We start from the raw sequence: 45,846 nt of genomic DNA, 5'->3' as shown, positions 1-45,846 counted from the left end.
TGGTCGCAGTGGAAATAGCGGGTTTGTTGTCGGCTTTCGCCGTCTTCAGTTGTCCAATCGCGGACTTGGGCTAAAGGCTCGTAGGAATCTTGATCGGTATAGATATAGGTATATCTGCCGTCCGAGTGGATTTCTTGCAAGAGGTGGCTGCCGTCCCAAACGAAGCGGGTTTGGTTTTCAAGGTCGTTCCCGCTTAAATCATGCGGGAATGACGTTTCCGAAACTTCTTCGTTTTTCAGACGACCTTTGCCTATCCTTCTGCCCAAGGCATCGTAGGTGTAGGACCAAGTTTCTTTCGTACCGTCTTTTTTGAAGATTTCGGCTTTAACCAGTTGGTCGTACAGGTCGTAGAAATAGTTCTGCACTTCGCCGTCGGCGAGTTCGCGGTGGATGAGGTTGCCGAGCTCGTCGTAGTAATAGGTCGTGCCGTTGTAGGTTTTCAGGCGGTTGTCGGTGATGACGGAGCGGTTGTCTGAAAGCGGCGCGGTCGTTTTGCCCTCTCCCCGACCCTCTCCCACGGGAGAGGGGGTAGGGTATGGTTTGACCTTTTCCGTCGAGATGTCGAGGATATTGTGCGCGGGGTCGAAGGCGAACAGTTCATTGCCCGCTTGGGTAATCCGGCCCAGTTTGTCGTACTCGAACCGGGTCGTGCCCGTCCGTTGGTCGGTACTGTGGGTCAGGTTGCCGGTGCGGTCGTAGCCGTAGCTGCGTTTGACGGCGGTTTGGCCATAGCCCGCCGCTGCTTTGGTTTTGCCTTTGCTGCCTTCGGTCAAATCATTGAGGGTGGCGATTTGTTTTTTCAGACGACCTAAGGGGTCAAGTTCGTAACGGCTGGCGAGCTTACCCTGTGTACGGTAGATTTCGCGGTGCAGTTTGTCGCGTTCGATGTCGGTAACGACTTCGTCGTCGAGGCTGATTTGGTGCAGGTGGCCGCTGCCGTAGTACAGGTAGTTGATCTGTCTGCCGTCGGGCAGGACGGTGGCGGTGCGGTTGCCGTTGAAGTCGTAGTGGTAGCGGACGGTTTCGGTAACGGGCAGGTACAGCATGTCGTACTGCGCATCGCGCCAGTCGGTTTCGGGCAGGCCGTTTCGGGCGTTCTCTTCCTTAGTCGGCACTTTCCATTGGTGCTGGGCGATGAGTTGGCCGTTTTCGTTGTAGTCGAAGCAGGTGATGCTGTGGCAGTTGGCGGCGCGGACGAGGTTGCCGTCCGGGTCGTAGCCGTAAACGGTTTCCTGAACCTTGTCGTTGTCGCGGGCGAGGGTGTGGATTAGGCGTCCCAATATATCGCGTTTGAACTCGGTCATCCGCAGCGGGGTTTGGCTGTCGAGGTCGTCTGAAAGCGGGGATAGGTCTTTTTTGGGGACGGGCTGTCCGCCCAGTTGCGCCATCAGTTTGGCGGCAAGGGAGGCGTCGTCGCCGAATTCGCGCTGCTCGACCAGCTCGTTACCGGCGTTGTAGCGGTAGCCGGTGAGCTTATGGTCGAAACCGCTTTCGGCAATCAGACGGTCGAGGACGTCGTAGGCAAAACGGTAGCGCGCGCCGTTTTCATTGGTGAGGCCGATTAAGCGGCGGGCTTTGTCGTAATGGTAGCCGAAGGTATGGCCCAGCGCATTGGTACGTCGGGTCGGCAGACCGTCCTGGCCGTATTCGTAGGAAGTGGTATGGCCTTCGCCGTCGGTATGGGTTTTCAGACGACCTGCGGCATCGTAGCCGAAGGTCTCTTTGCTGCCGTCGGGATAGAGGGCGAGGGTGAGGTTTTGGTTGGCGTCGTAATGGTATTCGGTGTGCTGTCCCAGCGCATCGGTAATGCGCGCCAGCTGTCCTTCGGGGGTGTAGGCCAGTTTGGTTTCGTAACCGGAGCAGTCGGTAATGAGGTCGGGCTGGCGGTTTTCATTATAGTGATAGGCGGTACTGCTGCCGTTCGGATCGGTCACCGACAGCAACAGGCCGTTGTCGGCGTATTCGAAACGGGTGGTATGTTTCAGCGGGTCGGTATGGGTCAGCAGGTTGCCCACTTCGTCGTAGGTATAGCCGTCATAACGGCCTTCCGCATCGCTTTTACGGATCAGGCGGTAGCAGTCGTCATAGTCGAAATGCAGGATGGCGCCGTCGGGGCGGACGATGGCCTCAACCTGCCCCTCGTTGCTGTACTGATAGCGGGTAACGCGCCCCATCGCATCGGTGTGGCTGAGCAGACGGCCCAAACCGTCGCGTTCCATCAACACGGCGCTGCCGTCGGCAAACACCCGTTTGGTCAGCTCGTTGTTGTAGTCGTAATGATATTGCTCGGTACGGCCCAACACGTCGGTTACCTCGGTATAACCGTCGTGATAGATAAAGCGCCATTCCTCGCCCAAAGAAGTCCAGTTGCGCAACACCTTGCCGGTCGGGGTGTAATGGTCGTATTCGTATTCCGATACCAATCCGGCCGCATCCGTGTGCGACACCATCAGGTTGTTTTTATAGCCGAAGCTGCGTTTGACGTTGCCGTCGCGGCCGATGACGCGCAGCAGGTCGCCGCTGCCGTTGTATTCGTAGCGGACCAGCGGGCTGCCGACCCGGACCGTTTCGCCGAAGACGGGCAAACCCTCCAGCAGCGACACCGACAGCAGCCGCATTTTGGGCGACTGTTCATCCGCCACATTGCCGAAGTTCAGCGAGAACACCCGGCCGTTGCCGTCGATGACGTATTGCGGCAGACCGGTCAGCGGATGATAGACGAAACGCTGATGGTTGCCGTTGGCGTCTTCTACCGCCACCAGCGGGAAGAGGGTGGAATCTTCGTCCGAACCGTCTTCCGCCACCACCAAAGGCGCAAAACGCAGCGCTATCGAACCGTCCAGCGAAGCGATGACATAATGCCCGTCCGGATTCTTGCTGAACCAAATCTGTTCGCTCTCGAACAAGACCGGTTCTTCATCATCTTCATCCACTTCCGGCAAAGGGAACAGACGGCCCTGATCGTCGATATAGGCCAATCCGGCCGCATCGCGGATGATGCGTTGGCAGCCCGGTACGCTCCAGCCCTCGCCGAGCCAGCCGATACCGTCTTGGTCGGAATAATAGCTGCGGCTCCAGACCAGCGGCAGGATGCCTTCAAAGGCAAAGTCGGTTTCATTCTCCAAAAACTTCAACCCGTGAATCGGATTGACCGGGCGGCCGGCACCAGCAGCATTTTTACAGGAAATACAGGGTTTGGGCGGCAGTTTCTTCTTGAACTTGTTGTTCATGTGGAACATATCGCCGGCGCGTATGATGTGGCGCTTGCGGATTTTAACCGAAGAGGAGTGCATCATCGGCCATGCGGGTTTGGTGGCGGTGCGTGAAAGCACACCCTTGCGGCCCGGAAGGGCGGGTTCGTCGCCGGTAGTGCGGTTGGTTTTACTGGCCTTAAAGACGAAGGCGGGCTTGCGGTTGAGTCGGACGTCTTTGGCAACGGTTTGGGCGTTGCCCAAGTCGGCGAAGAGCGGGAAGGGGATGGGCGGTGTGACAGGAGGTGCAGGAGGTGGCGCCCAGCAGAAATCGGGGAGGGTACAGATTACATAGAAGTCGCTGTCTTTACGGGCGATTTTATTGAATGCCATGGCGGCTTGCTCCTGTTGGGGATGGGGTCGTCTGAAAGGGGGATGAATGAGGACTTAGAGTTTCAGACGACCTATGTGTGGTTTATACGTGTGCTGCCAAAGATGGCGGGATTGGGATAAATTCATCCTGCGAATCCCGACAGGCTTGAGCGGCCGCGATTTGGTCTGCCCGTTCGTGTCGGGCGATAAATCTGAGCTGGCATGCCGCAATTTCCAGTTCCTCCGGAAAAGATGTGCGGTAGCTGCAATCAATGCGGCGTTGTTCTACATCGACGAGGATGGTGTCCAATACCATATCTTTGCACAATGACGAGTTGGTTGCCGTATGGGCGTGGACGAACACGGTTTCTACCGGCAAATCAACGGTAAATCGTTGGTTGGGTGCTTGGAAGGAATGCACCATGCCGGTAAAAGTCAGTTCGTAAATATGGTTGGGTTTCAGATGGGGAAGTTGCAGCGAGGGATGGGCGCCGTTCCAATAAGCCATAGAAAAATCTTCAGGCAGTAGTGGGGCACGATTGGCTATCCATTGCGCATCGGCAGTGCCGGTATGTTTGGCTCGCAGTGCGAAATAACGGGGCATAAAGCCGAAGCCTTCGGGCGCGGCCTTATCGGACGGATCTCGCACGGGGTGTGCGGGGTCGTAGATTTGATGCGCTTTCAGCGTCCGCTTGAACCCGTTTTTTTTGAGTTCGGCCTTCGGATAGTAGCCGATACCGATGGCGTTCTGTTGATAGCCTGTGTGGTCGTCTTCGACTGCACTGCCGCCAAAGGCAAACTCATAGCGGATAGGCAGGGAAAGGATGGGGTCGGGTTCGCTCAAAGACCATCCTGCCGCCTCCCGCACCCAGTAACGTTCCCCGGTAAGCGCCAGGCTTTTTTGGTAATCGCCGATATTTACAGATACGGTAAATTGCCGAGAGGGGACATCGTCGGGTGCATAGGCGGTGGCATTGACGACCAAGTCGGTTTTGGGTTTGTAGAGGCTGAAGTCGCTTTCAAACTGAGTCGAGGTTTGCGAAGGATCGCCGTAATAGGTATCGGCAAACGTGAGCGGCGTTTGCTTACGGGCAAACGCAAGCTCCGTTTTTCCTGTTTCCGGGTCAATTTCAAACTCGTAGCTGACTTTGGCGACGACTACATCATAAGCTCGATCTGTTTGGTCGATGTTTTTAAACTGCTGCGTATGAAAGCAGGTAAAGTTCTGCAACTCAAACATGGCGTATCTTCTCTAGTTGATATCGACTTTTTTGCCGTCGATGTCCACTACTTTGGTGCCGACGATCTTGATCGTTTTGCTGACGATGCTGATTTTGTTTTTATCAATCAAAATCATGGAACTACCGACTTGTATGGTAATTTTCTTGCCTGCGGACAGGGTGATGTTTCGACCTGCGTTGAGGCCGATGTTCATACCGGCGTTGAGACCCATCACCAAGCCGACGCTATGCATTTCTGCGCCGACGACATTGGTCATCCAGCCTGCCCCGACGTTCAGCATATAGCCAGCACCGATGTTGGTCATCTGTCCGATGCCGACATTGTTCATACCGTTCAGGCTGACGGTTTCCTGTTTGTTGCCGCCGATACTGCTGACTTCGTTGGCAACAACGGTCTTGTTGCGGTTGGCGCCGACGGTCAGCGCTTGGTTTTTGCCGACAGCAACGTTCTGGTCTTGTCCGACAGTCAGCGCTTGGCTCTGACCTATGCCTACTTTTTCGTTCAAGCCAACAGAACGGCTGCGGTTTTTACCCACATTGACGCTTTGGTCTTTACCTACGCTGGTACTTTGGTTGTCACCCACACTAATGCTTTGGTTTTGGGTAATGCTGGAGGTCTCGTTTTGACCCACCGATTTTGTGCGGTTTTGGGTAATCGAAGCCGTTTCGTTTTTTTGGACGGTTTTCGCCCGATCGCCTACTACCGTAACCGTTTCGTTGTTACCGATCGTGGTGGTGCGGTCGTTGTTGACGTTACGGGTTTCGTTATTTTTAACCAGGGAGGTCAGGTCTTTTTGCGCTTGGAAATTGACCATCTCGGAACCGGCAGTATCGTTGAACATCAATTCGTTGAAGTTGGACAATGGCGAATTGAAACTCTTGCTTTTGATACCGGACTGCTTGGCCGCGGCAGGAAAGCCCCATGGCGGCGACATTGCGCTGTTGTACAGACGACCCAATACAATCGGCCGGTCGGCATCGCCGTTGATGAAGTCAACCAGCACTTCTTCACCGATACGCGGTGTGTTGATAGAGCCGTATCCCGCTCCGGCAGAACCTTGCGTTACCCGAACCCAGTTGGAGCTGTTTTCATCCATTTTGCCGTAGCGATCCCAATGGAATTGGACTTTAATATCGCCATACTCGTTGGTATAAACCTCTTCTCCGGCAGGACCTGTTACCGTAGCAGCCTGTGTACCCAATACTTTGGGTTTCGGCGTTTTGAGGGGAGGGCGGTATGGGTAGGATTTGGGCAATACGCGGAACGAAATTCTGAATTTGCCGATACGGTCGCCGGTAGTATAGCCGGCTTCTTCAAAATCATAATCTGCTTTCAGAATGGTGTATTCGGTATTGGATGAGGAATGCGGGTGTTTGCTCAGGGTAAACGTATAACCCGGAGCTACCGTCAAGGCAGTACCCGAACCGGTAATGATCTTGGTTTGGCTTTTCAGATCTTCACTGCGCACCTGACTGTAATTTTGTGCTTCGGATACATCGCTAAAGCCGGTATAAAAATCATAATGTTCCATAGGAACAGAACTGAAATCGTGAACCGAATCAGAAGATTTCATTTGGACTTTGGCGTTTTTATAGTTGTATTCTTGAGTCACGAACTGACTGGATTTCAAGGCATCCCGTTCTTCCCATACATCGATATAGGCGATGTTGGGTGCGCCGGGCGCAGTATTTTTGGAATGGTAAGGAATGTTGGGAGAAGGAATGGCTTCTAGAGTACCGACATCATCAGAGATAACCAGCTCGTGCGAACCGTTGCTGTGGGTAAAATAATAGTAGATGCCTTCCTGTTCAAACAGGCGGTTTAGGAAATTAAAACTGTTTTCCTGATATTGGACACAAAATCCTCTGGTACGATAGCCTTTTTGGCATTTTACCTGGAAGGGGAAGCCGAACGGCGACAAGACTTCATTGGCAATATCCAGAACGGACTTGTCGACAAATACCCTGCTGTCCGTATTTTGGGTGAGATACCACATAAACGGACGGGCTGTACAGGTGTAGGCATGATAGTCTTCTTCGTCTTCATCTTCGCCAATGTAACCGAAGTCGGTAACCAAACCGTTCAGATAGCGCGGGCTGCCTGCTTCTGTGTCAATTTCCAATGTTATAGGCTGACCAATAATATCCTTGCCTTGCAAATTGGAATCTTTGGAAACCAAAGTAATATTAAATTCAAAAAGGTTGGAAACAAATTCTGTTCCAAGCATTTTTTTGAATAAAAGTTGTGATCCCAAAGGTGTATGAGCAACGACTGTTCTATTCATTTCGGGAAATTCCTTGTTGACATTAAAAACCAATTTCGCTTGAGTGTCGGTTTTTCTATTTTCAATCATGCATAGGGTTGCGGCAGAAGCATGTTGGAATGAGTGGTTTCAGACGACCTGCTTACATTCTCATTATGACCATTAAACGCACTGAAAATTCCTTAATTTGTTTAAATTAAAGGGATTGAAGGCTGTGGAAGTAGTAAATTCAAGTACAACGTTTTTGCCTTGGATGTTGTATTCGACAACGGTAGTGTTTCCTGTCTGGCGAATGATTTTCCCTTTTTCAATCAGGCGGAATATTGACCACGGCCCGGTTGAACTGATACCCGCACTATTGATTTGAGGAGAGGAAATATCTATTTTTGCCAAGGCGTTTTCTTCTTTTGAAGGCCAAGTAAAGGTTGCAGGATTGACTGGACCGTGACTGTATACATAGCTTTTCCCTGCATAAGAAACATTCACACTTTCCAAGCTGGAGTCAAGAATCAAGACTTTGACTGTAAAGTCAAAAGTGGGTGTTTCCGAGCCTTTGTCAAAATATCCTTGTCGGATTGCCGCTATGTCGTTCAGCCTGGAAAAACGGTCTTTAAATGCGCTGTTTTTAGCAGTCAAAGTTTCCAGTTTTTCTGAACGTGCCAATACGGCGGCTTCACCTGATAAATTGGTAAACTTGCTGTACATGCCGTTTGGACCAAATATGTTGGTGAAGCTTTCTAAGGCAACATTGTTTTCAGAACCTCTGTCAAAAGGGTAACCCTGTTCGTGTATTTCTTGGCAACTGTTTGTTACGGTTGCCAACTGTTTTTCCAAGGTGGACATGAGCTTTTCATCAACAATTTTGTCGGTGTTTTTCAAAATAATCTCAGAAAAGCTGTCTAACATTGGGCGGAAGGGCATAGGAAGACGGTTTACTTCAGCTTTGTATTTCACAAACGGATCATCAGGAGGCAAATCTACCCCTTTTTCGACTGCGACATTAACGGCAACCAAATAAACGTACAAATCATTAATGGCTTCAGTAACGCTGTTAATTGCCGGAGGTTGATCATTTGTGGTTTCAGTTAAACTATGGAAATCCGCAAAAGCATCATCAACGGGAGTGGCCAGTTTTAAAGCAGACAATTCATTTTTTACATTTGCCTCTCCTTCAGCATCTAGGAGCTTTGACAGTCCTGCTCTATTTAACCAGTCGGCAATTTTACTGTCTGCTTTATCCGTTATCTTTTTATCAATGGTAAGCGTCGTATTGTCGCTGATACCTTTGATAATATTAACTAAAGGAGAATTTTTCTCTGATAAAAGCTTGGCAATCTGAATACTTTCTCGAGATGACTTGGGCGTAACCAATGACAAATCAGACAAATAGTTATTCCATGCCTTGATGTAATTGCCGAAATAAAGCTTTTGAGCATCTGAAAGAACAGAAGCTTTGCTTTGGCTTTGTGATGCATAACTACCCAATACCCAGTTGTCTTCATTAAAAAACTGTTCTGCCGACTTGACCATAGTAGGCAAGACTTTGGTAATGTAAGCCTCTTTGGTATAAATGAAGTTAATCGGTTCTTTTAAAGCTCCGCCGGTTTTGCGACGAAACAATAAGTGACTTTGTACGCCGCCCATGCTTGAAAAAGAAACAGGTGTGATTCCTTCTTTGCCTGAGAGAGCAACTGTGTTGATGGTATCTTCCAGTACCATAGTGGCAATATCTCTTTGTGCAATTTCCTGCCTGCGGCGTTCTACCAATTCTTCATCATAGGGTACGCTGGGAGTAATGCTTTGTTTGGAAAGTATTTGGTTTAAAGCTTTCTCAAGAGATTTTTTCTGTTGCTCACTCATGCCTGAAGATTCTGCTTTAGACAAATTAGTCATCAGCCAGTTTTGCATAAAAGCGGCATCAAAATGCTCTTTGTCGTACATCATTAGATAAGCTTTTAAAGCATTGTAACCATTGATGCCGTCTGAGCCGCTGGTTGTACGCAGAAGCTCATCTAATTTGAAACTGATTAACGGCATCACATTGTCTTGAAGGATTCTTCGGTAGGCAGATTCCCCAACGTCTTCCATTTGCCCGCCTTGATAAAGGCCCATACGATAGCTGAGGGGAGGGGAGGACAGATCGGGAATTTCTCTACTGCTGGTTGTATCTTTGACATGTTCTGCAAATGTTACTGCTTTAAGTAGGTCGGGAGCTTCAGTGTATTTTTTCGCCTCTTGACCCAGTTTGGTTGCTTTATCGCCAACCTGCTCAAGATATGAGCGATTATTCGAATAACTGTTCAGCATCATGGCTAAGCAGGCAGCGACTATGGTGACAATAGCTCCAATGCCTAACCAATAGAGCATTTGTTTTTTGACAAACCAAGATTTATTTTCTCCCGCCAGGTTTGCTTCACTAAGGATGACGTCAGAGAACAGCCTGTGCAGGAAAAAGCTTCGCTCGTTGTTTTGAGTTTTGGTTCGATCCGAATCCAAGTATTTTTTCGATAATTGGAAATCGTTTTGCAAGCCATCCAATATGGGATTGAAATGTTGTCCCGTTTGGGTACCGCTTGAGAAATAAACACCTCTCCACGAGATAGGTTGCTCAAATTTTGAAGATTTAGATAATTCTTTAAATAGAGAAAGTACCGCCTGATTAAGACGTTCAAATTCTTCAGGGAAAGCAAAAGCCGCTGCTTTATCTTCAGAAGATTCCAATTGATGGATGGTGCCCAACATAGAAGAGCGCAATTTATCAACAACTTCCGATAAAGCATTGGAAGCAGTGGCAATTGGAGTTTCCATTCCTTCGGTATCAGAAAGAGAAATACCCAAATATTGGTTTCTTTGTTCTTCCGTCAGATGATCGAAGAATTTGTCAAAACCATGCAGCAAATCCAGTTTGGTTATCATAAGATAAACAGGGAAATGTATACCTAATTTGGTATGCATTTCGTGGATTCTTTTGCGAAGTTCTGCAGAAATTTCGGTAATATTGGTTTTACCGCCTAAAAGGTCATCCACTCCTACGGTAACTACTACACCGTTGATAGGTTGTTTGGGACGGTAGCGCTTCAGTAGGGATACAAATTCTTCCCAGTCGCTGGAGTCCTTATTGCTGTGGTTGTCATGTAAAGACAATCTGCCTGCAGTATCGAGAAGTACGATTTCATCGGATAAAAACCAATCGCAATCGCGCGTCCCTGCCAAGCCGCTTACAGATGTTCCTAAAGTGCTTTCTAGAGGGAAGTTGAGACCAGAGCGTTTTAATGCTGTTGTTTTACCAGAACCGGCAGCACCTAAAACAACGTACCACGGCATTTGATAAAGATATTGCCCCTCTTCCAATCTTGCCAATAAACTATTTTTAGATCTGGAAAATTTTGCGTTTTTCAGTACTTTATCCATTTCGGCAAAATGACGACTCATTGAGCTGACATCGCTTGCATTTTTTAAAATGGGTTCTTGTGCTGCACGAATTTCCTTCAGTAAGGCAGCGTTTCGACGTGATTCACGATATTGGCGAAATATGGCTTTAGCCAACCAAATGCCGATAATGGCTGCACACACGGCAAGGCGAATAGTCTTGTTTGCTAAAGGACGGATTTCACCTATGGAAATCAGTGGGCCGATAAACCATACCAATATAATCAGACCGGCGATACCCAGCATTACCCATAAAGAACGGGAGCCTAGAAAATAAAGAATTTTTTTCATATTTGTTTTTCCGTATCAATCCAATTTCAGATTATTGATGTGTACTTACATCACTGCTTGGCTGAGTAGTGGAAGTATTGGTTTTTACTTCTACTTCACTACCCAGTTTGGGGCCGGTTCCAGTTGTGAATAGGGTAATTTCAACCCTTCGGTTTTTGGCTCTATTTTCCAAAGTATCATTTGGAGCAACAGGATCGGTCGAACCACGTCCCTCTGAACGAATACGAGCTCCGCCATTTTTGATGTAATTCAATAAAATTTCTTTTACTGCATCTGCACGAGCTTGAGAGAGATGCCAGTTAGATGGGAAGTTCAAGCTCTGAATGGGCTGATTGTCAGTATATCCGGTCACTACGATTTGCCCTTCTACGCTATCCAAAGCTTGGCTGACTCTTGCCAATACAGGGTAATATTGGTCTTGAATTTGTGCAGAACCAGACTCAAAGAGACCGTCACCCAAAATAGTGACTGTACTTCTATCTTGAAAGTCTTCTACAGAGACTAGCTTTCTAGCAATTTCATTTTCCAATAAAGGACGTAGTCGGACAGTACTTTGTGTTTCTTGCTGTTTAGCCGTAACAGAAGGGAGTTTGAGATTGTTAACTTTTGTACTGGCAACATCAAAGTCATCACCTAAAGACCATTGCATTGCAAAATAGCCCACCCCCAAGACGACTGCCCCTAAAACACCTACAACCCATAAAGGAATAGAAAGCCTTTGTTTTCGTTGGATAGTATTTGTGATTATTGGATTGTGTTTGAAAAGATCGGCAGTTTGATCCGGTCGTTTACTATGAATTAAAGCGAGCAAATCTCTTTTGATTTTGTCGATTTCGAGTTCGCCGCTATTTAACACTTGATATTTGCCTTTGTAGCCAAACTGCAAACACAAGTACATAAACTCTAATAAATCAATATTCTTATCCGGATCCTGTTTCAAATTTTGAATAATCTCAAAAAAACGTTCCCCGCCCCATGTTTCGTCATAAAAAGATACCAACAGACTGTTTTTTGACCAGGTTTCATCTGCCCAGCCTGCACGAACAGCCAATTCATCTACGAATGTACATAGACAGTATTTTGCAGCTTGGATAGCGTCGTATCTTGCTCCATTTTTTTCAGCATTTTCTTCAAAATTATTGATTAAGAGAGAAAATTTGTTGATCAAACTGTCCGTAGACAATTGACTGGTAGTCTGCTGCATCGCATTGACTAAGATAAAAACCGGTTTGGCCGCCTCAATCAATGGGTTATAAATATTTGTGGTGCTGTGAGCAGCATTATTCTGGTTATCCATAATGAAATTCCAAATTGAACCAAATTAACTTAAAGACTTGATTGCCCAAAATTCAACATCTAAATTCGGAAAATTACCGGCTAAATGGAAGGCCATGCCTGATGAAGTGTCAAACATGTCCCACAGCTCGTGCTTTTTGTCCAATTCAAAATAGACATAACCGCTATGGTATGGCAATTCTCGGGGTGCTACAGACAAAGCATGAACCCTGATTCCAGGTAGGTGGTAAGCAACCAATTCTTTTACTTTCTCCACAGTACCTATTTTTACTACGCTCGGAATTTTTTGGCGCAATGCTTCGTTCGGCATATCGGCTTTGATAGCAAGGACAAATGAGGCTTTATCCAATAGGCTTTGATCTGGTGTTTGAGCAACGCGAGTGGCTTCATCACGCATATCCAGCGGAATCCTAATCGCGCGTTGTTCAAGAACGATGGATAACGATTTACGCAGATTGAAAAATAATTTGCCAAAGCATGAGGCTAGGTCATTATGCTCATAGACAGGGATATCGCCTACTTTGCGAGAAGGCAGGAAGGTCATTAAATCAGCACATAGTTTGGATAAATTAATGAATAATTGTTCAGGGTGCGTTTGTCGTGCCCCTTCATTTTCATGATGCAAATATGCCAAATAACGATTAATGGTTTGAAGCATCATGAAATCCATAACTTCAACAGAGCCGCCGGTATTAGGATCGTTCACTGCATTGGCCAGACTATTGCTTTTTTGCATCAATAAACCATAAATTTCTGAAATATAAGCTTTCAGGTGTGGTTGTTTTTGGCTTCCGAGGCAAGGCGGGATATATGATTCATCTAAAATAATTTCAAAGTCTGCAGAGCTGGATCGGATAAGCGCAATGGGCAGGGCAGTTTGTCCGCTGGTTAAGTCGTTTTCTAAAACCAACATCGGATTAAGATCTGCCAGTGTTACTTGGCGACCATCTAATTCAGTATTTGTAGTGTCTGCTAGAGTTTTATTAAAAGCTTTGTAGCGACATGAGTCTGAAGAGTCCTGATCTGGGAAATAAATCTCATTATTTACAGAAGAAGGCAGGGTAACGGCAAGGCAGATTTTGGTGTCTTTAATATTTGCAGGAACTTTTAAACTCAAATTCTCAAGCTGTTTTTGAGAGAATAAAAATACAGAACCATCAGGAAAAACACCTTCTGCTTCATTAATACCGATTACCCCCCGTTTGAGGCCGTCTGAATTTAATACCAGCGAAGAGAATCCCCAAAAATGACCCTCTTGAGAAACGGCTAATTGGCGTAGACCGGATTCAAGGTAACGTTCAAATTGTTGGAAATGTTGAGGGGTAATAAAGATACCCTCCGACCAAACTACTTTTGCTTCTATTGCCATGCCTTTTATCCTTAATCTTTTAGTTATTATTTTTCTTCACGGAAAACGCCTTTGCTAAGGTCATTGCCGTATTTACGAGTTTTTCCATTTTCTTTAATTTTTTTATCGTCAGGGTGCCGTTCTTTATATTCTTTCAACAAGTCCTTCATTTCTGACTTTGATAACTGGGTTAATTTATTTTTGCCGACATTTACATAGAAATAATGTTTGCCAAACTGATACCATTTTTTCTTCTGCTTCAATAATACCAATTGCCATTGACTGTTATCCAAATCTCGATAACTTGCGACTACACCCAGATATTTCAGGTGGGAATCCATTTTAATCGGCAATATGGTAACTGTATCAGGATGCAGCATGAATTGGTTTTGCTGGATTAACTTCTCACCTAAATTTTCTTTGGCGTTGTTGGTAAGTTCAAAATAGTTTGATTTTTTGAACTCCCCGTCAGAAGACAACTGATATAAATCCAATCTGATGGGAGAAGGTTGGCCAACTATATTAGGATTCGCATCAGGGGAAACTATGATTTGTACATCAATTTTTTCTCCGCTCTCATCAGATTCTTTAGGCGGTTTATGGTCGGAAGCACATGAGCTTACCATTAAGGATATCATTAAGAATGATATATATTTTATTAGTTGTTTATGCATCTTAAATTGCCTTCAAGTCCATCAGTATTGATTACGTCTGACAACAAATACTTCAATCAGTCATGCAATATATGACTACTGGAGAAATAAATAGGTTCGTTATAATTAATTAGAAAGACTAAATTTTTTTAATATTTTCTAAAATTATAAAGTATTTTTCTTGCGAGGTTTATATTTATATTGATAAGTAAAGTCATGGTTACTTGCATCAATATTTACACTTAAAACTTGTTTGCCTTGAGTTGCACAAGTAAGCAGTTCACGACTGATTTGCGGTAAAACTGTATTGGTCAGAATCGCATCAATCATGCGGCCACCTGACTCAACTTCTGTGCAGCGCGAAGTAATCAGCTTGAGTACTTCAGGCGTGTAGTGAAGGTCGATACCGTGGTTATCTTTAATTCGGTCTACGATACGGCCTAATTGCAATTCCACAATTTTTGAGAGCATATCGTCAGATAACGGATAGTAGGGAATCACTTGCATGCGGCCTAGTAGCGCGGCAGGGAAAGTTTTCAGCATAGGAGCACGCAAGGCTTTGTTTAAACCTTCCGGAGTAGGCAGCATTTCAGGGTCATCACACATATCCATAATCAAATCCGTACCTACATTAGTAGTCAGGATAATGATGGTATTTTTGAAATCGATATAACGGCCTTCACCATCTTCCATCCAGCCTTTGTCGAATACTTGGAAAAAGATTTCATGCACATCCGGATGTGCTTTTTCTACTTCATCAAGCAAGATGACGCTATAAGGTTTGCGTCGAACGGCTTCGGTCAGTACACCGCCTTCACCATAACCGACATAGCCCGGAGGCGCGCCTTTCAGGGTGGATACGGTATGAGCTTCCTGATATTCACTCATATTGATGGTAATTACGTTTTGTTCACCGCCGTACAATGTATCGGCTAGAGCCAATGCTGTTTCGGTTTTACCCACGCCTGAAGGGCCTGCCAACATGAAAACACCGATAGGTTTGTTGGGGTTATCCAGATTCGCACGTGATGTTTGGATACGACGGGCGATTGCATCCAAGCCGTGACGTTGGCCAATGATGCGTTTGTTTAAAGTATCGGCAAGTTGCAAGACCGCCTCAACTTCATCTTTCATCATTTTGCCGACGGGAATACCTGTCCAGTCAGCTACAACGTCGGCAACGGTGCGGCTGTCCACTAAGGGCATAACCAGCGGTTGGATGCCTTGCAGTTTTTTCAGTTTGTTAACCAACTCTTTTTGGCGGGTATGCAGCTGCTTGGTTTCTTTCTCAGCTGTTCCTTCTTCCGCTTGCATGATTTGTTCACGTACTTCTAACAGCTCAGTAACCAAGTCTGCTTCAGATTTCCATTTGTCTTCTAATTTTTTCAGACGACCTTCGACTTCAGCTAATTCTTTGCCGATATTGGTTATCCGTGTTTCAGAATCGAAACTGAGTTTTTTCTCACGTTCCAAATTTGCTTGTTCAAGTTTTAATGCCTCGGATTTCTTCCGCAAAAATTCAATACTGCCGGGGACAGCATGCTGGCTAACTGCAACTCGTGCGCAAGCGGTATCAATCAAGCCGACAGCTTTATCAGGAAGTTGGCGTGCAGGGATGTAGCGGTGGGAAAGTTTCACTGCTGCCTGAATTGCTTCATCGAGAATAATTACGTTATGGTGTTTTTCCAAAGAAGCATTCAGTGCCCTAAGCATGTTGATGGCTTTGTTTTCGTCGGGCTCATCCACTTGCACCACTTGGAAACGGCGGGTCAGGGCAGGGTCTTTCTCAAAGTATTTTTTGTACTCTGCCCATGTTGTCGCGCCGATGGTACGCAGTTTGCCTCGGGCGAGCGCAGGTTTGAGCAGGTTGGCTGCATCGCCCGTACCGGCTGCCCCACCTGCACCAATCAAGGTATGGATTTCGTCGATAAAGAGCACAATGGGGGTCGGGCTGGATTCCACTTCGTCCATAACCGCTCTGAGTCGTGATTCAAATTCTCCGCTGACGCTGGCACCGGCCTTGAGCAAACCGATATCCAACAGAATTAATTGAACGTCTTTCAATCCGGGCGGAACATCTCCGGCCGCCAGACGCAATGCCAATGCTTCGACGACGGCTGTCTTACCGACACCGGCCTCACCTGTGAGAATCGGATTGTTTTGACGGCGGCGCATCAGGATGTCAATCATTTGCCTGATTTCGGCATCGCGACCTGTCAAGGGATCTATTTCGCCATTTTTGGCTTTTTCAGTGAGATTGCTGCCGTATTTGGCCAAGGCACTTTCTTTGTGGGTAGCGTTAGGCTCAGAAGATAAGGCATTTTGGGTAACTTCAAGATTTTCTTCAGAGTTTGCAGTAATAGCGATGATATTGTTCGCCAATGTTTCAGGTTTGATTTTGAGGAACTCGGATGAAATATTGGCCAAAATGCTCTGCAAAGTCTTATTTTCAAGCATGGTGTAGAAAATATGAGCAGTACGGATTTTGTCGGTACCGAATTTGAGCGAGCTGTATGTCCAAGTTTGCTCGACAAGGGTTTGGATATGTTCGGAAAAATCGATAACGGCAGTAGAACCGGCAGGAAGTTTTTCAACCGCTGTCAATACATCTTTACGGACTCTGGCTTCGTCTAAATTAAAACTGTTGATCAGGCAGAAGATATCGGTTTTCTCGGTTTGCAGCAGTGAATGAAGCCAGTGAACCAACTCAACGTAGCTGTTTTCACGAAGACGGCAGAAGGTGTAGGCATTTTCCAGAGTTTTATACAAGGTGGTATTCAACTTGCCAAATAATACGCTGCGGCTGATGTTTGACATGATGTGTCCTTAATTAAGTTATTCCAAGTATGTCTAAAAATAGTTTGAAAGAAGCTTTTCTCAACAAAGGGGTCGTCTGAAAAAGCTGTTTAATGGTTGCTGACGATCAAATCTTCGGCATCACGGGAAACATTCCCCAGCCAAGTTGTTAAGCCGAGTTGTGTTTGTCCGCCTAAGTCCATGAGCGGTACTTCTTTTTGCATTAAAACAGGCTGTATATCCCATTCATATTCATCTGCGGCAAACAGCCTTACCCACTCCCGTAGGCGGGCGGTATTGATACCGTCTTTGAAGAATGATCGGTAAGCGGGTAGGGTAAGCGGACCGATGATAATGCGGAATTTGCTTTGAACATTGTAAAGCTTGTCGCCCAGCAGCAGGCCATCTCCCAGCGTATAGTTACCCATGATGCCGATTTGCGTTTTTTCTTCCGCAACCTCAACCCAATACCCAACATTGGTTTGAATGGTAACGGGGACTTTGAAATAACGGTTGAGTAATTGCTGAAGATTGGCTGCCGAACGACTTTGCTTCATCAGTAGGCCGGCAAAATAACGCTTGGCAAATTCGTGGATTAAGCCTTTGTTATGTATGGCCGGTGTATCCAGCCCATTAAAGCTGGCGATATATTTCCCAAAACGGTCTTCAGCATTTTTATCTAAAGAAATGATGCTCTGAGCGTTGGCCCATGCCCGATAGAACAAGACAGCCAGACGGTTTTGCAACATATTGGCAAAACCGGTCCATGTCCGGTCGCCGTGTTGGTGTTGACGCTCATAGGCATATTCGGTCAAATGCAGGGGCAGGGGGCCGGATGGGCCAAACAAACCGAATCCATTAATGGAAATTTCCACATAACGTGGCGATAAGGCAACCGATTGGATGTTGCGGGGAGCAAAAATAAGCGATGGCTCTTGGCGAATCCTTATTTTTTCCATTTTCGGGCTGACGGCCTTACCCAATAATTTCCCGCCGGTGACAAATTTGACAGACTCAAGCTGGCGCAAGAGTGAAAAATAATCGTATTTATAGGGCTGAGAGGCAACTTTGTTTAAAAAGCCCGTCAGTTTTTCATCCCATGTATCGTCCAATGCGTCGCCAAAATCTGTTTGAGCGTTAACCGGACTCATACGATTACCCTCTCTCCAACAGCATTCGGCCAAGTAGCCATATGTCCTTGTTGGAGCGTGTCAATTTGAAGCTGTATGAATGAGTTAATCGACACCAAACGTTGGAAGTAATGGTTCAAAACTGAGCCAAACAGGAAGGGATGGATACCGCCCAATTGCGCTTCATCCAGCGTAACCGTGATTTTGATGCCTCGAACAGGTGCTGCAACTCCGTAATGACGGACTACCTTGTTCACAATGGAGGTCTCAATGCGTGTGATCGACTCAATCTGTTTTTTCAGCAAATCATTTTCAGAAGAAACAAACACCATTAAAAGCTCTTTTAAGGTGACGGGTGCATCTTCTTGGTCGATGTTTAACAATGACAGATAGTTTAAACTTAATTGGTTTAAAAACGACCAAAGTGTCCGATCCTCACTCACAGCCGCTTGAGGACGTGTCAATTTAGAAATCAGCTTAATAGAGTTAACCGGCAGGAAACCCTCAATCAGGAAATCGGACTCTCCGTCACGCGGCATCATCAGCGGTAAATCCCTGCTGGTACACCAGGCATCTACGGAAAGATGCTGTATGCCGGAATTGAAAGCGTAATCCCGATTGTCGGCAAGAGACAAAAATACTTCACTGCCCAAGTAGGAAGAACGGAAGCCGTTTTTGACAGAATTTTCCGATGGGACTCTGTCTGCACGCCGTGCTGAAAAATAAGCATGCTGAGTTTGGGCTTCGGGGAAGAGCCCCATATCCGGCGCTTTGTACATCGGTGAAAATGCAACGGTTTGACGGTTGTTGGTGTCAAAACCTTTTACTTGTTCGATGGCGTAGATTTCATAATTTAAAGGTTGTGTACGGTCGATGATGACGTGGTGTTCCTGGTCTTGGATATTTACAGGGAAGCGGGAGCTTTTTTTTCTGAAAAGGTTTACCACAGGCACCGCATTGACGGAAAAATCCTCTACACCAATCAATTCTGTCAATTCAGGTATTTTGTTGCTGAATAAAAATGAAAGACTGAAATAACGTTTGCGATAGGTAATGATTTTTTTATTGACACCCTTATCGTTTACGATTTCTTCCAAATGTTCGGGTAATTTGGGCAAATGTCCGTCATTCTCAGCCTGACGGACAGCCTGTTTGATATCTTTTTGAGCGACAAACAGGAATTTTTCCGGCAGGCGCGCGTATTCCTGCATAATCCGGAATGCACTGACGGATTTATCCAAATTAAACGATAAGGCTTCATCTTCCCGAAATCCCCGATGTTCCGGTTTGGAGGACAACGGGTAATACCATTGTTTGGGGTTCTCATAACTGTGGCAAACGACGCCCACGCATTCGGAGGCCAGTAAAAACAGCAGTGCAGATGATTTAGAAAGTTCCGTACCTAAAAACACAGACAATTCATCCGGCAACATTTCCGAACATGCGCCAGGTACGCTGAGTGAGAAGTCCAAACGCAAGGCAGATTGCACTTTTTTCCCGGCAGATGCCTTGAGCGCGGGAAGCATACTTGGTAAATAGCCGAGCGAATCGGTATATTTGGCTTTTTCTATGCGTAAAGGTAGGATTTCAGTGGTTTTGGTTACGGAAAACGGGCAACTTACTTTGAATTCGTCGATGGGTAATGAGCGCAATACTCTGCCACGTTCCAGTAGATTGATTACGTCGGCGTTGTATTGACCGGTAGGTTCCAAATTGACAATAGCTGCTGCCGGTTTCTGATTGATGAAGTCAGGGTAAACGACTTCCAAGATTCTTTGTACGAAACGGGGATATTCCGCATCCAGCTTGAGTTGGGTGCGTGCAGTGAGAAAGCTTACACCTTCCAATAACCTTTCGACATAAGGGTCGGGGATGTCGGTTGTATCCAGTGCCAATCGGGAGGCGATTTTGGGATATTGCTGTGCAAATTCCCTGCCCATTTCCTTCAGGAAGGTCAGTTCTTTATTGTAGTAAGACAATAATTTGTTATTCAAGACCTATTTCCCCCATCTAACAAGTCAAACAACCCGGTCTCGACATCCATACTGGTTCTCAGCAGGAACTCTTTGGGATAAGGATTGAGTTTTAGGTAACCTTTGACTTCAATAATAAGTTTGTTGTGTAAAGCATCGTCATCATCGTCTACGGTATTTACGATAACTTGCAGGGTTTTGCTTTCAAGGCGTGGTTCGAAATCGATGATGGCCTGTTTGATGTTTTGTTCTACATCCTGCCATTCTATGTCGGAGAAATTCACTCCCGACAGGGGCGGAATGCCGTAATTGAGTGTGGACGAGCGCACGTTAACAGGCAGATTTTTCTCCATGGTCTCTGCTTGCATGTTGCAGGTATTCAGCAGGTAAAGAATATCGCGCAGCACTGCCTGCCGATATTGGTCAAGATTGATGACCTGATCGGGGCGTGCCTCTTTTTTTTTGCGCGGCTCTTCATCTGTCAGTCTGTCAAACAAAGAAGGCAGCAGTTGGTTTCTGAATTGCGACATGATTGATTGCGATAGTCGGAGGATGGATAAGGTTTAACGCTGTTGTCCGAATTTAATATTGCGAATATCCAAGAGACCAAAATCATGGCTGTCGGTATACAGGGTTTTTTGACCCATGCCTGTAAAGAGCTGTTCGGCTACTTCTATCCAGTCTGTTTGCGAGCAGTTCATCAACATATCCGACCATTCGGTTTCTGCATCCGGCAAAACGGCATAGCGAGCGGGACTGGTACATTGGATACATTCGCCGTCGGTAAATTTGATTTCAGACGACCTCCAGATGATGTCGAGCAACGAGCTTGGTGCTTTGAAAGCTATACTTTTAAGAGAGTCCCAAGTTTGCCAATAGTAGTGGCCTTGATAGAAGAATTCATAAACAAAAGCAGTACGTACGTCGCCATCCATAATCCAGTTGCTGTCGGTTTCGGCAACCGATTTATCTGCCAGAAGATAAGTGATGTGCGCCGGTGTACCGTCGATACAGTCGGATAAGGCTTCGTAGTCGGCAGTGAGGGCAGAGCTTTTTTTCTCTGCAACATGAGCAACTAAAGAGAGTTGTTTTTGAAGAATATCGAGTTTGCTTGCGTGCTGTTCCAGAGTTTTGGGTTTTTGCTGTGTTTCCAAGACTGCTTGACGACGCATTTCGGCAGAAATGTTTTCAATAAGGTAGAGCATCAGAGGCTTTTGAGTATCGGGAAACAGTTTTTGGTATTGCCCGATTTGCTTTAAAGCCTGTTCCCATTTGGCACTCAGACAGAGGTATTGAATCAATGCCAAACGATGTTCCTGATTGTCAGGATTTGAACGTACAAGCTCAATCATGTCCGTTAATTTAGTCTTCAAATCCATCCCAGCAACTCCTTATTTATTTGTATAAAGTGTGTAATAGTCGAAACCCGATTAACTTTTCAGGAAGACAGAGGTCGTCTGAAAAGTAAATTTATTGTAATAAAGCCTGACTTAAAACGCCTTTTAAGCCAGGCTTCTGCAGTTAAATGCGCATAGTGGTTATGCGGATTTGTTTTCTTTGATGTTGAAGGCCATTTGAACTTCAGCGCCTTTAGAACCTTTATCGGTTTGTTCCCAATATTGGTTTTTCACTTTGGCAGCTTGGAATGAATAACGCATTTTCAGCGCATCGTTGTCTTGTACACCGATGAATTTCACGCCGGTTACCAAGACATCTTCCAAAGTAGTGCGCGAATATTCGATCTGTTCGCCACCGGCTTTGCATACGGAAATTTCTACTTTGCTCAAGTGTTGGCCGGTAGCACAGTTTTTCAGAATGGTCGGAGCGGCTTTATCAATAGCGGCAACTACGGTCAAGTCATTGAAATTGACTTTACCGGCACCACCGCCACCACCGCTGGTCATCGAACCGGGTTGCTCGGCACCCCAGTCAAAACTTTCGATGTTGGTCCAGTCTTTGTGGTTGGAATCTTTTGATTCGCCGTTAACACCTTCAACTTTCATGAACATATCAATAGCCATGTTTTTACTCTCCTTGTTAAAAGGTTAAAAAAATTAAGGGATTTAACAACAGGGCATGAGCATGCCCACCTAAATAAACCAAACCCGACTATTCCTGTTTAGCCGAAGGCAGTTTGGAAACTAAGCGCAATGAAACGGTAAGGCCTTCGAGTTGGTAGTGCGGGCGCAGGAAGAATTTGGAAGTGTAATATCCGGGATTGTCTTCAACTTCTTCCACAACCACTTCAGCAGCGGCCAACGGTTTACGGGCTTTTGTTTCTTGAGTGGAGTTAATCGGGTCTCCATCTACATAATTCATAATCCATTCGTTTAGCCAACGTTCCATGTCTTCACGCTCGCGGAACGAACCGACTTTGTCGCGTACGATACATTTCAGATAGTGCGCGAAACGACAGCACGCAAACAGGTAAGGCAGACGCGCAGACAAACGGGCGTTGGCGGTAGCATCCGGATCATAATATTCAGACGGTTTATGCAGCGATTGAGCACCAATAAACGCGGCCAAGTCAGTATTTTTACGGTGAATCAACGGCATGAAGCCCAGCGCTGCCAATTCGGCCTCGCGACGGTCACTGATGGCGATTTCGGTTGGACATTTCATATCCACACCACCGTCATCCGTCGGGAATGTGTGGCAGGGAAGGTTTTCAACGATACCGCCGGACTCAACGCCACGGATAGAGGTACACCAACCATAATATTTAAATGAACGGTTAATATTTACCGCCATTGCATAAGCCGCATTGGCCCATGTGTATTTATTGTGATCCGCGCCTTCAGTTTCTTCTTCGAAATCAAACTCATCGACAGGGTTCGTTGTGGCACCGTAAGGCAGACGGGATAAGAAACGTGGCAGAGCCAAACCGATATAACGCGAATCTTCGGAATCACGCAGGCTGCGCCATGGGGCATATTCGGCATTTTGGAAAATTTTGCTCAAATCACGAGGATTGGCCAACTCTTGCCAAGATTCCATCTGCATCAGTTTGGGGGATGCGCCGGCGATGAACGGACAGTGTGCAGCGGCAGCAATTTTTTCAAGACTATTGAGCATTTCCACATCGGGTGCAGAGTGATCAAAATAGTAGTCGCCAATCAAACAGCCGAAAGGCTCGCCACCAAACTGGCCGTATTCTTCTTCATAAATGCGTTTGAATAGGGGGCTTTGATCCCAAGCGGTACCTTTGAAGCGTTTTAAGTTGCGGGCAACTTCTTTTTTGGAGATGGGCAATACTTTGATTTTCAACAAAGTATCGGTTTCGGTATTGGTAACCAAATGATGCAGGCCGCGCCATTCGCCTTCCAGCTTTTGGAAATCTTCATGATGCAAAATCAAATTGATCTGTTCGGAAAGTTTTCTGTCGATCTCTGCAATAATCGCTTCGATGGTTTGATAAGTGTCGTCTGAAATAGTAATGGCGTTTTGCAAAGCTTGCTGTGCCAGTGTCGCTACGGCATTATTGACAGCACTTTTGGCTTCTTCAGTTTTGGGTTTGAATTCTTTTTGCAGCAGCTGTTCAAATTCATTTGCGGCAAACACACTTTTCGCGCCGCTGTCCCCTTGGATGTCTAATTGCTTTTCAGTCATGATTCACGCTCACTTTATTGATTTCATCTGAAATTACTGCTCGTCTTTGGTTGTTGCTTTAGGTGCGGCTGCAAGGCTTTTCAGCAGCTCACTGTCTCCCAAGACTTTTCCGATTAATTCTTCAGCACCGCTCTTACCATCCATATATGAAAGCAGATTGGCAAGTTCTGTACGCGCTTGTAGGAGTTCGTTTAAAGGACCTACTTTTTTGGCTATTGCTGCCGGAGAGAAATCATCCATGCTTTCCAATTCAAGCTCTACATTCAAGTTGCCTTCCCCGGTAAGCGTGTTTTTGACATTAAATGCGACACGCGGTTTGAGGGCTTTCATGCGTTCATCGAAATTATCTACATCAATTTCCAAAAATTTACGTTCGGCCAATTCAGGTAGCGGCTCTACGGGTTTCCCGACCAAATCTGCCATCACACCCATAACGAATGGAAGCTCAATTTTTTTCTCAGAACCGTAAAGTTCTACATCGTACTCAATCTGTACGCGAGGCGCCCGGTTGCGGGCAATAAATTTTTGTCCGGATGATTTGTTTCGTGACATATTCAATGACCTTTAAATGATAAAAGTTGTTTATTTAAACGAACTTTAAATATTGCGGATAGACTAGCTTATTCGTTGGAAGTTCCCGTTTCTTCGTCCTGCTTCCCGATCAAAACTTCCAGATTGGCAATGCTTTCAGGACTGATATCTTTCATGATGTCGTAGAAGTTCATATTCATTTGCCGCTGTACCCTGCGGATAAATAACGGGGCAGGGTGGCTGGGTTCCAGCGTTTCAAAGTAAATGCAGATTTTTTCCAAAGCCAAATCGACATCAGCCCGATTTTTGATATTCAGACGACGCCATGCATCCGCTTCTTGAAGGGTCGATTGCTCTTGAGCAACAGTCGAAACGGGTGTTTCAGCGGGTTGTTCTGTTTGTTCAGCCTGTTGCAGCTGCGGGGTACTTCCATCGTTGTAATTGATGGCTTTGTGGATCAGGGTAAGCGGTTTTTGAATCACTTCAAAATTGAGTGAGTGTTCGTCGTGCAGCTGGGTCGAGAAAGTATTTTGAATATCTTTCAGATGGTCTAATGCCTGGATTAAGGCAATCAATTCCGGTTTGCCGGTATCGGCACTTACCCTGATATCGAGCATCAAACGTTCTTTGCCGCCCGGATAGCTTTGCGGGTCATTGCCTTGCAAGACAGAAACTGCTTCTTTAACGGTAATAGGCTGTTGGGTCAGCCCGTTTACTAATAATTTGGCTGAAAATACTTCTTTGGCGATGCCGTCATGCGTAGTGAATGCACTTAGTGCATTGATTCGATAAAACGGGTCGGGTTCGCCGTCTTCATCTTCGAGCTTCGGATATAGGGATTTCCAATACAAATCCACATTGGTTTTGATGGCTTCACAACCGGCGCAAAAGCCAACCAGGCCATGTTTTGCAGTGAGCGCCTGTGTGTAATAGGACAAAACATGAAGGTCTTTCGATTCAGCCAGCAATTGATTGCACAGCTTCTCTACTGTTGCCCAATCAGGCTCTTCAGCAGGGATGATGGTGTCGCCATATTGCCTTTCCGGTTTCCCTTCGGCAGCGCTTTGAAGCTCTAAAAAGCGGCTGTCGTATTCAATGTTTACCCCTTCAGGGGTATCGGCGGAAATAGGTTCTGCCCATAAGGGAAATGTATTCATCTATTTATAATCCAAATATTTTATTGAACAGGGAGCAGGTGGGCTCCCCGTCTCTTTCTATATGGTAACCGCTTTCGCAGTCCAGCCAAAAGCTGCCAATGTTATCTGATTTAGATAAAAAATTAAGGAAAGGCTCGGGTAACGGATGGTCAGACTTATAAAGTGTACCTAAACAATTTGTTATAATACATTTACCATTTATTAATGTTTGGTTAAAAAAATCTATGTTTTGAGAGAAAAAATTAATGGATTTTAACTGTTCTGGAAGGGAATAAGGTTTTTGGAACAGTAAAAAAGGATATTGCCGACCTGTTTGGTCTGAACTGAGTGCCGTTAGCCCAATATAGGTAATGCTATCAGGCGGTTTAATGCAAAACAGCCAAATCCGCGATACAGAAAGCGCCTTTCGGGTAAACGGAATGAGTTTGTCTTGGTTGTTGCAACGATCAAACCATCCATCCCAAAAGTTTTTATCATTAGATTGGAGATTTTCAGAAACAATAAAATCACGAGACTGATTTAGTTTTCCGAAAAAGTAGATTTCGCTTTGCTGCATAAATAACAATCACATAATGTAAAATTAACGGATGATAAAGTTACTTAAGGTATCGATTATGCTTTGGCTATGAGTTATATCTGCCATAGCCACTGTATATATACTTTACCATAATTTTGGTTTATGTATTAATATATTTTTTCCTTATTAAAAGAATAACTAAAGTAATATTTGTATGATAAAGAAGTATTTGTGGAACATTTTTTATTATTTTAGTGTCTTACTTTACAATTTATTTGCAGTTTGTTGTTTGTTATAATCTTCGCGTTGTGTCATGCTATTTTCAAAATATAGTGGATTAAATTTAAACCATTACGGCGTTGCCTCGCCTTAGCTCAAAGAGAACGATTCTCTAAGGTGCTGAAGCACCAAGTGAATCGGTTCCGTACTATCTGTACTGTCTGCGGCTTCGCCGCCTTGTCCTGATTTAAATTTAATCCACTATATATTCAAAAGCGATTTTGATCCAAACTTGTAAATCTGTAAGCAACTTAGGTTTTCCATTTCAATATCAATAGAATCTCGACGGAGGGAGTAAACCCATGGCCTCTTTCGGTAATACTTTCGGTATTCTCATCCCCAAACCTGAAGCACCAGCCATGGTGTCTCAAGGCTCTGCCAATCCACCTGAGCCGCTGACCAATGCAGCCGGACCAGTGGATGTGATAGAGATGGTTGCCGATGTTGCTTCCACTGCCCTTTCCATAGTTGCGCCTGATTCTGCTGCAGCCGATGCAGTTGATGCTATATCCGAACTGGTTTCCCTTGCGTCCATGATACCCGGTCAGCCGGGCCCCAAGCCGCCTTCCCGTAAAATGGTCAGTGGTTTTAGCGGCGGCATGGGCATGGGCTTCGATGGCGGGGTAGTTACCTCGGGTCATGGCCACTGTATTCCTTGTAAGGTAGCTGCTGCTATCGGTAACCCCGTAAACGCAGTGCTCGGTATCAAAGTCCTATTTGACGATACCGAGACCGACTTTGCCTTTGATTCCCCGCTTCCCCTTGTTTGGCAGCGCAGCTACTATTCCGACCAAATAGGCAACGGCTGGCTGGGACAGGGTTGGTCGCTGCCGTTCTCCATGCGTCTTGTCCGAACAGCCGACGGTTTCCTTTATATTGATGAGCAGGGCAGGGAAATTTCGTTGCCGGATATCAGCGACGAAGCGGACGAGCCTTATTCCGCAGCCGACGAAGATGAAGACGATCTATATGAGGAAGAGGCCGCACCAAGACCTGCTTCCGCCGAAGAAGATCCCTACGGTCTGGATGACGCCTATTTCGATCCTTACGAACAAATCTTCTTTTCACAGATTTCAGACGACCTCTACCAAATCGCCTCCCCCGACGGCGGCGCACGGCTGCTGTTTGCCGAAGTCGATTCCGGTTGCGGCATTTTCCAACTGGTCGCCCAACTCGACCGCAACGGCCGCCATATCCGCCTCTGCTACGACGACAACGGGCTGCCGCACAGCATTTACGACGGCAGCGGCCGACACTTCCAACCCGTATTCTCCTCCATCCGTCTGAATGACAACGATCCCGACTTCGATCCTGCCGGAGAACGGGACGTCTTCGTTTCCGAAGACGAACGTTTCTACGTCAACCGCCTCACTTCCGTCACCTTCAACGGCAAGGAACTGGTACGCTACGACTACGACGGCTACGGCGATTTGACCGCCGTTTACGGACGCGACGGCAAAAAACTGCGCGGTTTCGCCTACCGCAACCACATCATGGTTGAACACAGCCAGCCCGACGGACTGGTGTCCCGCTACGAATACGACCGTTACGACACCGACGGCAAAGTGCTCAAGAGCAGCAACAACCTCGGCGAAGAATGGACGTTCGACTACCGCAAAGACCATACCGTCGTTACCGACGCATTGGGACGGACGGAAGTGTACGGTTTCGACGAAAACCGCGAACTCGTCTACCGCATCGATGCCGACGGACAACGCAGCGACAGCGAACGCGACAGCTACGGCCGCATTACCGTAGAACGCGATCCCCTCGGACGCGAAACCCGCTATCTTTACGATACCGAAGGCAACGTCATTGCCATCACCGCGCCGGACGGCAGCAGCACCCAAATCGACTACCACGAAACCCTCAACCTGCCGGTTGCCGTCAACGATCCCGCAGGCAGGATTACCGCCTACGATTACGACGAACGCGGCAACCTCGTCAGCATCACCGACCCCGCCGGTTACACCACAAGTTACGGCTACAACGCCCGATGGCTGCCCGAAACCATCACCGATGCCTTAGGCAAAACCCGACACCTACACTACGACACCCTCGACCAGCTCGTCAGCTTTACCGACTGTACCGGCGAAACCACCCGTTTCGGTTACACCGAATACGGCGATCTCGAAACCGTTACCGATGCGCTGGGCCATACCACCCGCCACCATTACGACGCAGCGGGCAACCCCGTCCGTACCGACTATCCCGACGGCAGTCACGAAACCTTCGAATACGACCGCCTCAACCGTCTGACCGCCCATATCGACGGACTCGGTGCCAAAACCGCCTACGAACTCGCGGTGGACGGACTGCCGCTCAAACGCACCAACGCGCTGGGCCATACCTTCGCCTACGCCTACGACAAAGCCCGCCGTCTGACCGTCCTCACCAATGAAAACGGCGAAACCTACCGTTTCGATTACGACCCGACCGACAACCTGATCCAAGAAACCGGCTGGGACGGCAAAATCACCGCCTACGGCTACGATGCCGCCGGACAACTGGTCCAACAGACCGAATACGGCCAAAGCAATAATGAAGGTCGTCTGAAAGAGCGTCCCGAAACTTGGCACATCCACCATTTCAAACGCAACATCCTCGGCCAACTGATCGAAAAACAAAGCCGCAAAGTCTCCAGCCGCAACGGACAAAGCAAAGACGAAGGCATCAGCCGCACCCGTTTCGACTACGACCCGATTACCGGCAACCTGACCAAAGCCCGCAACCAACACAGCAGCGTCGAACTCGCCTACGACGAACTCGACCGCCTCATCGGCGAAACCACCGTCCATAACGGCCAAAGCGCCACCGTAGGCTATCAATACGACCCGTTAGGCAACCGCATCCGCACCATCCTGCCCGACGGCCGCCATATCGATTACCTGTACTACGGCAGCGGACACCTGCACCAAATCAGCCTCGACGGCGAAGTCGTCAGCGACATCGAACGCGACAAACTGCACCGAGAAATCCAAAGGACGCAGGGCAGCATCAGCAGCCTGTACGACTACGACCCCATGGGTCGTCTGAAAAGCCAGCGTACCGTCTGGAGCGGCACACAAACACCCCGCAGCAAACAAAACCCGCTGGCCGGCGGCGCCGTCAACCGCCGCTATGTCTACGACAAAGCCGGCAACCTGATCCAAAGTGCCGACCAAAGAAGCGGCGTCCTCAATTACATCTACGACAAAATCGGACGCATTCAGGAAGCCCGCAACAGCCAAACCGGCCGCAGCGAAACCTTCGCCTTCGACCCCGCCCACAACATCCTCGACATCCCGACATCTGCTCCCTCTCCCGTGGGAGAGGGCAAAACGACCGCTCCGATTTCAGACGACCCCAAAACTCAAGGTCGTCTGAAATCACCTGCCAACCCCAACCTTATCAGCGGCAACCGCCTCAAAGAATACAACGGCATCGAATACACCTACGACGCATTGGGCAACCTGATTTACCGCCAGCTGCCCAATGGCGAAAACCAATATTACCAATACGATTTAGAAAACCAGCTCGTCCGCGCCGAAATCAAAAAGCCCGCAGGCAATACCGAAATCTGGACCTACGCCTACGACCCGTTCGGACGACGCCTTTCCAAAGAACGCCAAGACAAACTCGCCTGGACGAGCACCGAACCGAAACGCACCCACTTCGTCTGGGACGGCAGCCGCCTATTGCAGGAGTACACCTACAAAGGCAGCTATACCTATATCTACACCGACCCAGACAGCTACGAACCGCTGGCGCAAGTCTTTGACAACGCCAAAGACGGCAAACAATACCTCGCCTATTTCCACACCGACCAAGTCGGCATCCCGCGCGAGATGACCGACATCCACGGCAATCTGTTGTGGTACGGCGAATACACCGCCTGGGGTCGTCTGAAAAAGGACGAGCGGGTTTACAAGAACGCGCACCAGCCGTTTAGATTGCAAAACCAATACTTCGATGAAGAGACCGGACTGCATTACAACCTGAAGCGGTATTATGAGCCTGAGGTCGGGCGGTTTGTGAATCAGGACCCGATTAAATTAATTGGTGGAGATAATTTATATCAGTTTGCGCTGAATGCACAGGAATGGTACGACCCATTAGGTTTATGGAGAAGGAATGCCTATGTTGGTAGGACACCATCCAAGGTATCTAAGACAGGACGGGCTGTAATGCAACGTATGTTAGCTAATGGAGAAATTGAAGGTATTACATCCGAGGAAATCAGTAAACTTAGACGTACCTCACAGATTCCTGAGGGTGCAGTCTTCAAAGATGTAGATGGTAAAAAATACTCTTTAAGAAATGCACATATGGGACATAATCCTGAAGATGCTGTTTCTTATTGGAATCGTTGTGGTCGTTATCATGGAGCCAAGTCTCAGGCAGTACGGAAATGGATGCTTGATCCCAATAATTATCGATTGGAATATGGGCCAGGCAACTGTTCCCGTGGAGCAAAGAGCAAAGAACGTTATAAGAAACCCCGCAAGCCTAAAAATGGAAAATTACCTAAAGGTTGTTAATGAAGAGTTATGAATGAAAGGAAAACTATGTATTTATCTGATATTAATCCTGAGTTAAATAGTAAAATTAATAATATTATGTGTGAGTCGAGACAGGCTAAAACTCTTCAGGAAAGGATTGATGGGTTAATGAAGGCTTGGGATTTAATTCCAAAACCTGCTACTCAATTCGTAACCCCAACTAGTGGGTTATGTTCTGAAATTTCTGGCAGATTTAAAGAGTTAAAGGATTATTCTAAGGCACTTGAATGGATAAATATTGCATTAGAGGCGCGAAAAACAGTTCCTGATGGCAGCACATTTCTATGGGCAGGTATTATCTATTACGAACTAGGTGATATGGAAAATGCTTATAAATATTTTGATCTTGCCTACAAAGAGTTACGTTACACACCTTTCTCTACGGAAGACAAAAAATATTGGCAATTTTATAAGCAACGTAAAGAAGAATTAAATCCTAAGAAAAAAGCCAAAAAGTAAGATTTGATATTTTCAGACGACCTCAAAACCTTCTTTGAGGTCGTCTGAAACATTTGTTCTTTAACAATCTCATTAGCAGTTAACATAGAAGTCGTCTGAAACCAACTTTCAGATGACTTTTATTGTACCGTACTTAACCGACGCTACGCCTATGACCCGTTCGGACGACGCCTTTCCAAAGAGCGTCAAGACAAACTCGCCTGGACGAGCACCGAGCCGAAACGCACCCACTTCGTCTGGGATGGTAGCCGCCTATTGCAGGAGTACACCTACAAAGGCAGCTACACCTATATTTACACCGACCAAGACAGCTACGAACCGCTGGCGCAAGTCTTTGACAACGCCAAAGACGGCAAACAATACCTCAGCTATTTCCACAACGACCAAGTCGGCATTCCGCGCGAGATGACCGATATCCACGGCAATCTCTTATGGTACGGCGAATACACCGCCTGGGGTCGTCTGAAAAAGGATGAGCGGGTTTACGAGAACGCGCATCAGCCGTTCCGACTCCAGAACCAGTATTATGATTCTGAAACAGGACTCCACTATAACTATTTCCGCTATTACGATTCAGACACAGGACGTTTTGTAAGCCAAGACGTGATAGGTTTGGTAGGAGGAGAAAATTTCTATCAATTTTCCCCCAATACACAAAGTTGGATTGATCCTTTAGGACTTAAAGAACTTTATTATCTTGTTGCAAGAAAAGATGGTTTTTACCCTGTAATGGAATGGGGTAAACGTAAGCCTGTGGGTAAGGTATGGTTGAAAAAAGGAGATATTTGGAAAATTGGGGAAACAAAAAATATTGTAAAAGGTGTTCAGCGTCGGTATTCTCAAAAATGGTTAGATAGAAATAATTTAAAATATATAAGAGTTATGAAGGGACCTAAGAAAGCTATGCAACGTTGGGAAAGGTTGAAAATTATTAAATATATTAAGAGAAGGGGTAAATTACCAGCGGGAAATAAATGTAAGCATTAGTTTTATTTTTTTAAGATAAGGAGATGGATATGGAAATACGAACTACGAGTGACTCTCCAAAATGGAGTAAAGTTAGTATATTGGATAGTGAAATAGAGAATGGCTTACAGCCTATTCTGAAAAAATATACTGAATTTCCTTTTGATTTAGTATTATGTTTCAGGTGTTTAGAAAAAGATAGTGGCTGGAAATCTAAGTCTCGATATTCAAAAGAAGAAAATTATAATGCCCTTGGATTTGACATTGTTGTTTATGAAGAAGATTTTATACCCATTAAAAAAGATATAGATGCACAAAGAAAGATACTAGGTAAGGAGTTTTATCGATATTTTTTTGAAACCATGAAGAAAAAAGAAAGACAATTTCCTATACTTAAAAAAATTAACCCTAATTTCTTATATGATATTGAAAAATGGTTATTGGAAAATAAATGGATAGATACTATTAGTGAATCATAGCAAGCCGTAGTCCGGACAAAACCTTCAGTCCTGACGTAGGGTGTGTGCGGTAAGCACGCACGCGGTTTCTGTTTTTCAGACGACCTCACCATCTTCTTTGAGGTCGTCTGAACCATTTGTTCTTTAACAATCTATTAGCAGTTAACATAGAGGTCGTCTGAAATCAACTTTCAGACGACCTTTGTTGCACCGTACTTAACCGCCGCTACGCCTACGACAAAGCCGGCAACCTGATTCAAAGTGTCGACCAAAGAAGCGGTGTCCTCAATTACGTTTACGACAAAATCGGACGCATTCAAGAAGCCCGCAACAGCCAAACCGGCCGCAGCGAAACCTTCGCCTTCGACCCCGCCCACAACATCCTCGACATCCCGACATCTGCTCCCTCTCCCGTGGGAGAGGGCAAAACGACCGCTCCGATTTCAGACGACCCCAAAACTCAAGGTCGTCTGAAATCACCTGCCAACCCTAACCCGGTCAGCGGCAACCGCCTCAAAGAATACAACGGCATCGAATACACCTACGACGCCTTGGGCAACCTGATCTACCGCCAGCTGCCTAATGGCGAAAACCAATATTACCAATACGATTTAGAAAACCAACTCGTCCGCGCCGAAATCAAAAAGCCCGCCGGCAACACCGAGATCTGGACATACGCCTACGACCCGTTCGGCAGAAGGCTTTCCAAAGAACGCCAAGACAAACTCGCCTGGACGAGTACCGACCCGAAACGCACCCACTTCGTCTGGGACGGCACGCGATTACTTCAGGAGTACACCTACAAAGGCAGCTACACCTATATCTACACCGACCAAGACAGCTACGAACCGCTGGCGCAAGTCTTTGACAACGCCAAAGACGGCAAACAATACCTCGCCTATTTCCACAACGACCAAATCGGCATCCCGCGCGAGATGACCGACATCCACGGCAATCTCTTATGGTACGGCGAATACACCGCCTGGGGTCGTCTGAAAAAGGACGAATGCGTCTATCGGAACGCGCATCAGCCGTTCAGATTACAGAACCAGTATTACGATAGGGAAACGGGGTTGCACTATAACTATTTCCGCTATTACGAACCTGAAACCGGTAGGTTTATCAGTCAGGACCCGATTGGGTTAGAAGGGGGAAATAATCTTTACTTATTTGCAGTAAATACATTTAGATGGGTTGATTGGTTAGGATTGAAAGCCTGCCCAGAACGATACCGCAGATATAAGCATTTTAGAAATTTGGGTTATAACCCTAAGGATGCAACTGAGTTATCTCGAAATTCAACATATTTTCATTATACAAGTGAAAAAGGATTATCTGGAATCTTAGAGAGTAATCAAATTCTTCCTTCTCTTAAAGCTAATAATCCTAAAGATGCTAGATATGGAGATGGACAGTATCTCTCAAATATTTTACCTGGGACAAGCACTAATGCTAGTTTATCTCGTTCTTTTGTTGGTATGCCATTCCAAGGGAATAGATTTGAGAGATTTGTTGCTATTGATACGAGAGGTTTAAATGTTGTAGAAGGTAGGAAAAATGTTTTTGTAATTCCAAACAATCGACCATTGGATATAAGTGGAAGAATTATTGGATACGGAAGGAATTAAAATGTTTTATATGAGAACGTTATGGTTTCATGATAACAATGATGACCCATCTATAATTTATAGTGAATTGGATGGAAATAGATATGAGGTAAGAAAAATAGAATTTTTTAAATCTGGCAACCACTTATATGCTTCCCAAGAAAAGGAAACAGAATCATGTTTTTTAGGAGAATTGCCAATACCAAAAATAGAAGAAATTAATAAAGATAAGCAATTTTGGGCAGTTGAAATTTCAAAAGGAGAATTTGATAATGCGTGGGAGAAAGTAATACATAGCAAATCGTGACCTAAATAAATCTTCAAATCAATGGTTGTATGTGTTGTATATTAAAGCGCATATAATTAATTTCAAAATGAAATTCCTTTCCAATGCTAACCTTTAAACAATTAGTTGCGAAGAAGAAAAGGGATTGGAAGGCAATGCAATTTATGAAGATATTTATGAAGATATTATAGAATCATCAAGAAAATCTAGAGAATCAGTAAATAAAAAGTTGCTGGATGGTGTCGATTGTGCCAAATTACTTGCAGAGTTAGGGGTATAATTATGGAAGCATTAAAAATTAATAAATCCCTATGGTCTCTTCCATTAGATTTTTCTTTTGATAGTAGTGAAATCAATGAATTAATAAAGGTAATGGATATTGAATTACAAGAAGTGATTATAAGTCCTAATGCTGATATGTGGTATTTTTTATTTATGAAAGAAGAATTTATTTTAGTTAGTGATGTAGATGACGGCTTAGATATTCGATTTTTCAAAAAAGAAAATGAAGATTTAGCTAAAAAATTTATTAATAAAATTACTTCTATTGTATCCTTTAAATAAAATAAAGCAATCCGTAGCCTGCATAAATTTCCAAATTCACAGGTAGGGTGCGTGCCTCAAGTACGCACGTGGTTTTTTCGGTTTATTAGACGGTCTCAGTACCCTTTTTGCGCTACGACTACGACGGCTACGGCGATTTGACCGCCGTTTACGGACGCGACGGCAAAAAACTGCGCGGTTTCGCCTACCGCAACCACATCATGGTCGAACACAACCAGCCCGACGGACTGGTATCCCGCTACGAATACGACCGTTATGACACCGACGGTAAAGTGCTCAAAAGCAGCAACAACCTCGGCGAAGAATGGACGTTTGACTACCGCAAAGACCATACCGTCGTTACCGACGCATTGGGACGGACGGAGGTGTAGGGTTTTGACGAAACCCGGGAACTTAGATGATGTAAATATAGCTCGTGAAAGCGTATCTTGTAATTTAAGTGCTGGTAGTAGTGGATATGTTAAAGAACGTCCCGCACATAACGGTGAAACGACGAAAACGCCCAATCGCGGACATTGCCGCACAATCCATGTTTGACGGGATTGAAATGGATATAGTCTGCGCAACGTTGCAAATCCGTTTCGTCGCGAACGGTGTGTTCGTAAAAACGCCGTTGCCAAATACCGCGTTCGTTCCGCCGCTGTTTGCTGGCGGACAGGTTTTCGGCATGAGGAAAATGTGCGGAGAATTTGGTTTTAATCAGCCGCCAGCGCAGGGAATAATCCGCATCGTCGGGCGGCAGCGTCCAAATGGCGTGAATATGGTTCGGCAGCACGCATACGGCAACGGTTTCAAAGGGATATTGTTTTTGCACATCCATATAAGCCGCACGCGAAGCCGATATGTTCGACAAGCAGGCGCGATTTTGGGTCGGCGAGTTTGACGGTGAAAAAGAATGTGCCGCCGGCAATGAAGTTTCTGCGATAACGCGCCATAGGATTTTTGTTTTTGGTTTGAACGTTGGAGAAGGAACGGTTTGTTGTTTAAGGTTTTAACTTTGTTGAAGCTGATGTTTTCAGACGACATTGGAGGCCGTCTGAAAGCGCTAGCTTCAACGAAGTTAAAAGTTGAAACGGCAAATCGTTAATCAAGCAACCGCGTGCGTGCGTACCGCACACACCCTACACGTTGGTTTTGAAGTTCCGAGTGATTCATCGGTAGGGTGTGTGGCGTAGTCACGCACGCGGTCGGTTGGATATGCAGGCTACGGCTTGCTATGGTTACTTACCCTATCAATAAAAGATTGAACTGTTTGAACAAATCTTCTAGAATCTAAATAATAGTTTGGATATGCATTCTTCAATTTTTTCATATCATTAACAGAAATTAGAACGACATCCCAATTTTTCTTCTCTTTAGTAATTTCCTTTTCTAATTCCGTATATGCTATTTGTGTATCTTCCTCATTGGTAAAGTTTTTTAAGCTAAGAACTTTTTCATCTAATTTTAAGAGTATTAAGCAGGTTTTACTGTTTCTTTTTCTAGAAATTTGATCTTGTCGATTTACAGCAACAATCAGTCCACGAAGATAATCTAATATATTTAATCTTTCATTTAGTTTTTTCAACATCAAACATAGTTCATCTTCAGTTTTTCCATGATAGCGTTTATCAATTGGAGTGTTTTCTGCTCGAGCAAACAAATTACTGCAAATACACAAAAATTCTCTTGTTTCCTCATCGCCTAATCCTGATTTATATGATGTGTTCTTATATAAACCAATAATTTCTACAGCTGTTGCCCACTGGTGCTGTAATTCAGTACGAATTTGTAATTCTACATTTAAACCGTTATATTTTTGTTTAGTAATACCTTTTATTTCAAAAATGATATGTAGACATCTATATCCATCTGGTTTAGGGTTGTTAACATAATTTTTTTCTGAGCATATTTTATGTGGAAACTTTTTATTAATATTATCTCTAATTTTATAAATATCAGAAATTTTTTTTACAATAATTCGAACGCCTGCAATATCCTGCATTCTTGATAGTTGCATTTTCTCGAAACGGTTTAATTTACTTAATATAGAAGGAGTTCGCTTAAGTCTTTGTGCAATAATAGCATTTCTAATATCCTTTAATTCTGGGTTATTATATATTCTACGTTTTAAGTTCATATAAATAATATTCATAACATAAGAATGAATTCCTCTCCAGTAGTTAAAAATTTCTAAATGTTTTTCTAAAGTTAATTCATCAGTTGAATCAATGCTATTAGAGGCTAGGAAATGACCGCTTCGATTAACTTCTTTTTTGGAAAAATTTCTCTCAGACGCATCCATGACGTGATCCTTATAAAATTGTTTTAAGATACTTCCCAGTATAACTCCCCTTAACCTTCGCCACCTGTTCGGGGCTACCTGAAGCGATAATTTTACCACCGCCATCACCGCCTTCTGGCCCCAAATCCACAATCCAGTCCGCAGTTTTAATCACGTCAAGATTATGCTCGATAATCACAATCGAGTTGCCTTTGCCTTTCAGACGACCTATCACTTCCAGCAGTAGTGCAATATCGGCGAAGTGCAGGCCGGTGGTGGGTTCGTCGAGGATGTAGAGCGTTCTGCCGGTGTCGCGTTTGGAGAGTTCGAGAGCGAGTTTGACGCGCTGTGCTTCGCCGCCGGAGAGGGTGGTGGCGGATTGGCCGAGGCGGATATAGCCCAGGCCTACGTCCATCAGGGTTTGCAGTTTGCGCGATACGGTGGGGACGGCGTCGAAAAATTCGCGGGCTTCTTCGACGGTCATGTCGAGAACTTGGCTGATGTTTTTGCCTTTGTATTGGATTTCGAGGGTTTCGCGGTTGTAGCGTTTGCCGTGGCAGACTTCGCAGGGGACGTATACGTCGGGCAGGAAGTGCATTTCGACTTTGATCACGCCGTCGCCTTGGCAGGCTTCGCAGCGGCCGCCTTTGACGTTGAAGGAGAATCTGCCGACGTTGTAGCCGCGTTCGCGCGAGAGGGGTACGCCGGAGAAGAGTTCGCGGATGGGGGTGAACAGGCCGGTGTAGGTGGCGGGGTTGGAGCGCGGGGTGCGGCCGATGGGGGATTGGTCGACGTTGATGACTTTGTCGAGGTGTTCGAGGCCGTGGATGTCGTCGTATGGGGCGGGTTCTTCTTGGGCGCGGTTGAGTTCGCGGGCGGTGATTTTGGCGAGGGTGTCGTTAATCAGGGTGGATTTGCCGCTGCCGGATACGCCGGTGATGCAGGTAATCAAACCGAGCGGCAATTCGAGGGTAACGTTTTTGAGGTTGTTGCCGCGCGCGCCTTTGAGGACGAGCATTCGGTCGGGATTGACGGGCGTGCGTTCAGACGGCACGGCAATGGATTTTTTGCCGCTGAGGTATTGTCCGGTAACGGATTTTTCGCATTTGGCGACGTTTTCGGGGGTATCGGCAATCAGTACGTTGCCGCCGTGTTCGCCCGCGCCGGGGCCCATATCGACGACGAAATCGGCTTCGCGGATGGCGTCTTCGTCGTGTTCGACCACAATCACGCTGTTGCCCAAATCGCGCAGGCGTTTGAGGGTGGCGAGCAGGCGGTCGTTGTCGCGCTGGTGCAGGCCGATGGAGGGTTCGTCCAAAACGTACATCACGCCGGTCAGGCCGCTGCCGATTTGGCTGGCAAGGCGGATGCGCTGGGCTTCGCCGCCGGAGAGGGTTTCGGCGGAGCGGGAGAGATTGAGGTAATCCAGCCCGACGTTAATCAGGAAGCCGAGCCGCTCGGTGATTTCTTTGAGGATTTTTTCGGCGATTTGTTTTTTGTTGCCGTCCAAATCCAGCGTTTCGAAAAATTGGTGGGTTTTGGTCAGCGGCCAGGCGGAAACTTCGTGCAGCGGTTCGCCGCTGACGTAAACGTAGCGTGCTTCTTTGCGCAAACGTGCGCCGCCGCAGCTTGGGCAGGCGCGGTGGTTTTGGTATTCGCGCAGTTTTTCGCGCACGGTTTCGCTGTCGGTTTCGCGGTAGCGGCGTTCGAGATTGGGAATGATGCCTTCGAAGGCGTGGCTGCGGTTGAACGTAGTACCGCGTTCGGATAGGTAAGTGAAATCAATGACTTCTTTGCCCGAGCCGTGCAACACGACTTTTTTGACTTTTTCAGGTAGCGTTTCCCAAGCAGCCTGCACATCGAAACCGTAGTGCCGCGCCAGCGACTGAATCATTTGGAAATAGAACTGGTTGCGTTTGTCCCAACCGTCAATCGCGCCTGTTGCCAACGACAATTCGGGATGGGCGACCACTTTTTCGGGGTCGAAGAAATTGGTGTTGCCCAAGCCGTCGCAAGTCGGGCAGGAACCCATCGGATTATTGAACGAAAAGAGGCGCGGCTCTAATTCGGGCAGGCTGTACGAACACACGGGGCAGGCGAAACGCGCGGAAAACCAATGTTCTTCGCCGCTGTCCATTTCCATCGCCAGCGCGCGCTCGTTGCCGTGGCGCAGCGCGGTTTCAAAGCTTTCCGCCAGCCGCTGCTTGATGTCCGCCTTCACTTTCACGCGGTCGATGACCACGTCGATATTGTGCTTGATGTTTTTTTCCAGCTTCGGCACTTCGTCAAGCTGATAGACCTCACCGTCCACGCGCACGCGCGCAAAACCCTGCGCCTGCAAGTCGGCAAAGAAATCGACAAATTCGCCCTTACGCTCTCGCACCGCCGGCGCCAGAATCATCACGCGCGTGTCTTCCGGCAGCTTCAACACGGCATCAACCATCTGCGATACGGTCTGGCTCGACAGCGGCAGCTTGTGTTCGGGGCAATACGGCGTACCGACGCGGGCGTACAAAAGGCGCAGGTAATCATGGATTTCCGTTACCGTGCCGACGGTGGAACGCGGGTTGTGGCTGGTGGATTTCTGCTCGATGGAAATCGCGGGCGACAGGCCTTCGATCAAATCAACATCGGGTTTGTCCATCATCTGCAAAAACTGCCGCGCATAGGCGGACAGGCTCTCGACATAACGCCGCTGCCCTTCGGCATACAACGTGTCAAACGCCAGCGACGACTTGCCGCTGCCCGACAGCCCCGTTACCACCACCAGCTTGTGGCGCGGAATGTCCAAATCGACGTTTTTCAAATTATGCGTGCGCGCGCCGCGGATGCGGATGGTGTCGTTGTCGCGGGCTTCTGAGTGGGGAGTTTTGCTGTCGTTTTGATGATGGTGGTTACACATGGTCGGACTGTCTTAAGCGGCTAAAATAAAACGGCTATTGTAACACTTTTCGCTTGGGTTTCAGATTGCGGGAGGTCGTCTGAAAAGCTGGTAAGGGTATTTTCAGACGACCTTTGGTCATTGGAGGGAATGGATTTTTAATGGCTTTTGTTATTACGGAGTTTGCTTATCGTTTTGGGTTTTTGCTATCCGGGCAAGGTCGCACTGTAAGATAAAGGATGTATAGTGGATTAAATTTAAATCAGGACAAGGCGACGAAGCCGCAGACAGTACAGATAGTACGGCAAGGCGAGGCAACGCCGTACTGGTTTAAAGTTAATCCACTATAAATTTTAAAAAAGCGTGATGGCGTAACAGCCATATTGGGAAATGCGAAGCGTGTTTCTCGAGTACGGCTTTTTTTTAAACTGCTTTTTGATTTGGATTTTTAATATAGTGAATTATTAAAAACTATCATATCGGTTTGTTGCATTGTTAAATAAAAATACCATATCTTGTGTTCTTGTGATTTAATTCGCACCATATATTGTATTTATGAGTAGCAAGTCATGGCGGCATTGAAATTCACAATCGAGCAAATCGTATGGCAGGAAGTGCCGGGCGAAGTGTCGCTGGCGTTTCTGTTTTCCGGTTGCCCGCTGCGCTGCAAAGGCTGCCATAGCGCCGATGCGTGGAAAGAGGGTATCGGCACGGAATTGACCGAGGATTATTTGAAAGGCCGTCTGAAACGCTATCGTGGGCTGATTAGCTGCGTGTTGTTTATGGGCGGGGAATGGCAGCCGGAAGTTTTGCAGAAAATGTTGGGCATCGTGACGCAGGCGGGTTTGAAAGCCTGTTTGTACACCGGTTTGGAGCGTGAGGAGCTGGAGGCGGTTTCAGACGGCATCCTGCCTTATCTGACGTATCTGAAAACCGGCCGTTGGCAGATGGAGCTGGGCGGCTTGGATAGTCCGACAACCAATCAGAAGTTTATCGATTTGCGCACGGGCGAGGTGTTGAACCTCTTGTTTGTCAAAGACAAATCCGCGCCCAAAATCATCCCGATTACGACTCAGCCGCAGGCGGCCGCTTTTCAGACGGCCTGAGGCTTTTTATCCAACCCACACAGGAGGACTTAACATGATTCGGCTGCATCCCGAACAGTTAAACGGCAAACTGCAATTCATGCACGACTACATCAGCGCGCAAAACGCGGCAGACGGCTCGAAAATGGACGCCAATGCCAACGTTACCCAGAAAAACATCGCTACGATGGAAGCGGAAATCATGAAAGACTTTTTCGTGCAGATTAACCGTGCCCAAGTGTCGCGCAAAATCGCCGAAATTTTCGACCAATCCGTTGCCGACGAATACATCCGCCAGATTGAGGCGCATGAGATTTATGTGCACGACGAAACCAGCCTCAAGCCTTATTGTGTGTCGGTTACGCTGTATCCTTTCCTGCTCGACGGGTTAAGCAAACTTGGCGGCGAATCTAAGGCGCCGCAGCATCTGGCTTCGTTTTGCGGTTCGTTTATCAACCTGGTGTTTGCCATCAGCGCGCAGTTTGCCGGCGCGGTGGCGACGGTGGAGTTTCTAACTTATTTCGACTATTTCGCCCGCAAAGACTACGGCGACGATTATTTGGAAACCCACGGCAAAGAAATCGCCAACCATATGCAGCAGGTGGTGTACAGCATCAACCAGCCCGCTGCTGCGCGCGGTTATCAGAGCGTATTCTGGAATATTTCCGTTTACGATCAATACTATTTTGATGCGATGTTCGGCGATTTCGTCTTTCCCGATTTCAGCAAACCGGTGTGGGCGAGCGTAGCGAAGCTGCAAAACTTCTTCCTCAAATGGTTCAATCAGGAGCGCACCAAAGCCGTTTTGACTTTCCCCGTTGTGACCGCTGCGATGCTGACCGACGGTGGTAAATGCAAAGACACCATGTTCGCCGACGAGATGGCGAAAGAGTTGGCGGAAGGCAATTCCTTCTTCGTTTATCTTTCCGACAATCCCGACTCGTTGGCTTCCTGCTGCCGCCTGCGCAACGCCATTGAAGACCGCACCTTCAGTTACACCCTCGGCGCGGGCGGCGTGGCGACCGGTTCCATCAACGTCATCACCATCAATATGAACCGGCTGGAACAAGACGGACGCGACCTTGCCGCCGAAGTCGCTAAAATCCACAAATACCAATACGCCTACCGCAAACTGATGGAAGAATACCAAGCCGCCGGAATGCTGCCCGTTTACGATGCAGGCTTCATCACGCTGGACAAACAGTTCCTCACCATCGGCATCAACGGCATGGCGGAAGCCGCCGAATCACAAGGTATCAAGGTCGGCTACAACGACGACTATATCAACTTCGTCCAAGGTCGTCTGAAAACCATATTCGAAGCCAACCAAGCCGCCAGCAAACACTACGGCGTGAAGTTCAACACCGAGTTTGTCCCCGCCGAAAACCTCGGCGTGAAAAACGCCAAATGGGACAAAGCCGACGGCTACCAAGTCAGCCGCGAATGCTACAACTCCTATTTCTACGTCGTCGAAGACGAAGAAATCAACGCGCTCGACAAATTCCTGCTGCACGGCAAAGAACTGGTGGACTGGCTCGACGGCGGCTCCGCGCTGCACCTGAACCTTGACGAAGCCCTGCCCGAATCCGGCTACCGTTCACTCTTGGACATCGCCGCGCAAACCGGCTGCAACTACTTCTGCGTGAACGTGCGCATCACCATCTGCAACGAATGCGGCCATATCGACAAACGCACCCTGCACGCCTGTTCCGCCTGCGGTTCGCACGACATCGACTACGGCACCCGCGTCATCGGCTACTTGAAACGCGTATCTGCCTTCTCGAGCGGACGGCGCAAAGAACATGCGCTACGGCATTACCATCGTAAAGCGGCTTGATGGTATTGAATAGATAAAGGTAGTCTGAAACTTGGGTTTCAAGTTTCAGACTACCTTTGGGGTTTTGTCTATGACTTTATTCGGGATGAACGAGTTTGAAGCTGAGAATAATAAAAACGACCGATACGCCGTACCGGTCGTTTTTACGAATACCTGCTAAATTAGAACCAAGCTCTGATCAGAGCAGCAGTACCTGCGATACCACCAATCAAGCCGACTGCATTGGCTGCTGTACCCATTGCGCCGTTGACTTGGTCACGTTTGTCTTGGCGTTTTTCACGTTCCAATGCCAGCTCTTCTGAAACATTGGTACGTTGACGGCGGTGTTGTTCCAGCTCGGCACGGGAGAGTTGTGCAGATTCGCGGTTGCGGCCTGCTTTGATGGCTGCGGAATCGCTACCGATAGCCAAATCGCCTACGGAGCCTCCGGGCGCAGAGCAACCGGTGATAACGAAAGAAGTCAGGAGCAGGGCTGCGATTTTATTTTTCATGATGTTACCTGTTTGAAATATAAGTATTACCTGTTTGAAATATAAGTATTAGGAATCCAATAATCCGTAAGGACCGGTGATCAGTGAAGGATGTAGATGCGGTTGTTGCGGTTGGCGCGGTTGATAGCGTCGGCTTCATCCATCATTTCTTGACGGCGCTCGCGGCGGCGCTCTGCACGCTCTGCACGTTCGTCAGCTTGAACGCGACGGGAGTCGGCACGCATGGTGGCTTCTTGTTCATAGGATGGTGAGTAGTGCATATGGCCGTAAGTACAGCCGGTAAGCGCACCAATCAGAGCAGTCAGTAAAATAGCTTGTTTTAACATAGGTAATAATCTCAGATGAAAAGAAGGGCTGGTGAAAAATTTTCTGTATATTATTTTAATCTTATGGAATTTACAAGTTAAAACTTTTGTCGTAATTCAAAAAAGTATGTTAACGAATGTTTTGGAATTTATTTCATATATGGAAGAAACAAATCAAATCGTTTTTTACAATGAAACTGTATGACAATATTGGGTTTTATGGAAGTTCCTCGATAAATTATTACTTGGAAAACTTATTTAAATCTTACGAAAAACGAATTTCAGAGATTAAATGAGAAATACTTAGGTTTGCTGAAGAAACAACGAAAAAGATGTCTACTATTTAGAATATTATGATAATAGAAATTTTCTCGCCGTTTTGTCAGCATGTCTTTAGAGTCATCAATCAAAATTTTGGGATAAGTCAAACTAAGCAGGGAAATTCTGGTCTGAAGGGTTGTTTTCTCTGAATTATGGGAAACATTCAATCTTATTTATATTAAGATTCGGTTTATTGTAAATAGGCGAATTGTGTCATGAGCGAACATTTGGAAGAGCAGGCTGCAGGCTTGGGTATTGATTTGGGTTTCCACGACATCGGTGGAATTTATCATGCGGCCAAGCCCGAGGTTTTGGAAGGGATTATTAAGGCTTTGCAGCAGGACGGTTTTTCAGACGACCTTTATGCGGATACTTTGGTCGCGCATGAAAACGGTCGGGAATCTTTGCGACTGCCTGCTGAGTTTCATGGCGCGGCTGAAATTTGCTTGGGAGACGAAGCGGGCGGACGGCAGGTTTTGCCGTTGAACCATGGCGAAGACGGCGTGCTTTGGGTTGCGCTGCCGGCTTTGGCTTGCGGCTATTACACTTTGTCTGCGGAAGTGGAAGGCAGCGTTCGCAAGGTGCGGCTGGTGGTTGCGCCGCAGTCGGTTTATCAGCCGAAAATGCTGGAACACGGTTTGCGCATGAACGGGCTGACGACGCATTTGTACAGCCTGCGTTCGCAACGGAACTGGGGTATTGGGGATTTTACCGATTTACTGAATTTGATGGCGTTTGCGGCGGATAAGCAACTGGATTTCGTCGGCATCAATCCGCTGCATGCGCTTTTCAGCGCCAAGCCTGCTTTTGCCAGCCCGTACAGCCCGTCTTCGCGCGAATGGCTCAATCCGATTTATCTGGATGTGGAAAAGGTTGGCGCATTCTCCTACAACGAAAAGCTGAAAAACTGGCTCAAGCAGCCGAATATCTGCCAGCGCATTGCGGCGTTGCGGATTACGGAAACCGTCGCTTATACGGCGGTTTGGGCGTTCAAGCGCGATGCTTTGCAGAGGGCGTTTGACGCGTTTGAAAACGACGGATGCGAAGCCGCCGAACAAGAGCGGGCGGCATTTGACGCCTTTGTCGAAGAACGCGGCTGGGCTTTGGAAGGCTTCGGTTTGTTTGAGGCGTTGGATCAGTATTACAACCGCTCCGGCGAAGTGGGTTGGCTGTCTTGGCCGGCGGAGTTTCATGATCCGCATGGCGAGGCAGTTCAAAGATTTGCACAGGGTCATCGCCGCGAAATCCGTTTTTATATGTGGCTGCAATGGCTTTGCGCGGAGCAGTTGCGCGAAGTGAACGAGGCGGCTGCGGCGCGCAGCGTGAAGCTGGGGATTTACGGCGATTTGGCGGTCGGCGTAGCACGCGGCAGCGCGGATACTTGGCTCAACCGCGCCGATTATTGTATGGATATGGCGGTCGGCGCGCCGCCCGATCCATTCAGCCCGACGGGGCAAAACTGGGATTTGCCGCCGCTCAATCCGATGATGTTGAAGCACACGGGTTATGAGAAGTTTGTCCGATTGTTGCGTGAAAATATGCGGCTTTACGGCATCTTGCGCATCGATCATGTGATGGCTTTGTGCCGTCTGTGGTGGGTTGCGGGCAAGACGGCGGACTTTGGCGCGTATGTGCATTATGACGCAGATGTGATGTTCGCTATCCTAGTCTTTAGGAAAGCCGGCGGAACCAATGCGTCGTTATC

32 protein-coding genes and 3 pseudogenes are annotated in these 45,846 nt (G+C 46.8%); 13 read left to right on the top strand and 22 right to left on the bottom strand.

What is annotated here, in order from left to right; translation table 11 throughout:
* From HMPREF1028_RS13230 to tagF, 17 genes are all read right to left on the bottom strand, one after another.
* Nucleotides 1-3,584 (bottom strand): PAAR-like domain-containing protein (locus tag HMPREF1028_RS13230; RefSeq protein ID WP_009311298.1); only part of this gene is annotated, 3,584 nt, incomplete at its 3' end.
* An 82-nt stretch (nt 3,585-3,666) separates the two neighbouring features.
* On the bottom strand, nt 3,667-4,803 hold the full coding sequence (locus tag HMPREF1028_RS02980; RefSeq protein WP_009311297.1) for a DUF2169 domain-containing protein: 1,137 nt from the start codon (nt 4,801-4,803) through the stop codon (nt 3,667-3,669).
* 12 nt (nt 4,804-4,815) lie between these two features.
* Entirely contained in the window at nt 4,816-7,158 is a 2,343-nt protein-coding gene (gene tssI / locus HMPREF1028_RS02975; protein WP_198006976.1) for a type VI secretion system tip protein TssI/VgrG, read from the bottom strand.
* A gap of 72 nt (nt 7,159-7,230) precedes the next feature.
* The gene (tssM, locus tag HMPREF1028_RS02970; protein WP_009311295.1) at nt 7,231-10,788 is read right to left on the bottom strand and encodes a type VI secretion system membrane subunit TssM; all 3,558 of its coding nucleotides are present in this window, start codon (nt 10,786-10,788) and stop codon (nt 7,231-7,233) included.
* A 31-nt stretch (nt 10,789-10,819) separates the two neighbouring features.
* Nucleotides 10,820-12,085 carry a type VI secretion system protein TssL, long form gene (tssL, locus tag HMPREF1028_RS02965; protein WP_009311294.1) on the bottom strand — a complete coding sequence of 422 codons (1,266 nt, stop codon included), beginning with the start codon at nt 12,083-12,085 and terminating at the stop codon, nt 10,820-10,822.
* A gap of 24 nt (nt 12,086-12,109) precedes the next feature.
* Nucleotides 12,110-13,453, bottom strand: a complete 1,344-nt coding sequence (gene tssK / locus HMPREF1028_RS02960) for a type VI secretion system baseplate subunit TssK (protein WP_003761746.1) — start codon at nt 13,451-13,453, stop codon at nt 12,110-12,112.
* A gap of 26 nt (nt 13,454-13,479) precedes the next feature.
* Nucleotides 13,480-14,106: a type VI secretion system lipoprotein TssJ gene (gene tssJ, locus HMPREF1028_RS02955; RefSeq protein WP_003761742.1), complete on the bottom strand. Its 627-nt coding sequence runs from the start codon at nt 14,104-14,106 to the stop codon at nt 13,480-13,482.
* A gap of 144 nt (nt 14,107-14,250) precedes the next feature.
* A complete protein-coding gene (gene tssH, locus HMPREF1028_RS02950) occupies nt 14,251-16,902 on the bottom strand; it encodes a type VI secretion system ATPase TssH (RefSeq protein ID WP_009311292.1) in 2,652 nt (883 codons plus the stop codon).
* 89 nt (nt 16,903-16,991) lie between these two features.
* Entirely contained in the window at nt 16,992-18,032 is a 1,041-nt protein-coding gene (tssG, locus tag HMPREF1028_RS02945) for a type VI secretion system baseplate subunit TssG (RefSeq protein WP_009311291.1), read from the bottom strand.
* Nucleotides 18,029-20,005, bottom strand: a complete 1,977-nt coding sequence (locus HMPREF1028_RS02940; RefSeq protein ID WP_009311290.1) for a type VI secretion system baseplate subunit TssF — start codon at nt 20,003-20,005, stop codon at nt 18,029-18,031. Before HMPREF1028_RS02940 ends, tssG begins: the two co-directional genes overlap by 4 nt.
* Entirely contained in the window at nt 20,002-20,514 is a 513-nt protein-coding gene (gene tssE, locus HMPREF1028_RS02935) for a type VI secretion system baseplate subunit TssE (protein ID WP_009311289.1), read from the bottom strand. The genes HMPREF1028_RS02940 and tssE overlap by 4 nt, the downstream gene beginning before the upstream one ends.
* 33 nt (nt 20,515-20,547) lie before the next feature.
* On the bottom strand, nt 20,548-21,363 hold the full coding sequence (locus HMPREF1028_RS02930; protein ID WP_009311288.1) for a type VI secretion system accessory protein TagJ: 816 nt from the start codon (nt 21,361-21,363) through the stop codon (nt 20,548-20,550).
* 159 nt (nt 21,364-21,522) lie between these two features.
* Nucleotides 21,523-22,005 (bottom strand): type VI secretion system tube protein Hcp, encoded by a 483-nt coding sequence (locus HMPREF1028_RS02925; RefSeq protein ID WP_003761730.1) that lies wholly within the window; start codon nt 22,003-22,005, stop codon nt 21,523-21,525.
* Nucleotides 22,006-22,093: 88 nt separating this feature from the next.
* Complete coding sequence (gene tssC / locus HMPREF1028_RS02920) at nt 22,094-23,593, bottom strand: type VI secretion system contractile sheath large subunit (protein ID WP_003761727.1); 1,500 nt, start codon at nt 23,591-23,593, stop codon at nt 22,094-22,096.
* 33 nt (nt 23,594-23,626) lie between these two features.
* The gene (gene tssB, locus HMPREF1028_RS02915) at nt 23,627-24,145 is read right to left on the bottom strand and encodes a type VI secretion system contractile sheath small subunit (RefSeq protein ID WP_003761725.1); all 519 of its coding nucleotides are present in this window, start codon (nt 24,143-24,145) and stop codon (nt 23,627-23,629) included.
* 68 nt (nt 24,146-24,213) lie between these two features.
* Nucleotides 24,214-25,281 carry a type VI secretion system protein TssA gene (gene tssA / locus HMPREF1028_RS02910; protein WP_003780319.1) on the bottom strand — a complete coding sequence of 356 codons (1,068 nt, stop codon included), beginning with the start codon at nt 25,279-25,281 and terminating at the stop codon, nt 24,214-24,216.
* Between the two features lie 4 nt (nt 25,282-25,285).
* Entirely contained in the window at nt 25,286-25,837 is a 552-nt protein-coding gene (tagF, locus tag HMPREF1028_RS13225) for a type VI secretion system-associated protein TagF (protein WP_009311287.1), read from the bottom strand.
* A gap of 542 nt (nt 25,838-26,379) precedes the next feature.
* On the opposite strand from tagF, the pseudogene HMPREF1028_RS15315 reads away from it, so the two are divergent.
* From HMPREF1028_RS15315 to HMPREF1028_RS02870, 10 genes and pseudogenes are all read left to right on the top strand, one after another.
* Nucleotides 26,380-28,554 (top strand): annotated as a pseudogene (locus HMPREF1028_RS15315) (DUF6531 domain-containing protein); the annotation flags it as partial.
* Between the two features lie 546 nt (nt 28,555-29,100).
* A complete protein-coding gene (locus tag HMPREF1028_RS15310; protein WP_232203790.1) occupies nt 29,101-30,597 on the top strand; it encodes an RHS repeat-associated core domain-containing protein in 1,497 nt (498 codons plus the stop codon).
* A 27-nt stretch (nt 30,598-30,624) separates the two neighbouring features.
* Nucleotides 30,625-31,077 carry a tetratricopeptide repeat protein gene (locus HMPREF1028_RS02900; RefSeq protein WP_009311285.1) on the top strand — a complete coding sequence of 151 codons (453 nt, stop codon included), beginning with the start codon at nt 30,625-30,627 and terminating at the stop codon, nt 31,075-31,077.
* A gap of 144 nt (nt 31,078-31,221) precedes the next feature.
* Nucleotides 31,222-32,064 (top strand): annotated as a pseudogene (locus HMPREF1028_RS02895) (RHS repeat-associated core domain-containing protein); the annotation flags it as partial.
* Nucleotides 32,065-32,093: 29 nt separating this feature from the next.
* On the top strand, nt 32,094-32,522 hold the full coding sequence (locus HMPREF1028_RS02890; RefSeq protein WP_009311283.1) for a hypothetical protein: 429 nt from the start codon (nt 32,094-32,096) through the stop codon (nt 32,520-32,522).
* Between the two features lie 230 nt (nt 32,523-32,752).
* On the top strand, nt 32,753-34,129 hold the full coding sequence (locus HMPREF1028_RS02885) for an HYD1 signature containing ADP-ribosyltransferase family protein (protein ID WP_232203788.1): 1,377 nt from the start codon (nt 32,753-32,755) through the stop codon (nt 34,127-34,129).
* A gap of 1 nt (nt 34,130) precedes the next feature.
* Entirely contained in the window at nt 34,131-34,415 is a 285-nt protein-coding gene (locus HMPREF1028_RS02880; RefSeq protein ID WP_009311281.1) for a hypothetical protein, read from the top strand.
* Nucleotides 34,416-34,539: 124 nt separating this feature from the next.
* Nucleotides 34,540-34,674, top strand: coding sequence for a hypothetical protein (locus tag HMPREF1028_RS15695; protein WP_283118870.1), 135 nt, complete (start codon nt 34,540-34,542; stop codon nt 34,672-34,674).
* A 2-nt stretch (nt 34,675-34,676) separates the two neighbouring features.
* Nucleotides 34,677-34,958: a hypothetical protein gene (locus HMPREF1028_RS02875; protein ID WP_009311280.1), complete on the top strand. Its 282-nt coding sequence runs from the start codon at nt 34,677-34,679 to the stop codon at nt 34,956-34,958.
* 107 nt (nt 34,959-35,065) lie between these two features.
* A complete protein-coding gene (locus HMPREF1028_RS02870) occupies nt 35,066-35,329 on the top strand; it encodes a hypothetical protein (protein WP_009311279.1) in 264 nt (87 codons plus the stop codon).
* 89 nt (nt 35,330-35,418) lie between these two features.
* Here the strand turns inward: HMPREF1028_RS02870 and HMPREF1028_RS02865 are convergent, their stop codons facing one another.
* The 3 genes from HMPREF1028_RS02865 to uvrA form a co-directional block, all read right to left on the bottom strand.
* A complete protein-coding gene (locus HMPREF1028_RS02865) occupies nt 35,419-35,811 on the bottom strand; it encodes a transposase (protein WP_232203770.1) in 393 nt (130 codons plus the stop codon).
* A 351-nt stretch (nt 35,812-36,162) separates the two neighbouring features.
* A complete protein-coding gene (locus tag HMPREF1028_RS02860) occupies nt 36,163-37,242 on the bottom strand; it encodes a RelA/SpoT domain-containing protein (RefSeq protein ID WP_009311277.1) in 1,080 nt (359 codons plus the stop codon).
* A gap of 10 nt (nt 37,243-37,252) precedes the next feature.
* Nucleotides 37,253-40,123, bottom strand: a complete 2,871-nt coding sequence (uvrA, locus tag HMPREF1028_RS02855; RefSeq protein WP_009311276.1) for an excinuclease ABC subunit UvrA — start codon at nt 40,121-40,123, stop codon at nt 37,253-37,255.
* A 548-nt stretch (nt 40,124-40,671) separates the two neighbouring features.
* On the opposite strand from uvrA, the gene nrdG reads away from it, so the two are divergent.
* Together nrdG and nrdD are read left to right on the top strand one after the other, a co-directional pair.
* Nucleotides 40,672-41,208 (top strand): anaerobic ribonucleoside-triphosphate reductase activating protein, encoded by a 537-nt coding sequence (nrdG, locus tag HMPREF1028_RS02850; protein ID WP_009311275.1) that lies wholly within the window; start codon nt 40,672-40,674, stop codon nt 41,206-41,208.
* Between the two features lie 34 nt (nt 41,209-41,242).
* Entirely contained in the window at nt 41,243-43,024 is a 1,782-nt protein-coding gene (gene nrdD / locus HMPREF1028_RS02845; RefSeq protein WP_009311274.1) for an anaerobic ribonucleoside-triphosphate reductase, read from the top strand.
* Nucleotides 43,025-43,185: 161 nt separating this feature from the next.
* Here the strand turns inward: nrdD and HMPREF1028_RS02840 are convergent, their stop codons facing one another.
* Nucleotides 43,186-43,515: an NGK_0946 family protein gene (locus HMPREF1028_RS02840; protein WP_009311273.1), complete on the bottom strand. Its 330-nt coding sequence runs from the start codon at nt 43,513-43,515 to the stop codon at nt 43,186-43,188.
* Nucleotides 43,516-43,595: 80 nt separating this feature from the next.
* Nucleotides 43,596-43,841 (bottom strand): hypothetical protein, encoded by a 246-nt coding sequence (locus tag HMPREF1028_RS02835; protein WP_003761186.1) that lies wholly within the window; start codon nt 43,839-43,841, stop codon nt 43,596-43,598.
* Nucleotides 43,842-44,356: 515 nt separating this feature from the next.
* Here HMPREF1028_RS02835 and malQ point away from each other — a divergent pair.
* Nucleotides 44,357-45,846, top strand: a pseudogene (gene malQ, locus HMPREF1028_RS02830) (4-alpha-glucanotransferase); the annotation flags it as partial.

The sequence above is a fragment of the Neisseria sp. GT4A_CT1 genome (assembly GCF_000227275.1).
Taxonomy (GTDB): Bacteria; Pseudomonadota; Gammaproteobacteria; order Burkholderiales; family Neisseriaceae; genus Neisseria.
The sequence above is the reverse complement of the archived record's forward strand: the minus strand, read 5'-3'. Positions and strand labels throughout refer to the sequence as shown.

Bases quoted from the DNA above. Each gene is read 5' to 3' on its own strand.
- tssC (WP_003761727.1), bottom strand. From the start codon at position 23,593: ATGACTGAAAAGCAATTAGACATCCAAGGGGACAGCGGCGCGAAAAGT.
- HMPREF1028_RS02890 (WP_009311283.1), top strand. From the start codon at position 32,094: ATGGAAATACGAACTACGAGTGACTCTCCAAAATGGAGTAAAGTTAGT.
- HMPREF1028_RS02880 (WP_009311281.1), top strand. From the start codon at position 34,131: ATGTTTTATATGAGAACGTTATGGTTTCATGATAACAATGATGACCCA.
- HMPREF1028_RS02930 (WP_009311288.1), bottom strand. From the start codon at position 21,363: ATGGATTTGAAGACTAAATTAACGGACATGATTGAGCTTGTACGTTCA.
- tagF (WP_009311287.1), bottom strand. From the start codon at position 25,837: ATGCAGCAAAGCGAAATCTACTTTTTCGGAAAACTAAATCAGTCTCGT.
- HMPREF1028_RS02840 (WP_009311273.1), bottom strand. From the start codon at position 43,515: ATGAAAAATAAAATCGCAGCCCTGCTCCTGACTTCTTTCGTTATCACC.
- HMPREF1028_RS02835 (WP_003761186.1), bottom strand. From the start codon at position 43,841: ATGTTAAAACAAGCTATTTTACTGACTGCTCTGATTGGTGCGCTTACC.
- HMPREF1028_RS02925 (WP_003761730.1), bottom strand. From the start codon at position 22,005: ATGGCTATTGATATGTTCATGAAAGTTGAAGGTGTTAACGGCGAATCA.
- HMPREF1028_RS02900 (WP_009311285.1), top strand. From the start codon at position 30,625: ATGTATTTATCTGATATTAATCCTGAGTTAAATAGTAAAATTAATAAT.
- nrdG (WP_009311275.1), top strand. From the start codon at position 40,672: ATGGCGGCATTGAAATTCACAATCGAGCAAATCGTATGGCAGGAAGTG.
- tssH (WP_009311292.1), bottom strand. From the start codon at position 16,902: ATGTCAAACATCAGCCGCAGCGTATTATTTGGCAAGTTGAATACCACC.
- HMPREF1028_RS02860 (WP_009311277.1), bottom strand. From the start codon at position 37,242: ATGGATGCGTCTGAGAGAAATTTTTCCAAAAAAGAAGTTAATCGAAGC.
- tssI (WP_198006976.1), bottom strand. From the start codon at position 7,158: ATGATTGAAAATAGAAAAACCGACACTCAAGCGAAATTGGTTTTTAAT.
- nrdD (WP_009311274.1), top strand. From the start codon at position 41,243: ATGATTCGGCTGCATCCCGAACAGTTAAACGGCAAACTGCAATTCATG.
- tssK (WP_003761746.1), bottom strand. From the start codon at position 13,453: ATGGCAATAGAAGCAAAAGTAGTTTGGTCGGAGGGTATCTTTATTACC.
- tssM (WP_009311295.1), bottom strand. From the start codon at position 10,788: ATGAAAAAAATTCTTTATTTTCTAGGCTCCCGTTCTTTATGGGTAATG.
- HMPREF1028_RS15310 (WP_232203790.1), top strand. From the start codon at position 29,101: ATGGGTCGTCTGAAAAGCCAGCGTACCGTCTGGAGCGGCACACAAACA.
- tssJ (WP_003761742.1), bottom strand. From the start codon at position 14,106: ATGCATAAACAACTAATAAAATATATATCATTCTTAATGATATCCTTA.
- HMPREF1028_RS02980 (WP_009311297.1), bottom strand. From the start codon at position 4,803: ATGTTTGAGTTGCAGAACTTTACCTGCTTTCATACGCAGCAGTTTAAA.
- tssE (WP_009311289.1), bottom strand. From the start codon at position 20,514: ATGTCGCAATTCAGAAACCAACTGCTGCCTTCTTTGTTTGACAGACTG.
- uvrA (WP_009311276.1), bottom strand. From the start codon at position 40,123: ATGTGTAACCACCATCATCAAAACGACAGCAAAACTCCCCACTCAGAA.
- HMPREF1028_RS02875 (WP_009311280.1), top strand. From the start codon at position 34,677: ATGGAAGCATTAAAAATTAATAAATCCCTATGGTCTCTTCCATTAGAT.
- tssA (WP_003780319.1), bottom strand. From the start codon at position 25,281: ATGAATACATTTCCCTTATGGGCAGAACCTATTTCCGCCGATACCCCT.
- tssB (WP_003761725.1), bottom strand. From the start codon at position 24,145: ATGTCACGAAACAAATCATCCGGACAAAAATTTATTGCCCGCAACCGG.
- tssG (WP_009311291.1), bottom strand. From the start codon at position 18,032: ATGAGTCCGGTTAACGCTCAAACAGATTTTGGCGACGCATTGGACGAT.
- tssL (WP_009311294.1), bottom strand. From the start codon at position 12,085: ATGGATAACCAGAATAATGCTGCTCACAGCACCACAAATATTTATAAC.